This is a genomic window from Shewanella sp. BJSY2023SW007 (assembly GCF_047314525.1).
GTDB classification, from domain to species: domain Bacteria; phylum Pseudomonadota; class Gammaproteobacteria; order Enterobacterales; family Shewanellaceae; genus Shewanella; species Shewanella chilikensis.
In genome coordinates this window covers 1-57,355 of the sequence record NZ_JBKORL010000028.1, presented here as the reverse complement: position 1 = coordinate 57,355, position 57,355 = coordinate 1, and the positions used below count along the sequence as shown (strand labels likewise).

The 57,355-nt window shown below is 50.0% G+C and carries 55 protein-coding genes and 1 pseudogene (1 of these 56 cut by a window edge); 22 read left to right on the top strand and 34 right to left on the bottom strand.

The features are described 5' to 3' along the window. The 11 genes from atpA to mioC all read right to left on the bottom strand — a co-directional run. Positions 1-1,541, bottom strand: partial view of a F0F1 ATP synthase subunit alpha gene (gene atpA, locus ACMHXE_RS06055; RefSeq protein WP_039035952.1) — the 5' portion only. It extends 1 nt beyond the left edge of the window; 1,541 of the gene's 1,542 nt are visible here — the first part of the coding sequence; its start codon is at positions 1,539-1,541; only part of the stop codon is in view: it crosses the left edge, with 2 bases visible at positions 1-2. A gap of 14 nt (positions 1,542-1,555) precedes the next feature. Beyond that, on the bottom strand, positions 1,556-2,089 hold the full coding sequence (gene atpH / locus ACMHXE_RS06050) for a F0F1 ATP synthase subunit delta (protein ID WP_039035951.1): 534 nt from the start codon (positions 2,087-2,089) through the stop codon (positions 1,556-1,558). Between the two features lie 15 nt (positions 2,090-2,104). Continuing rightward, positions 2,105-2,575 carry a F0F1 ATP synthase subunit B gene (gene atpF, locus ACMHXE_RS06045; protein ID WP_028780952.1) on the bottom strand — a complete coding sequence of 157 codons (471 nt, stop codon included), beginning with the start codon at positions 2,573-2,575 and terminating at the stop codon, positions 2,105-2,107. A 37-nt stretch (positions 2,576-2,612) separates the two neighbouring features. Then, positions 2,613-2,864, bottom strand: a complete 252-nt coding sequence (gene atpE, locus ACMHXE_RS06040; protein ID WP_025011729.1) for a F0F1 ATP synthase subunit C — start codon at positions 2,862-2,864, stop codon at positions 2,613-2,615. A gap of 66 nt (positions 2,865-2,930) precedes the next feature. Beyond that, a complete protein-coding gene (atpB, locus tag ACMHXE_RS06035) occupies positions 2,931-3,725 on the bottom strand; it encodes a F0F1 ATP synthase subunit A (protein WP_039035950.1) in 795 nt (264 codons plus the stop codon). Positions 3,726-3,737: 12 nt separating this feature from the next. Beyond that, positions 3,738-4,121, bottom strand: coding sequence for an ATP synthase subunit I (locus ACMHXE_RS06030; protein ID WP_101057236.1), 384 nt, complete (start codon positions 4,119-4,121; stop codon positions 3,738-3,740). Positions 4,122-4,346: 225 nt separating this feature from the next. Then, positions 4,347-5,228 (bottom strand): ParB/RepB/Spo0J family partition protein, encoded by an 882-nt coding sequence (locus ACMHXE_RS06025; RefSeq protein WP_039035948.1) that lies wholly within the window; start codon positions 5,226-5,228, stop codon positions 4,347-4,349. Between the two features lie 10 nt (positions 5,229-5,238). Then, on the bottom strand, positions 5,239-6,027 hold the full coding sequence (locus ACMHXE_RS06020; RefSeq protein ID WP_039035962.1) for a ParA family protein: 789 nt from the start codon (positions 6,025-6,027) through the stop codon (positions 5,239-5,241). Between the two features lie 86 nt (positions 6,028-6,113). Next, positions 6,114-6,737, bottom strand: coding sequence for a 16S rRNA (guanine(527)-N(7))-methyltransferase RsmG (gene rsmG, locus ACMHXE_RS06015; protein WP_226565539.1), 624 nt, complete (start codon positions 6,735-6,737; stop codon positions 6,114-6,116). A 100-nt stretch (positions 6,738-6,837) separates the two neighbouring features. Further along, positions 6,838-8,727, bottom strand: coding sequence for a tRNA uridine-5-carboxymethylaminomethyl(34) synthesis enzyme MnmG (gene mnmG, locus ACMHXE_RS06010; protein ID WP_224868226.1), 1,890 nt, complete (start codon positions 8,725-8,727; stop codon positions 6,838-6,840). A 450-nt stretch (positions 8,728-9,177) separates the two neighbouring features. After that, positions 9,178-9,618, bottom strand: a complete 441-nt coding sequence (gene mioC / locus ACMHXE_RS06005) for an FMN-binding protein MioC (protein WP_101057230.1) — start codon at positions 9,616-9,618, stop codon at positions 9,178-9,180. A gap of 148 nt (positions 9,619-9,766) precedes the next feature. Here mioC and ACMHXE_RS06000 point away from each other — a divergent pair, with 148 nt between their 5' ends. After that, complete coding sequence (locus ACMHXE_RS06000; RefSeq protein WP_413731669.1) at positions 9,767-10,618, top strand: endonuclease/exonuclease/phosphatase family protein; 852 nt, start codon at positions 9,767-9,769, stop codon at positions 10,616-10,618. Positions 10,619-10,661: 43 nt separating this feature from the next. Here ACMHXE_RS06000 and ACMHXE_RS05995 read toward each other — a convergent pair. The 8 genes and pseudogenes from ACMHXE_RS05995 to rpmH all read right to left on the bottom strand — a co-directional run. Next, positions 10,662-11,116: pseudogene (locus ACMHXE_RS05995) on the bottom strand (transposase); the annotation flags it as partial. 214 nt (positions 11,117-11,330) lie between these two features. Beyond that, positions 11,331-12,653, bottom strand: a complete 1,323-nt coding sequence (locus ACMHXE_RS05990) for a hypothetical protein (protein WP_413731667.1) — start codon at positions 12,651-12,653, stop codon at positions 11,331-11,333. A gap of 439 nt (positions 12,654-13,092) precedes the next feature. Continuing rightward, positions 13,093-14,250, bottom strand: coding sequence for a site-specific integrase (locus ACMHXE_RS05985; protein ID WP_413731665.1), 1,158 nt, complete (start codon positions 14,248-14,250; stop codon positions 13,093-13,095). Positions 14,251-14,402: 152 nt separating this feature from the next. Then, the gene (gene mnmE / locus ACMHXE_RS05980; protein ID WP_101056525.1) at positions 14,403-15,764 is read right to left on the bottom strand and encodes a tRNA uridine-5-carboxymethylaminomethyl(34) synthesis GTPase MnmE; all 1,362 of its coding nucleotides are present in this window, start codon (positions 15,762-15,764) and stop codon (positions 14,403-14,405) included. Positions 15,765-15,844: 80 nt separating this feature from the next. Continuing rightward, complete coding sequence (yidC, locus tag ACMHXE_RS05975; protein WP_101056526.1) at positions 15,845-17,470, bottom strand: membrane protein insertase YidC; 1,626 nt, start codon at positions 17,468-17,470, stop codon at positions 15,845-15,847. A gap of 3 nt (positions 17,471-17,473) precedes the next feature. Then, complete coding sequence (yidD, locus tag ACMHXE_RS05970; protein WP_101056527.1) at positions 17,474-17,728, bottom strand: membrane protein insertion efficiency factor YidD; 255 nt, start codon at positions 17,726-17,728, stop codon at positions 17,474-17,476. Next, positions 17,695-18,051 (bottom strand): ribonuclease P protein component, encoded by a 357-nt coding sequence (gene rnpA / locus ACMHXE_RS05965; RefSeq protein ID WP_101056528.1) that lies wholly within the window; start codon positions 18,049-18,051, stop codon positions 17,695-17,697. Before rnpA ends, yidD begins: the two co-directional genes overlap by 34 nt. A gap of 18 nt (positions 18,052-18,069) precedes the next feature. Further along, on the bottom strand, positions 18,070-18,207 hold the full coding sequence (gene rpmH, locus ACMHXE_RS05960; RefSeq protein WP_011758135.1) for a 50S ribosomal protein L34: 138 nt from the start codon (positions 18,205-18,207) through the stop codon (positions 18,070-18,072). A 439-nt stretch (positions 18,208-18,646) separates the two neighbouring features. On the opposite strand from rpmH, the gene dnaA reads away from it, so the two are divergent. The 5 genes from dnaA (at position 18,647) to ACMHXE_RS05935 (ending at position 25,870) form a co-directional block, all read left to right on the top strand. Continuing rightward, positions 18,647-20,035 (top strand): chromosomal replication initiator protein DnaA, encoded by a 1,389-nt coding sequence (gene dnaA / locus ACMHXE_RS05955; protein WP_039035678.1) that lies wholly within the window; start codon positions 18,647-18,649, stop codon positions 20,033-20,035. Between the two features lie 15 nt (positions 20,036-20,050). Further along, a complete protein-coding gene (gene dnaN / locus ACMHXE_RS05950; protein WP_025011717.1) occupies positions 20,051-21,151 on the top strand; it encodes a DNA polymerase III subunit beta in 1,101 nt (366 codons plus the stop codon). Positions 21,152-21,170: 19 nt separating this feature from the next. Beyond that, positions 21,171-22,253 (top strand): DNA replication/repair protein RecF, encoded by a 1,083-nt coding sequence (recF, locus tag ACMHXE_RS05945; protein ID WP_101056530.1) that lies wholly within the window; start codon positions 21,171-21,173, stop codon positions 22,251-22,253. Positions 22,254-22,269: 16 nt separating this feature from the next. Beyond that, entirely contained in the window at positions 22,270-24,687 is a 2,418-nt protein-coding gene (gyrB, locus tag ACMHXE_RS05940) for a DNA topoisomerase (ATP-hydrolyzing) subunit B (RefSeq protein ID WP_165564221.1), read from the top strand. A 130-nt stretch (positions 24,688-24,817) separates the two neighbouring features. Beyond that, complete coding sequence (locus ACMHXE_RS05935) at positions 24,818-25,870, top strand: HDOD domain-containing protein (RefSeq protein ID WP_224868077.1); 1,053 nt, start codon at positions 24,818-24,820, stop codon at positions 25,868-25,870. Between the two features lie 54 nt (positions 25,871-25,924). Here ACMHXE_RS05935 and glyS read toward each other — a convergent pair whose 3' ends face one another. Continuing rightward, on the bottom strand, positions 25,925-27,994 hold the full coding sequence (glyS, locus tag ACMHXE_RS05930) for a glycine--tRNA ligase subunit beta (RefSeq protein WP_413731661.1): 2,070 nt from the start codon (positions 27,992-27,994) through the stop codon (positions 25,925-25,927). Between the two features lie 10 nt (positions 27,995-28,004). After that, the gene (glyQ, locus tag ACMHXE_RS05925; RefSeq protein WP_028780936.1) at positions 28,005-28,910 is read right to left on the bottom strand and encodes a glycine--tRNA ligase subunit alpha; all 906 of its coding nucleotides are present in this window, start codon (positions 28,908-28,910) and stop codon (positions 28,005-28,007) included. Positions 28,911-29,019: 109 nt separating this feature from the next. Here glyQ and ACMHXE_RS05920 point away from each other — a divergent pair, with 109 nt between their 5' ends. Further along, positions 29,020-29,583 carry a DNA-3-methyladenine glycosylase I gene (locus ACMHXE_RS05920; protein WP_234555090.1) on the top strand — a complete coding sequence of 188 codons (564 nt, stop codon included), beginning with the start codon at positions 29,020-29,022 and terminating at the stop codon, positions 29,581-29,583. A 103-nt stretch (positions 29,584-29,686) separates the two neighbouring features. Then, on the top strand, positions 29,687-29,932 hold the full coding sequence (locus ACMHXE_RS05915) for a hypothetical protein (protein ID WP_165564223.1): 246 nt from the start codon (positions 29,687-29,689) through the stop codon (positions 29,930-29,932). Between the two features lie 52 nt (positions 29,933-29,984). On the opposite strand, the gene ACMHXE_RS05910 is transcribed toward ACMHXE_RS05915, so the two are convergent. The 5 genes from ACMHXE_RS05910 to fadB all read right to left on the bottom strand — a co-directional run bounded on the left by ACMHXE_RS05910 (position 29,985) and on the right by fadB (position 37,668). Then, positions 29,985-33,161, bottom strand: coding sequence for an amidohydrolase family protein (locus ACMHXE_RS05910; RefSeq protein WP_413731658.1), 3,177 nt, complete (start codon positions 33,159-33,161; stop codon positions 29,985-29,987). Between the two features lie 100 nt (positions 33,162-33,261). Continuing rightward, on the bottom strand, positions 33,262-33,732 hold the full coding sequence (locus ACMHXE_RS05905; protein ID WP_224868071.1) for an MOSC domain-containing protein: 471 nt from the start codon (positions 33,730-33,732) through the stop codon (positions 33,262-33,264). A gap of 23 nt (positions 33,733-33,755) precedes the next feature. Continuing rightward, the gene (gene tusA, locus ACMHXE_RS05900; protein WP_101056537.1) at positions 33,756-34,001 is read right to left on the bottom strand and encodes a sulfurtransferase TusA; all 246 of its coding nucleotides are present in this window, start codon (positions 33,999-34,001) and stop codon (positions 33,756-33,758) included. A 331-nt stretch (positions 34,002-34,332) separates the two neighbouring features. Continuing rightward, the gene (gene fadA / locus ACMHXE_RS05895; RefSeq protein WP_101056538.1) at positions 34,333-35,496 is read right to left on the bottom strand and encodes an acetyl-CoA C-acyltransferase FadA; all 1,164 of its coding nucleotides are present in this window, start codon (positions 35,494-35,496) and stop codon (positions 34,333-34,335) included. Between the two features lie 21 nt (positions 35,497-35,517). Further along, complete coding sequence (fadB, locus tag ACMHXE_RS05890) at positions 35,518-37,668, bottom strand: fatty acid oxidation complex subunit alpha FadB (protein ID WP_413731656.1); 2,151 nt, start codon at positions 37,666-37,668, stop codon at positions 35,518-35,520. 236 nt (positions 37,669-37,904) lie between these two features. Between fadB and pepQ the strand changes: the two genes are divergently transcribed. The 4 genes from pepQ to hemG (ACMHXE_RS05870) all read left to right on the top strand — a co-directional run bounded on the left by pepQ (position 37,905) and on the right by hemG (ACMHXE_RS05870) (position 41,883). Then, positions 37,905-39,227 (top strand): Xaa-Pro dipeptidase, encoded by a 1,323-nt coding sequence (pepQ, locus tag ACMHXE_RS05885; protein WP_413731675.1) that lies wholly within the window; start codon positions 37,905-37,907, stop codon positions 39,225-39,227. Continuing rightward, positions 39,220-39,834, top strand: coding sequence for a YigZ family protein (locus tag ACMHXE_RS05880; protein ID WP_224868068.1), 615 nt, complete (start codon positions 39,220-39,222; stop codon positions 39,832-39,834). Before pepQ ends, ACMHXE_RS05880 begins: the two co-directional genes overlap by 8 nt. A 64-nt stretch (positions 39,835-39,898) precedes the next feature. Beyond that, positions 39,899-41,356: a TrkH family potassium uptake protein gene (locus ACMHXE_RS05875; RefSeq protein WP_101056542.1), complete on the top strand. Its 1,458-nt coding sequence runs from the start codon at positions 39,899-39,901 to the stop codon at positions 41,354-41,356. After that, positions 41,356-41,883, top strand: a complete 528-nt coding sequence (gene hemG / locus ACMHXE_RS05870) for a menaquinone-dependent protoporphyrinogen IX dehydrogenase (RefSeq protein WP_101056543.1) — start codon at positions 41,356-41,358, stop codon at positions 41,881-41,883. The genes ACMHXE_RS05875 and hemG (ACMHXE_RS05870) overlap by 1 nt, the downstream gene beginning before the upstream one ends. Before the next feature lie 3 nt (positions 41,884-41,886). Here the strand turns inward: hemG (ACMHXE_RS05870) and ACMHXE_RS05865 are convergent, their stop codons facing one another. Next, complete coding sequence (locus tag ACMHXE_RS05865) at positions 41,887-42,192, bottom strand: ArsR/SmtB family transcription factor (protein WP_039035694.1); 306 nt, start codon at positions 42,190-42,192, stop codon at positions 41,887-41,889. 228 nt (positions 42,193-42,420) lie between these two features. Between ACMHXE_RS05865 and hemG (ACMHXE_RS05860) the strand changes: the two genes are divergently transcribed. Together hemG (ACMHXE_RS05860) and speG are read left to right on the top strand one after the other, a co-directional pair. After that, the gene (hemG, locus tag ACMHXE_RS05860) at positions 42,421-42,960 is read left to right on the top strand and encodes a menaquinone-dependent protoporphyrinogen IX dehydrogenase (protein WP_413731653.1); all 540 of its coding nucleotides are present in this window, start codon (positions 42,421-42,423) and stop codon (positions 42,958-42,960) included. Positions 42,961-43,099: 139 nt separating this feature from the next. Continuing rightward, positions 43,100-43,633: a spermidine N1-acetyltransferase gene (gene speG, locus ACMHXE_RS05855; RefSeq protein ID WP_165564227.1), complete on the top strand. Its 534-nt coding sequence runs from the start codon at positions 43,100-43,102 to the stop codon at positions 43,631-43,633. Positions 43,634-43,641: 8 nt separating this feature from the next. Here the strand turns inward: speG and ACMHXE_RS05850 are convergent, their stop codons facing one another. The 5 genes from ACMHXE_RS05850 to def are packed head-to-tail and all read right to left on the bottom strand — an operon-like array spanning position 43,642 to position 49,299. After that, complete coding sequence (locus tag ACMHXE_RS05850; protein WP_101056545.1) at positions 43,642-45,084, bottom strand: TrkH family potassium uptake protein; 1,443 nt, start codon at positions 45,082-45,084, stop codon at positions 43,642-43,644. 10 nt (positions 45,085-45,094) lie between these two features. Beyond that, on the bottom strand, positions 45,095-46,504 hold the full coding sequence (gene trkA / locus ACMHXE_RS05845; protein ID WP_039035698.1) for a Trk system potassium transporter TrkA: 1,410 nt from the start codon (positions 46,502-46,504) through the stop codon (positions 45,095-45,097). Positions 46,505-46,513: 9 nt separating this feature from the next. Then, a complete protein-coding gene (gene rsmB, locus ACMHXE_RS05840; protein ID WP_110691259.1) occupies positions 46,514-47,812 on the bottom strand; it encodes a 16S rRNA (cytosine(967)-C(5))-methyltransferase RsmB in 1,299 nt (432 codons plus the stop codon). After that, on the bottom strand, positions 47,809-48,762 hold the full coding sequence (gene fmt, locus ACMHXE_RS05835) for a methionyl-tRNA formyltransferase (protein WP_101056546.1): 954 nt from the start codon (positions 48,760-48,762) through the stop codon (positions 47,809-47,811). The genes rsmB and fmt overlap by 4 nt, the downstream gene beginning before the upstream one ends. Before the next feature lie 27 nt (positions 48,763-48,789). Then, positions 48,790-49,299, bottom strand: coding sequence for a peptide deformylase (def, locus tag ACMHXE_RS05830; RefSeq protein WP_101056547.1), 510 nt, complete (start codon positions 49,297-49,299; stop codon positions 48,790-48,792). Between the two features lie 126 nt (positions 49,300-49,425). Here def and ACMHXE_RS05825 point away from each other — a divergent pair, with 126 nt between their 5' ends. The 6 genes from ACMHXE_RS05825 to hemF all read left to right on the top strand — a co-directional run bounded on the left by ACMHXE_RS05825 (position 49,426) and on the right by hemF (position 54,714). After that, positions 49,426-50,526, top strand: coding sequence for a LysM peptidoglycan-binding domain-containing protein (locus ACMHXE_RS05825; protein WP_039035702.1), 1,101 nt, complete (start codon positions 49,426-49,428; stop codon positions 50,524-50,526). Positions 50,527-50,609: 83 nt separating this feature from the next. Further along, complete coding sequence (dprA, locus tag ACMHXE_RS05820; protein ID WP_101056548.1) at positions 50,610-51,626, top strand: DNA-processing protein DprA; 1,017 nt, start codon at positions 50,610-50,612, stop codon at positions 51,624-51,626. A 2-nt stretch (positions 51,627-51,628) separates the two neighbouring features. Continuing rightward, positions 51,629-52,105 (top strand): DUF494 family protein, encoded by a 477-nt coding sequence (locus ACMHXE_RS05815; RefSeq protein ID WP_025889803.1) that lies wholly within the window; start codon positions 51,629-51,631, stop codon positions 52,103-52,105. Between the two features lie 459 nt (positions 52,106-52,564). Continuing rightward, a complete protein-coding gene (locus tag ACMHXE_RS05810; RefSeq protein WP_025889805.1) occupies positions 52,565-53,128 on the top strand; it encodes a type I DNA topoisomerase in 564 nt (187 codons plus the stop codon). Between the two features lie 82 nt (positions 53,129-53,210). Further along, on the top strand, positions 53,211-53,774 hold the full coding sequence (locus ACMHXE_RS05805; protein ID WP_101056549.1) for an L-threonylcarbamoyladenylate synthase: 564 nt from the start codon (positions 53,211-53,213) through the stop codon (positions 53,772-53,774). A gap of 25 nt (positions 53,775-53,799) precedes the next feature. Continuing rightward, positions 53,800-54,714 carry an oxygen-dependent coproporphyrinogen oxidase gene (gene hemF, locus ACMHXE_RS05800; protein WP_101056550.1) on the top strand — a complete coding sequence of 305 codons (915 nt, stop codon included), beginning with the start codon at positions 53,800-53,802 and terminating at the stop codon, positions 54,712-54,714. 33 nt (positions 54,715-54,747) lie between these two features. Here the strand turns inward: hemF and ACMHXE_RS05795 are convergent, their stop codons facing one another. Further along, complete coding sequence (locus ACMHXE_RS05795) at positions 54,748-55,179, bottom strand: group II truncated hemoglobin (protein WP_025011814.1); 432 nt, start codon at positions 55,177-55,179, stop codon at positions 54,748-54,750. A 125-nt stretch (positions 55,180-55,304) separates the two neighbouring features. Here ACMHXE_RS05795 and aroE point away from each other — a divergent pair, with 125 nt between their 5' ends. Together aroE and ACMHXE_RS05785 are read left to right on the top strand one after the other, a co-directional pair. Next, complete coding sequence (aroE, locus tag ACMHXE_RS05790) at positions 55,305-56,126, top strand: shikimate dehydrogenase (RefSeq protein ID WP_101057787.1); 822 nt, start codon at positions 55,305-55,307, stop codon at positions 56,124-56,126. Continuing rightward, positions 56,123-56,395, top strand: coding sequence for a DUF1488 domain-containing protein (locus ACMHXE_RS05785; protein ID WP_062793974.1), 273 nt, complete (start codon positions 56,123-56,125; stop codon positions 56,393-56,395). Before aroE ends, ACMHXE_RS05785 begins: the two co-directional genes overlap by 4 nt. A gap of 5 nt (positions 56,396-56,400) precedes the next feature. Here ACMHXE_RS05785 and ACMHXE_RS05780 read toward each other — a convergent pair whose 3' ends face one another. Beyond that, positions 56,401-56,952, bottom strand: coding sequence for a gamma carbonic anhydrase family protein (locus ACMHXE_RS05780; protein ID WP_025011812.1), 552 nt, complete (start codon positions 56,950-56,952; stop codon positions 56,401-56,403). Positions 56,953-57,355 lie beyond the last annotated feature (403 nt).

Genomic DNA, 57,355 nt, shown 5'->3' with positions numbered 1-57,355 from the left:
TACCAGGTTTGGGTTGCCACGAACTTGTCGAGACCAGCCTTCAGCTCAGCTTCGATTTCGGCATTGTAATCACCGCTATCGTTGATCAGCTTCATCAGCTCAGCATGCTCGCCGTTCATGAAAGAGAGCAGAGCGGCTTCGAAGTCACCGATCTTCTTCAGCTCAATACCTTTCAGGTAGCCTTTTTCAGCTGCAAAAATAGATACAGCTTGGTCAGCTACGCTCATAGGAGCGTATTGCTTTTGCTTCATCAGTTCGGTTACACGCTCACCGTGCTCCAGCTGGGCACGAGTTGCATCGTCAAGGTCAGACGCAAACTGTGAGAACGCAGCAAGCTCTCGATACTGTGCCAGAGCAGTACGGATACCGCCGGACAGTTTCTTGATGATCTTGGTCTGAGCCGCACCACCTACACGAGAAACAGAGATACCTGGGTTAACCGCTGGACGCAGGCCAGAGTTGAACAGGTCAGTTTCAAGGAAGATCTGACCATCGGTAATAGAAATTACGTTGGTCGGTACGAACGCAGATACGTCACCTGCCTGGGTTTCAATAATTGGCAGAGCGGTCAAAGAACCGGTCTTGCCTTTTACTTCGCCATTGGTGAACTTCTCAACGTACTCTTCGTTCACGCGGGAAGCACGTTCCAGCAGACGAGAGTGTAGATAGAATACGTCACCTGGGTAAGCTTCACGGCCTGGTGGACGCTTCAGCAGCAGTGAGATCTGACGGTAAGCAACGGCCTGTTTGGACAGGTCATCATAAACGATCAGTGCATCTTCACCGCGGTCACGGAAATATTCACCCATGGTACAACCAGAGTATGGTGCCAGGTATTGCAGGGCAGCCGCTTCAGAAGCAGTAGCAACCACAACAATAGTGTTGGCCAGAGCACCGTGCTCTTCCAGCTTGCGTACTACGTTGGCAATAGTAGAAGCCTTCTGGCCTACTGCAACGTACACACACTTGATGCCGGAATCTTTCTGGTTGATGATGGCGTCGATAGCCATCGCAGTTTTACCAGTTTGACGGTCACCGATGATCAGCTCACGCTGACCGCGACCGATAGGGATCATGGCATCAACCGCCTTATAACCGGTTTGTACCGGTTGAGATACGGATTGACGCTCAATAACACCAGGAGCAATCATTTCAACAGGCGCAAAACCATCGTTGTCGATTGGTCCTTTACCGTCGATTGGCTCACCCAGAGTGTTAACAACACGTCCCAGCAGACCACGACCCACTGGAACTTCCAGAATACGGCCAGTGGTTTTAACTTTTACGCCCTCAGCCAAACCGGCATAAGGACCCATAACTACGGCACCTACAGAATCACGTTCAAGGTTCAACGCGATTGCATAACGGTTGCCAGGCAGTTCGATCATCTCACCCTGCATTACATCGGCCAGGCCGTGAATGCGGATGATGCCGTCACTGACCGAAACGATAGTACCTTCGTTGCGGGCTTCACTGACGACTTCGAACTGCTCGATCCGCTGCTTAATCAGATCGCTGATTTCAGTGGAATTCAGTTGCATGCTCAAACTCCCAATTACGACTGCAGCTTATCAGACAGGCGGTTTAATTTACCGCGGACGGATCCATCTATCACCAGATCCCCTGCCTTGATAATAATACCGGCGATAAGCTCGGCATCGACGCTGCAATTCAGCTTAACTTTGCGTGCGAGACGTTTCTCTAAAGAAACACTGATCTGCTGTTGCTGCTCAGAGCTAAGCTCAGTAGCAGAGACCACGTTGGCTTCGATTTCCTTAGCCCATTCGTGGCGAAACTCAGCATAGAGCTGAGATACAGCAGACAGTACCTCCAAGCGACCGTTTTCAGCCATTACCTTGATCAGATTTTGACCGTGCTCATCAATTTGCTCGCCACAGATATTGATAAAGAGTGCAGCTAGCTTATTGCTGGACATAGATCCAGCCAGCAGTGGCTTCATGGATTCGTTTTCACTCACCATTGCCGCGAAATCGAGCATTTCTGCCCAGTTTTCTACTGCTTGATGTTCAACAGCAAAGTCAAAAGCTGCCTTAGCGTAAGGGCGAGCAATGGTGGTTAACTCAGCCATAACTCAACTCCCTTATCAAATTTCAGCAACTAGTTTATTAACTATGTCGCTTTGGGCGGCTTCATCAATCGAACGCTCGAGGATCTTCTCTGCACCAGTGATGGCAAGAGTCGCAACCTGCTTACGCAGTTCCTCTTTCACGCGATTACGTTCAGCTTCAATTTCTGCTTTACCCTGAGCAATGATTTTCGCACGCTCAGCGTCTGCTTCAGCTTTGGCTTCATCAATAATCTGAGCCTTGCGCTTGTTGGCAGACTCAATGATTTCGTTGGCTGTAGCCTTGGCGTCTTTCAGTTGGTCAGTCGCTTTCGCTTGAGCCAACTCCAGGTCTTTTGCTGCACGGTCAGCGTCAGCAAGACCATCAGCAATCCTTTTCTGGCGCGCTTCGATGGCATTCATCAAAGGGGGCCATACAAACTTCATGCAGAACCACACGAAGATAATAAAGGCGACCGTCTGACCGATTAGGGTAGCGTTGATATTCACAACAGCCTCCTATTTAGAGTTAAGACAGAAGCGTTTATTACAGCATTGCACCCAGTGGGTTAGTAAACAGCATGTAAAGTGCAATACCTACACCGATCATGGTCACGGCATCGAGCAGACCCGCTACAATGAACATCTTAACTTGCAGCATAGGGGCCATTTCTGGCTGACGCGCAGCGCCTTCCAGGAACTTACCACCCAAAAGGCCGAAACCGATAGCGGTACCCAGTGCACCCAAACCAATGAGCAGAGCAACAGCAATTGCAGTAAAGCCCAGAATCGTTTCCATCTGTATCTCCAGTATCTAAATCTGTGTTGGTTGATGATTTAGTTTAAAAAATTTCTTCAGCAGTCCTTAATGATCTTCATGAGCCATGCTTAGGTAAACGATAGTCAGCATCATGAAAATAAACGCTTGCAGCGTGATAACCAGAATATGGAAGATCAGCCAGCCCAGTTGCAGAGTCACACCCAGAGCAGCAATCGCCAAGTTGGTACCATACATCAGCGCAATAAGGATGAAGATCAACTCACCTGCATACAAGTTACCAAAAAGACGTAGCCCCAATGAAATAGGTTTAGCTATCAAGGTAACAGTTTCGAGCAGGAAGTTGACGGGTATCATTGCCCAATGGTTGAAGGGCTGTAGCGTCAGTTCTTTCGCAAATCCTGACACACCTTTGACCTTGATGCTGTAGTAAATAATCAGCACAAACACGCCCAACGCGAGGCTGAAAGTGATGTTAAGGTCAGTAGTCGGTACTATCTTCAGATAAGGCACACCAGCCAAAGCGGCAGTATGTGGTATCCAGTCAACTGGCACCATATCCATGAGGTTCATCATGAATACCCACATAAAAATAGTCAGAGCAAGAGGTGCAATCAAAGCATTGCGACCGTGGAATGTATCTTTAACGCTGTTGTCGACAAACTCGACGATCATTTCGATAAAGCATTGAAGCTTACCGGGAACGCCAGAGGTTGCTTTTTTACCAACGCTGCGGAACAACCACAGAAACAGCACGCCAAGACCAACCGAAAAGAGCAATGAATCAATGTGCCATGTCCAGAAACCTTCACCAACGGTAAGGTTGGTAAGGTGATGCTGGATATAGCCCTGCGGTGTTAATGTTTCACCAGGTGCAGCCATGATTCATCCCACTTAACTTTGCTTGAAGTACAAAGGAGCTGCCCAATGCACAATCAACGCCAGTACATAGCAAATAAAAAGGGGCATGAATGCGACCTTTAAATTGATAAATACCAGCGAAAACAACGCTATTGTCAACAGCAACTTTACCGCTTCCCCCCAGTAAAAGCCTTTGAGAACCTTACCGGCAGAGCTTGCTCCCATATGGGAAAAAGCCAGGGTAGCGAATACAAAATTAGGGAGCACAGCTATGGCAGTTCCTGCCAGAGCAGAATAGCCAAACTGGGCTCCCCACACGGCAAAGAAGATAATTGAAGCACCCCCAGCTATCGCCGCCTGCATCATCACCAATTTATAGGCTGACCAACGGCCACGACGCGCTAAAACCTTACTCAATTATTCTTCTCCGCATTCCTACTTTTTGTTTCGATGACCGGACTACAAATATCCGTATAGAGTCGAGGTACAAAAAGCTTGCGAAAGTATACCTTTTCAAGTCTTGTTTGCAACTTTGAGATAAGTAAAAACCTCACCTTTTAACGTGATACAGCCCCAAATTCGCATAAATGCAATATTAACAAACGTCACAAATTTACACTAAATAGCGTTAACGACGTTTTTTTAATGGATTTTGGCAAGAATGCCGTCTAATTCAGCCAGATTTTGATAGTTAATTACAATTTTTCCCTTTCCCTTACTACCGTGGGAAATGGAAACTTTTGCACCTAACCTTTCAATTAACTGACTCTCCAGACGAGCAACATCGGTATCTTTTACAGGCTTTTCGGCCTCTTTGGCAGGATTTAAGACTTTATTAACCAATCGTTCTGTTTCACGAACGGTCAATTCCTTCGCTACCACCAATCGAGCAACAGAAGTTTGCTCCTCACCTTGCAATGCCAGCAAGGCTCGGGCATGACCCATCTCAATATCACCGTACTCCAGTAATCGCTTTACCGGTTCATTCAATCCATTGAGTCGCAGCAAATTTGAAACGGTAGCCCGTGATTTTCCCACAGCATCAGCTATTTGTTGGTGAGTAAGATCAAATTCTTCGATCAAACGGTTAAGCGCAATAGCCTCTTCCATGGCATTGAGATCTTCCCGCTGAATGTTTTCTATCAGGGCAATAGCCACAGCAGCCTCATCGGCAACCTGTTTGACTATACAGGGCACCTTGTCCAACTTGGCCAGCTGCGCCGCACGCCAGCGACGTTCACCAGCGATAATTTCGTATTTGTCATCACTGATCTTACGCACCACTATGGGCTGAATAACGCCCTGAGCCTTGATAGATTCAGCCAGCTCTTCCAGCGCCTCCGGCGACATATCTTTACGGGGTTGATACTTACCGGGCTGCAGCAGATCCACATCCAAAGTCAGCAGGGTTTCGCCGGCATCAACCTTGGATTGCTCGGCATCATCACGCTTCTTACTCGCCGCATGGCTGGTACTCAAAAGTGCGTCCAGGCCCTTGCCCAGACCCCGTTTTTTCAGTGTCATGCTCATTCCTTTATGCCTGTTTCGCTTGCTGATTCTGCTCTGAGCGACGAATGATTTCGCCGGCTAAAGCCAGATAGGCCTTGGCCCCAGCGCTACTCTTGTCATAGTACATAGCCGGAGCGCCAAAACTCGGCGCTTCGGCCAAGCGAATATTTCTTGGGATCACAGTGCGGTAAACCTTGTCACCGAAATGCTGTTTCAGTTGATCGGAAACATCGTTGGCCAGACGGTTGCGGGGATCGTACATGGTTCTGAGTATTCCCTCGATCCCGAGTTTAGGGTTAACCATGGCCGCCAACTTGGAAATGGTATCCATCAGGGCAGTCAAGCCTTCCAGGGCATAATACTCACACTGCATGGGAACCAGTACTGAGTCGGCCGCCGACATGGCGTTCACAGTCAACATATTCAGCGAAGGAGGGCAGTCGATAAAGATAAAGTCGTACTCATCCTGCACCTTTGCCAAGGCGTTGCGCAGGCGAATCTCCCTGGCAAAGAACTCCATCAATTTGATTTCGGCGGCTGTCACATCACCATTGGCGGCAATGAGATCGTATTTTCCGGCAGTGTTACGCACGACGACTTCGTCAAAACTCTTTTCTTCCACCAGCAACTCATAGGCGGTGTTTTCAACTTCGTATTTGTCGACGCCACTCCCCATGGTGGCATTGCCCTGGGGATCCAGATCGATCAATAGCACCCGCCGCTTAGTTGCCGCCAAAGAGGCAGCCAAATTAACACAAGTTGTTGTTTTTCCAACGCCACCTTTCTGGTTGGCTACGGCAATAATTCTCGCCACACTGTCACCTTGTCTGTCAATTTTGTTATTGATGCCCGGTTCCGTTTGCATCAAGTTGCTTGATACGCCAGCCAATTGCAAGGCATTCAAACCTGGGGAGCTATGATCAGCAGATGTCTCTGTTCATCCAATTTTGGAACCTTGAGTTCAATGGATTCCCTGATACTGTACCCCTCAGGGATCCCGGTTAACTCATCAGGGTTCAGTTGCCCTTTAAGGGCATAGAATACCCCATTTTGCGCCGGCAAATGCTGACACCAGCTTAACATGTCTGCCACTGAGGCAAAGGCGCGGCTTAGCACGCCGTCAAACCCTTGCGGATCCTGAAAGGCTTCCACCCGGCTCTCTACCGACTGTATATTTTTCAATTTGAGTTCAATCTGGACCTGTTTTTGAAAACGGATCCGCTTGCCCAAGCTATCGAGCAATACAAATTCTTTATCCGGATTCAAAATCGCCAGCGGGATACCGGGCAACCCAGGGCCTGTGCCCACGTCGATAAAACGCTGTCCCTTGAGATGAGGAGAGACGACCAGGCTATCCATGATATGACGGATGAGCATCTGCTCAGGTTCGCGCACCGAGGTCAGGTTATAGGCTTTATTCCATTTGTTGAGCATGGCAACAAAACCAAGCAACTGTTGCTGCTGTTCATCCGATGCATTGAGGCCTGTCTCAGCCAGATATGTTTTTAACTGTGCTGCAAGCACGGGTATTCTCCCCAGAAAAATACTGCGGGGCTATTATGCGGCCCCAAAACGGCCAAGGGAAGCATCTACAGCTTCCCCGGCTCTGGAATGGTTTACTGTATCAGGCCGTTCGGCGCAGTAATCCCCGTTTTTTCAGATGCACCAGCAAAATGGAGATGGCTGCCGGAGTTACCCCCGAGATCCTGGAGGCCTGGCCTATGGTCTCCGGTTTATGGGCATTGAGCTTGGCGATCACTTCGTTGGATAAGCCTGGCACTTCGTTGTAATCGAGCTCCAGCGGCAGGCCGGTATTTTCGTTACGCTGTGCTTTGGCGATCTCTTCCTGCTGGCGCTGAATATAACCGGCATATTTAACCTGGATCTGCACCTGTTCGGCCGCTTGACGATCTTCGAGCCCCGGCCCGAAACCTTCAATCCCCATAAGCTTGTCATAGTCCAACTCAGGACGACGCAGCAGCTCTTCAAACGAAGCTTCGCGAGATATTGGAGTATTGAGATGCGGATTCAGCGCTTCAACCAGAGGGGAATTCACATGGATCCATTGACTGCGCAGACGTTGCAGCTCAGATTCTATCGCCTCAACCTTGGCTGAGAACTTGGCCCAGCGCTGATCGTCAACCAAACCCAGCTCGCGGCCTTTCTCGGTCAGGCGCAGATCGGCATTATCTTCGCGCAGCAGCAAGCGATATTCGGCGCGGCTGGTAAACATACGATAGGGCTCCTTGGTGCCCAAAGTCGATAGATCATCCACCAGCACGCCAAGATAAGCCTGATCCCGTCTAGGTGCCCAAGCGTCTTTACCTTGCACCTGTAAAGCCGCATTCATGCCGGCCAACAGGCCTTGAGCTCCTGCCTCTTCATAACCTGTGGTGCCGTTGATTTGACCTGCAAAGAACAACCCATTTATGGTTTTGGTTTCCAGCGAATTTTTCAGATCTCTGGGATCAAAGTAATCATATTCAATGGCATAGCCAGGGCGCATGATCTCGGCATTTTCCATCCCCTTGATCGAGCGGACCAAAGCAATTTGCACATCGAATGGCAAACTGGTTGAGATACCGTTGGGGTATAGCTCATTGGTATTGAGTCCCTCAGGTTCAATAAAGATCTGATGCGAATTCTTGTCAGCAAAGCGATGGATCTTGTCTTCAATAGATGGACAGTACCTAGGGCCTATCCCTTCAATAACCCCTGAATACATGGGGCTTCTGTCCAAACCGCCACGAATTATCTCGTGAGTTTTTTCATTGGTATGGGTGATATAGCAAGAGATCTGCTGTGGATGCTGACTCACATCACCGATAAAAGACATCACAGGAAGAGGATTATCTCCCTGCTGTTCAGTCATCTGCTCGAAGTCGACGCTGCGAGCATCGATACGAGGCGGCGTCCCCGTCTTGAGGCGGCCAACCCGAATTGGTAATTCTCTGAGTCTGTGGGCCAGCGCGATCGCAGGAGGATCACCGGCACGACCACCACTGTAGTTTTCCAATCCGATATGGATCTTACCTCCCAGGAAAGTTCCTGCCGTCAACACCACAGCAGGAGCTTCAAAGGCTAGTCCCATTTGGGTGACAACCCCAATAACTCTGTTGTTTTCAACAACCAGATCGTCAACAGCTTGTTGAAAGATCCTTAGGTTGGGCTGGTTTTGCAATATTTTTTGGATCTTTTGTCGATACAAGGAACGATCTGCTTGGGCTCTGGTAGCTCTTACCGCTGGACCCTTACTTGAATTCAGGGTTCTGAACTGGATCCCGGCATAATCAGTTGCTGTTGCCATGGCGCCACCCAAAGCATCTATCTCTTTAACCAAGTGCCCTTTACCTATTCCCCCTATAGCCGGGTTACAGGACATCTGACCCAAAGTGTCAATATTGTGGGTCAAGAGCAGAGTATTTACTCCCATTCTGGCAGCTGCCAATGCGGCTTCAGTTCCGGCATGACCACCACCTACAACAATTACATCAAACCGTTCATGAAAACGCATAGATTTACCTTTGGCTGAGCAAGGGAAGAAAAAGGAATTTCAGCCGATCATTTTAGCACCTGTAAGGATTCAGGTGAATGCTCTATTTCATGCAGATGGATCGCAAGGGATCTGCCTTATAGATCTTAAGATCTTTATATAGATCTTCTTACTATGTTTACTATTAGGATCGGGGTTTTCTGTGGGTAACAATATTAAATGTTTTAAAACATATAGTTAGGCTTAGCTCAACCTGTGATCTCTTGGCGATCTATCTCCATTAAAGCTGGGGATAGATCGCGATCTTATCCACAAGGGGGATCTTGCCTGCATTCAGGATCCGATTCATGCAAAGATTGATCAGATCAAAATAAAGTATTATCCACAGAGTTATCTTTTTTTTAGCTAATCTGTGGGTAAGTTAGGTCTAAATTGTGAGTACTTGATGCTTTATTCAGTTGCAAATCTGTTTTAGAGCTTGCCTAACCAGCTATCGAGCCATGCCAGTGCTGGATCTTCCGGTACGGGATCGTACTGAACATCGATCTGGATCTTATCCACATAGGATTGGGCGCCAAGGGCGCTCAGTTGTTGCAACAGCTTTTCCGGGCCTTGACAGAAAGTATCGTAACTCGAGTCGCCGATCGCGCATAAAGCGAACCGACACTCTTGCAGGGGAAGGTTTGATTGAAGTAATTCCTGATAAAAAGGCTGCAAATTATCCGGAAGATCGCCGGCTCCATGGGTAGAGGAAACGATCAACCAAAGGGCTTTGGGATCCAGTTGCTCCAATTTTGGGGTTAGGTACAGGCTTGTCTGATGGCCGTTTTGTTCAAGCTTATTGATGAGTTCTTCGGCGACATATTCGGCTCCTCCTAAGGTGGTTCCGACCAATACTTCGACTTTCGCCATGATAATCCTCTCTGTATGTAGCGCCTGGCGCCTTGATTTTATAAGCCCATATTAATCCAATTTGCGGTGACAGACAGCCTTGGGTAACCTGAGTTTGAGTACTATTACATTGATCCTGTTGTAGGCTCTTTCTGCGCTTGAGGCTGATATGAAACTGAAGTGGTTGCTGATCCTACCGTTGCTTTCTTTGCTGGTGATACTCGGGGGATGGCATTGGTTGTTTACTGTACCGGCAAATGTTCAACTGCAATCTGATAGGGGTGATACCAATACCGGCGCGGCTTGTATCCAAACGCCAAAGGCAAAGGTGCTGGATAATAATGGCGAGTTTGGTGTGTTGACCTGGAATATTCAGAAACAGCAAAATGGCTTATGGCGTTCTCGTCTTAATGATTTTGCAACAGGCAGGCAGTTGGTGCTATTGCAGGAAGCAAGTCTTGATCCCGGCATGTATCTCTATTTGAGTGCCGCGCAGTGGTTTTGGCGTTTCGCCAATGCTTTCAGTGTATTGGATACTCCGGCCGGAGTGATGAATCTGTCGAGCAGTGCTCCCTTGAGCAGTTGCGGCTACCGTACTCTTGAGCCCTGGCTGCGGTTGCCCAAGACGGCCTTGGTCGCTAAATATCCTTTGTCTGATGGCTCATTATTGACTGTGGTCAATGTCCATGGAATTAACTTCAGTGTCGGTATTGAGGAATATCGGCAGCAACTCAAGTCTTTGACCGAAGCCCTTGCCGAGGAAAGAGTCATGGGGCCTATTATTTTGGCGGGCGATTTCAATACCTGGAGTGAGGAACGCAGTATGCTGCTGGCAGACTTCGCTTCTTCTTTGGGTTTGAATGAGGCTCATTTTGGCGAGGATAACAGGGTGAGAGTTCTGGGATATCCCCTAGATCATCTCTTTTATCGAGGATTGAAGCCCAAAGAGCTGTATGTGCCGGAAACAGAAGTGTCTGATCACAATCCCATTATCGCCAACTTTGTGATTGCCGAGCGCTAGGCCTTAGGTCACTCATGTTTCCCGGCTCCCGGGCCCATTTCTGACCTTCCCCCCTGAGCAAACCATGCAGCATCAGATACCCATAGCGAGGATATTGCGTCGCCAGCGCCTTCAGTCGCTGTTTGAGCCCATTGTCTGACTTTGTCCTGGATTGATAGCGATATGCAGTCCGGCTAAGCCCTGCCAGCTGACAGGCTACTCGCTCACTGAGGCTGAATCCCTCAATCAGGTGTTGAACAACAGGCTTTTTGGCCGCTGGCGTTACCACTTTTTTGACAGCACATCCTTCATTGCTTCGACTTCCAGCATCTTGTCGGCCAACATCTTTTTGAGCTTGTTGTTCTCCGCTTCCAACTCCCTCAGCCGCTTCGCTTCGTTCACTTCCAGCCCGGCATACTTGCTGCGCCAGTTATAGAAAGTGCCCGTGGATATGCCCATTTCACGGCAAATGTCATCGACTTTTGAACACCCTCGTTCTTCGGTGTAACGTTTCTTCATGTTGAGATCTCCATTGGCTCTAGTGTATTGGAAATCTCATCAATGTCATGGTCTTAAATTCGGGGGAAAGGTCAAGATAAACCTGTGACTCTATGAAAATATGAAGAAATGACATCATGCGTTACATGTCACATTTTGCATCTGTGAAATGTAACGAGGTGCATTGGATAGCGGCAGCCTTTTTGTGATGTGAAAACCTCCGATAATAAATTGTTCAGCAATTCCCTGAAGCATAAGCAATCATGGTATCAATAGGGTTTTCTCCGTGATAAAAGACGCGTAAAGCGAATCCTTCACCTAAACAAGCCTGCTTTGTATTTTTTCCGAAAACAATTGCCCGGCCGTTATATCTCCAAAGATACTTATTTTGTTGTTTTAGTTTTGCTGTCTCTTTGGTATCTGCAAGTCTCATTGGGATACCAATGCTATTGCAGATTTCCATTAGCCTTGGTATATTAATTGCCAACGAAATATATTTTCTTCCAAATAACAAATCAAATTTTAAATCATCAGGGATTGGTAAATTATATATTGTTAAGCCTAAAGGGTCCATCATGCAATTAATTAAAGATGTTCTAGGGCAATCTGTGGTTGCCCCCATTCCTGAAAACCATGCTTCAAATGCTATTTGGCCAGGGATTTTAAAATGTCTAGATTTATAACACCCAATATATAAACAATCTTGAATGACATCTATTGCATAACCCTTTGACTCGCTTTTTTCACTCAACTCAATAATTGAACTGTACCAATTTTCAACTAAAGTTGGCAATTCATGGATTTTAACTTGTTCTCCTGTATATGCATCGATCCCTTCATTGTTTAATAAAGTTTCTTTTACTGATAACATACGTTGCTTTTGGCGAATAACTCTCTGAACTTGCTTTTGAAAATCATCGGATTTGTTTGGAAGGAGTCTAGGTACATCCTGAGCATCAACCAACGTTGGCATATCTTTTAGGATATCTAGTATATGTCGGTTTGTTTCGCCATCTTTTACTTCATAGATATTAGTTCGACCATGCGTTGTGACATGATAAATATCACCAATTTGGATGAAACTAGTTAGGTCTGATATTAGTGCAATAGAATCAGGATCATTTTCATGGCATTGCTCTACAATAGAAATAACTGATTCAATATTGGCTTCTTGAAGTATAGGAGGTTTTTGCGCCATGAAAAAACGTTTTGCATAAGCAAGCTCATGCTTAAATAATTGCCAACCTATCGCATCAGAAATTCCAATATATGAGAAGCGTCGAGCATCGCTAACTTCATACCTGTCACCATCAGAAAGAAGACTGCAGATTATTTTTCCTTGAGCAATCCGCATTCCCTGATGAGTTAAACTAATGAATTCATCAATGGTATCTTGTGTTGGCCTGTCTCCTTCTACGAGTTTAAACTTTGGCCACACAGGCTCAGAGTGCTTACAAGAAAATTGATACAAATCGTATAACTCAGCCTCCAATATAGCCGGCAACACTTGTGGAATAAGCTTATTAAGTGAAGGGGTTTTACTTCTTTTTTTTGGCATGCCGGTTAATTTTCCTATAACTGATACTAAATACTAACCCTAAGTCAACCTAATGAATAATGCCGTAATGGAATAAGCACAGATAAACGTACACTGGTGTCAATACTTGTTGATGTAATTGACACCTCAACTTTTAGCTACTATGCCTTAAGGTGTCATTCGACATCAACTACTGATCATTGACTAAGGAAGGACGCTATATGTCTGTAAAGCATACCCCAACAGGAGTGGTACACAGCGGTACGAAAGGCGGCAATACTGGCTGCGGCACTGATACCAAGAAAAATTCTGACCATTGGGTTAATTCCCATGAGAAAATCACTTGCGATAAGAATGGCTGTAAAAACTAACTTTCATATGTAATTGATGAAGGGCACCGTTGATGTGCCCTTTTATTTTGATTTCGAACAGACCTGCATGATTGGAAGAGGAAATTGTTTTAGCCTGATTGTTCTTCAAAAATATCCGGAAAGGTTCGCATGGCCGTAGTGCGGCGGGTTTCCAGGATATCTGCGTAGATTTCTGTCGTTCTGAGTTCGCTGTGGCCAAGCAGTCTGGATAGTGAATAGATGTCCAGGCCACGGGCAAGCTGGTTTACTGCAAAGGTGTGACGGCCTGCATGAAAAGTAACGTGTTTGGTGATTCCTGCACGTATGGCCCACTGCACCAAAGCTACGTTGCTGTAGCTATTGTAACGTAAGCCTTTAAACACTCGTTCTGTAGGTTTACCTCTCATATCCAAGTTGAGAAGACGCACGGCGGAATCCGGCAGGTCCAGGTATTGCAGGCCATTTCCAGAGTTTTTGAGTTTTTTCTGGGAAAAGATGATCCTGTAATGGCCTTGGGCAAACACCTCTATTTCTCCCCATACCAGCTTATGAATGTCTGACCAACGCAATCCTGTGGTGCATGAGAACAGGAACGCTCTCCGTAACACATCGTAGCGGCATTCTGCCTTGGTAAGAGCCTTTACCTCATCCAGGGTGAGATAGGTGCGCTGTGTCCTTTCTGCTTTGATGGATTTGACTTGTTCGGCCGGGTTATCCCTGATGATGCGATCTCGTTGCGCTTGATTAAGTGTTGCTCGGATTTTGTTGAAGTAACTGCAGGCCGTATTTCTGGAGATATTTTCGTCGGATTTTGTCATAGCCTCGTGCTGTAGGTAGTGACGAAAACCTTCCAGAAAGTACTTATCAACCTGCTCAAAGTTGAGCTCAGCGTGGCCGTAGTATCTATGCAGATGGATACCCGCCGAGACCCAGATAGAGTAATTAGATTTGCTTCCAGAGGCTTTACTGGCCGTGAGTTGATCGAAGTAGTCAAAGAAGCTGGCATTGAGTTTGGTTCGGTCATTCAAGCCATGTTTGGCCGATTCCATTTCCAGCAGACGTTTGGCACGAATGGCCTCTGCTTTTTGCAGTGTGATCTTGTTGTGCTCGCGCTCAGCTACGTTCTTTGGCTTGTTGTAGAGTGGTTCATAAGAGCGCTTTTGGGCCCTTGAACCGTCTTCCGAGGTCTTTGAGCCGTAATAGTACACAAGCCTGATGGGGCGCAGGCCATTCTTATCTGGTTCTCGCTTTTGTATATTGATTTTCATAGGTTTTTCTCATCTTGTGCTCCAGAATTTATCTTTGGAGCACATACGGAGCAAGAATCGACAAAACCCTTCAAATCGCTTCTCACTGAGTAAAACAAAATTATTTTAAAATCATAATGTTGTTTTGATTTCGTTTGATGCGTTTTACTATTTTACTTCCCGATACAGAAGCTGGAAAAAATTCTTCCCAGCAGATCGTCCGAGGTGAATTGGCCGGTGATTTCGGCCAGAGCCTGTTGAGTCATGCGCAGTTCTTCGGCCAGCAGCTCACCTGCCTGATAGACTTCCAGCTGTACTTTGCCCTGCTGCAGATGGTCACCAGCGACTTCCAGGGCTTCCAGGTGGCGGCGACGGGCGATAAAACCGCCTTCCAAGTTACTCTGATAGCCCATCAGGTTCTTGAGGTGCTGTTTCAGCGCATCGACCCCGAGCCCTGTTTTGGCTGAGATCCTAAAAACGTCATAGCCTTTCTCTTCGCTGGGGTTCAGTGATTCACCGGTCAGATCCGCCTTATTGCGTACCACTGTGACGCCGAGGTTTTCCGGCAGGCGATCAATAAAATCAGGCCAGATTTCATGGGGATCAACGGCTTGGGTTTCTGTGCCATCGACCATAAACAATACTCTGTCGGCGGTAGCGATTTCTGCCCAGGCTCTTTCTATGCCTATCTGTTCCACTGTGTCAGTGGTGTCGCGCAGGCCGGCTGTGTCTATGACATGCAGCGGCATGCCATCCAAGTGGATATGCTCCCGCAATACATCCCTTGTGGTGCCGGCTATTTCGGTGACTATCGCTGACTCTTTTCCCGCCAGGGCGTTGAGCAGACTGGACTTACCTGCGTTGGGGCGACCGGCTATCACTACTTTCATCCCTTCGCGGATGATGGCGCCCTGCTTGGCACTGGCCTGTACCAAGTCCAGTTTATCTATGATGCGATAAAGGGCATTGGCAATCTTGCCGTCGGAGAGGAAATCCACCTCTTCATCGGGAAAGTCGATGGCGGCCTCGACATAGAGACGCAGATTGGTAACCTGTTCCACCAACTCATGCACTTCGCGGGAAAACTCGCCCTGAAGTGATTGTAGTGCGCTTTTGGCGGCCTGTTCACTGGTGGCATCGATAAGATCGGCAATCGCTTCTGCCTGGGTTAGATCCAGCTTGTCATTCATAAAGGCCTGTTCGCTGAACTCCCCTGGGCGTGCCAAGCGGATCCCCTCGACTTCCAGGACTCGCTTAATCAGCATGTCCATGACGATTTGACCACCATGGCCCTGAAGTTCCAGCACATCTTCACCGGTAAAAGAATTCGGGCCTTTGAAGAACAGGGCGATACCCTGATCCAGCACTTCTCCATGACTTCCTTTGAAGTCACAGTAATCGGCATATCTTGGCTTGGGCTGGTGGCCCAGTAATGCCTGTGCAACGGCTTGGGCCTTGGGCCCCGAGACTCTGACTATGCCAACACCACCGCGACCTGGAGCGGTGGCCTGGGCCACGATAGTATCTGTTGTCACTGCATTAACCCTTGAAAACTTATTTATAAAAGCAAAAGGCGACCCTTAGGCCGCCCTTGATCATTTGACCCGAAATAGGCTTATTTTAAGCCTTTTTTCTCCAGGCCGGCATAGATAATCTTCTGCTGGATAATGGCAACTATGTTACCCACCAACCAGTAGAGTACCAGACCGGATGGGAACCAGAGGAAGAACACGGTAAAGATGACCGGCATCCATTGCATCATCTTCTGCTGCATAGGATCCATAGTCGGTGCCATTGGCTGCATTTTTTGCATCAGGAACATGGAAACACCCATCAGCAAAGGCAGGATGTAGTAAGGATCCTGTACCGACAGATCGTCAATCCACAGCATGAACGGCGCATGGCGCAGTTCCACACCTTCCATCAGTACCCAGTAAAGGGCAATAAAGATAGGCATTTGCAGCAAGATAGGCAGACAGCCACCCATAGGGTTCACTTTTTCCTTCTTGTACAACTCCATCATGGCCTGGCCCATCTTCTGGCGATCATCGCCGAATCTGTCCTTCAGCTCCTGCAGTTTTGGTTGCAGGTTACGCATTTTGGCCATAGAGGTGTATTGCGCCTTGGTCAGCGGGAACAGAATACCGCGCACCGTTAGGGTGATAAGTATGATGGCCACACCCCAGTTACCCACGATGGATTGGAAGAACATCAACAGCTTGTAGATAGGCACAGCCAGCCACCAGAGGAAGCCATAATCCACAACCAGGTTAAGGGTGTCAGACAGTTCGGACAGGGCGGCTTGATCCTTTGGACCTACGTAGAAGTCGGCGCTCAAGGTCATTTCAGTGCCAGGGGCTACTGTCTTTTTCTCGCCCATGAAGCCAATGTTGGCGGTACCTGAACTATCTCTGGTAAATATGGTGTTGGTTTCATTCTTTGGCGGAACCCAGGCCGACACAAAGTAGTGTTGCAGCATGGCGGCCCAGCCACCTTCTGTCTTCTTCTCCAGGTTCTTTTCCTGGATATCTTCAAAGTTATACTTTTCGTAGCGGATATCGGCAGTCGAGAAGGCGGCACCACGATAAGTTGGCATCATCATGCTGCTGTCTGAAGGCTTGATGGTCTGTTTTATCTGACCGTACATCTGAACTTGCAGTGGCTCTGATGTGGTGTTGTTAATCTTGTACTCAACGTCTACGGCAAACTGACCTTTGTGGAAGGTGTAGATCTTGGTGTACTTGGCGCCGTTTGCTGCTGTGTAGCTCAATGGAACAGTCAGTGTGTCCTGGCCATCGGCAAGAGTGAATTCTTTGGCGCTGGCTGAATAGGTAGCACGGCCCTTGGTACTGTCTGTACCGCCGCTGCCCATTAGGCCACTCTGGGCTATGTATACGAACCCAGGCTTCTGTTCCAACAGGACGAACGGTTCGTCTTTGTTCAGCTCCAGTTTGTGAGAAACCAGAGCGGCATGAACAATGTCACCGCCGACAGGGTTGATCAGCACATCCAGTTGATCTGTGGTGACTCTGATAAGATCTTTGGACGCCACGGCTGTTTCTTCTGGCATGCCTGATTCGGCTACCGGAACGTCAGCGCTGTGAGTTGTCTCTTGAACGGAAGTGGCAACTGTATTTTCAGTTACAGCGGGTTTGGGTGCTTTATCGGTTTGCCATTGTTGCCACAGCAAGAAGCTGACAAACAGCAGGCCGATAAGCAGTAAATTGCGTTGAGATTCCATAGCCTATTTATTACACCTGTCATTTTTAGGGGGGACGGGATCACTGCCGCCCGGATGTAAAGGGTGACATTTTAATATGCGTTTGATTGCAAACCAACTCCCTTTAATCGTTCCGTGCACTCGCACCGCTTCTATGGCGTAGTGAGAGCAGGTTGGATTAAAGCGACAACGAGGCCCCAGCATAGGGCTGATAAGGAGTTGGTAGGCTCTGATCGCCTTAATTATCAGCCATTGAAACGGCGACTGAGTTTGCGCCATAACTTTTCTACCAGCTTTCTGAGCTGTTCATTATCCATATCCAGCACACCGCCGCGAACCAGGACCACTATATCCAGTGGTGGCAAATCATGTTGATTGAGGCGGAAGCTATCCCGGATCACCCGCTTGATACGATTGCGTTGATTGGCTCTCTTTACATGGCGTTTAGCCACAGTGAGTCCAAGACGCGGATGTTGCATCTCATTGGGTACAGCAAGCAGGGTTATCTCAGCTGAGGAGGCTTTAATGGGGTTGGAAAATACGGTTTTGAATTGCGCGGGAGTTAGCAAGCGTAACTCCCGCGTAAAGGTGTAACGAGTCACCTAGTTGTCTACTCGCAATTAAGCAGACAGACGAGCGCGACCTTTGGCACGGCGACGAGCCAGTACCTTACGGCCGTTCGCTGTAGCCATACGAGCGCGGAAGCCGTGAGAACGCTTGCGCTTCAGGTTGCTAGGTTGAAAAGTACGTTTACTCATGATGGCAATCCGTCTTTGTTAGTGAATTTACCTTATCTCTGTTTGAGGTAAGGGCAAAAAAGAGGCCGAATTGTAATCACTTTAGTCAGGGCAGTCAACACGTGCAGCCCCTCTCAAGGTAATTTATCTCGGCATTTTCGCGATCTGTTGAGCTGTTGTCACCACAGGATGTGGATAACTCTGTGTACGGACACTACATCTTGTGGATCCATTAATCTTTTGGCAGATCGGCGGTCGCTGATTATAGATCAGGGTGGATCGCTTTATAAAGCGGGATTTTAACCGGCTCGCCAAATAGCGGATCTTGGGAGATCGATCTGGATCCGACAGATCTGACTGTTGGGATCTGCCTGGGGATAATTATACTTAAAGGATAGCGATTATTCAGATCTCACTATAGAATACCCTCCTTTCGAGGCGATCTTTTGGGGATAAGTACGTGGCGGTTTCACTTTGGCAGCAATGTATCGGACGACTGCAAGATGAGCTTTCTGCTCAACAATTCAGTATGTGGATCAGACCGTTACAAGCCGAAATGGATGGGGATACCCTGGTGCTTTATGCGCCAAACCGGTTCGTGCTTGATTGGGTTAGAGATAAATATCTCAACATTATCAATCAGTTTTTTACTGAGCATTTGGGCAATGATGCACCCAAACTCAGGTTTGACATAGGTAGTCGTCCGTCGGCCAAGCCTCAGGTACAGGCCCCAACTGCGACCAAGGCCTCTGTCAGCGCACCCAAGAGCGCAGCCGGCAAAGGTGCTACTTTTAATACTGCTGCCGAGCCGGCTGTAAACCACAGCTATCGCAGCAATATTAATCCTACTTATCAGTTCGATAACTTTGTTGAAGGTAAGTCCAACCAACTGGGTAAGGCGGCCGCATTGCAGGTGGCAGAAAACCCGGGTGGCGCCTATAACCCGTTGTTTTTGTATGGCGGCACCGGCCTGGGTAAGACTCACCTGCTGCACGCCGTAGGCAACGGCATTATCAAGAATAATCCCAACGCCAAAGTGGTCTATATGCACTCAGAGCGTTTTGTGCAGGACATGGTCAAGGCGCTGCAAAATAATGCCATTGAAGACTTCAAGCGTTACTACCGTAGCGTAGACGCCCTGTTTATCGATGACATTCAGTTTTTTGCCAATAAAGACAGATCTCAGGAAGAGTTTTTCCATACCTTTAATGCTTTGCTTGAGGGCAATCACCAGATCATTTTGACATCGGATCGGTATCCGAAAGAGATCGATGGTGTGGAAGATCGGCTCAAGTCGCGCTTTGGCTGGGGTCTTACCGTGGCCATCGAGCCGCCTGAGCTGGAAACCCGGGTCGCCATTTTGATGCGCAAGGCGCAGGAGAGTGGGATCAACTTGCCGGATGAAGTGGCCTTTTTCATTGCCAAGCGCTTACGCTCCAACGTGCGTGAATTGGAAGGGGCATTGAACCGGGTTATCGCTAATGCCAACTTTACTGGTCGGCCAATAACCATTGATTTTGTGCGCGAAGCCTTGCGTGACCTCTTGGCTCTGCAGGAAAAATTAGTCACTATAGACAACATTCAGAAAACAGTGGCTGAATATTACAAGATCAAGATGGCCGATATGCTGTCCAAGCGCCGTTCCCGCAGTGTGGCGAGACCGAGGCAGATGGCCATGGCGTTATCTAAAGAATTAACCAATCAGAGCTTGCCTGAGATAGGTGATGCCTTTGGTGGTCGTGACCATACAACTGTGTTGCATGCCTGCCGCAAGATTGCGCAGCTGCGGGAAGAGAGTCACGACATTAAAGAAGATTATGCCAACTTGATTAGAACCTTATCTTCTTAATCAGGGAACAGGACCATGAAATTTTCGATCGATAGGGATGCCCTATTAAAGCCGCTCCAGTTGGTCAGTGGCGCGGTGGAAAGACGCCATAACTTGCCCATTCTGGCAAACCTCCTGGTGGAAGTAAGTAATCACTCACTCAAGATGACGGGTACAGATCTTGAGGTGGAACTGGTTGGCAGTGCTGAGGTCAGTGGCGAAGTGCAGGAAGGGCGAACCACAGTGCCGGCCAAGAAACTGCTCGATATCGTCAAGTCACTGCCTGAGCAGAGCGAAATCAAAATCGAACAGCAGGAAAACAAGTGGCTGCTTCGCAGCGGTCGCAGCCGTTTCTCGTTGGCGACGCTACCGGCGGAAGAATACCCCAATGTCGAGAGTTTCCAGCCTGCCATCGAATTTAACCTCAAGCAGGGCACACTCAAGTCACTGATAGATGCCACTCAGTTTTCCATGGCCAACCAGGATGTGCGTTACTATCTCAACGGTTTGCTGCTGGAAACCGAGGGTAATGTACTGCGTGCCATTGCAACAGACGGCCACCGCTTGGCTCTGAGTCACAGAGAGATAGCAGCCTCTTTGCCGGAAAATCAGGTGATCGTGCCTCGTAAAGGGGTGATGGAGCTGGCTCGCCTGCTGGACAGTGAAGATCAGGATATCCATATTGCCATTGGTGATAACGCCATTCGTGCTACCACAGCCAGCGCCGTGTTCACCAGTAAGTTGGTGGATGGTCGCTTCCCGGATTATCGCCGGGTATTGCCCAAAGGCGGCGACAAGATAGTGCTGGCCAGTCGCAATCAGCTTAAACAAGCGCTATTGCGGGCATCTATCTTGTCCAATGAGAAGTTCCGTGGTGTCAGGGTGCAGCTGGAAAATGCGCTGCTCAAGATCACCGCCAACAACCCGGAACAGGAAGAAGCCGAAGAGATCATCGATGTGGATTATGCCGGTCAGCCGCTCGAAATCGGCTTCAACGTCTCTTATCTGCTGGATGTGCTCAATGGCCTCAAGGCCGATGAAGTCAGGATTACCCTCAGTGATGGTAACTCCAGCGCCTTGATTGAAAACCACGTCGAGGAAGACTCCATGTACGTGGTGATGCCGATGCGCCTCTAGGGGCGACTTTGGGCCATAAATGAGTCTAACTCGTCTCAATATCCAAGCTTTTCGTAATATCGATTCAGCCCAACTGCTCCCCGGCACTGGGCTGAATCTTATTTACGGCCAAAATGGCAGTGGCAAAACCAGTGTCCTGGAAGCGATTTACTTTCTGGGGATGGGGCGCTCGTTTCGCAGTCATCTGTCTCAGAGGGTGATCAATAACCAGCAGGACCAGTTGACCCTGTTTGCCAATTTGAGCCTGCCATCCGGTGACAGTAAGTTGGGACTGCGACGATTTCGCAGTGGCGAGACCGAAGTCAGAATGGATGGCGAGAAGATAAAGCGTCTGTCTGTGTTGGCTGATACCCTGCCTATTCAGGTAATAACCCCAGAGAGCTTTTCGTTGCTGTTTGAAGGCCCCAAGGCCAGGCGTCAGTTTATCGACTGGGGGGCGTTTCATTGCGATCCGCAGTTTTATCAGGCTTGGGTTAATGTCAGACGAATTCTTAAACAGCGTAATCAGTTACTTAAGGATGGTGCTGCCTATCAGCAAATCGCATTCTGGGACCGGGATTTTGTCCGTTACACCGAGTTGGTCACCGAGATACGAAAGGCATATGTAGACTCGTTAAATGAACTACTTAAGGGTATAATCGGGGAGTTTCTACCACAGGTTGATATCAAGGTTTCTTTTACCCGTGGTTGGGATAGTAAAACTGAGTTTGCGGCCCTGTTGCAGGCGTCTTATTCCCGGGATCTATCCATGGGGCACACAGTCAGTGGCCCCCATAAAGCTGACTTGAGACTCAGAGTGGGTAATCTGCCCGCTCAGGATGCTTTGTCTCGTGGTCAACTGAAGTTGTTGGTGTGTGCATTACGAATAGCACAGGGAAAGTTGCTTAAACAACAAATAGATAAGAATAGTATCTATCTGGTCGACGATCTGCCGTCAGAGCTGGATGCGAAACACAGGAAGTTATTGCTGCGGCAGTTGAGCGAAACCGGGGCGCAAGTGTTTGTCACTGCGATTGACCCGGCGGCAATATCAGATTCATTAAGCACGCCCCCCAGCCGAATTTTTCAGGTGGAACAGGGGCGGGTAACGGTCATTGAATAACCGATGAGAGAATAATATGTCAGAGAACAGTTACGATTCTTCGAGTATTAAGGTCCTTAAGGGCCTTGATGCGGTACGTAAAAGACCTGGGATGTATATTGGTGATACCGACGATGGCACGGGTCTGCATCACATGGTATTCGAAGTCGTCGATAACTCTATCGATGAAGCTTTGGCGGGTCATTGCAGTGACATAGTGATCACCATTCATGTTGATGGTTCTGTCTCTGTAAAAGATGATGGTCGTGGTATTCCGGTTGCCATTCACCCTGAAGAAGGAGTTTCGGCGGCTCAGGTTATTATGACAGTACTGCACGCCGGCGGTAAGTTCGATGACAACTCCTATAAAGTTTCCGGTGGTTTGCACGGTGTGGGTGTATCCGTGGTTAACGCTCTGTCGGAAAAACTGCAACTGACCATTCGCCGCGATGGTAAGGTTTATGAGCAGTTTTACAAACATGGTGAGCCGCAAGAGCCTATCAAGGAAATCGGTGAAGCGACCAAGACTGGTACTGAAATTCGTTTTTGGCCCAGCCATGAAACCTTTACTGATACCGAGTTTCATTATGAGCTGCTGGCCAAACGTATTCGCGAGCTGTCATTCTTGAACTCAGGCGTGGGTATCCGTCTGGTTGACGAGCGCGATAATAAAGATGAATTATTCCATTATGAAGGCGGTATCAAGGCCTTCGTAGAGTACCTGAACCGTAATAAGACCCCGGTGAATAAGGATGTTTTCCACTTTTCTCAAGAGCGGGAAGATGGCATCACTGTTGAAGTGGCTATGCAGTGGAACGACGGTTTTCAGGAAAGCATTTTCTGTTTTACCAATAATATTCCCCAGCGTGATGGTGGTACTCACTTGGCAGGTTTCCGGGCGGCATTGACCCGTAACCTGAACAACTACATGGAGAAGGAAGGCTTCAACAAGAAGGGCAAGACCAACGCCACGGGTGATGACGCCCGTGAAGGCCTTACTGCGGTGGTTTCTGTGAAGGTTCCAGATCCCAAATTCAGCTCCCAGACCAAAGACAAGCTGGTTTCCAGTGAGGTCAAAGGTGCCGTGGAACAGACCATGGGTGAGAAGCTGAATGACTATCTGCTGGAAAACCCAGCTGATGCCAAGATGATTGTTGGCAAGATTATCGACGCTGCCCGCGCCCGTGAAGCGGCCCGAAAAGCCCGCGAGATGACCCGTCGTAAAGGAGCCCTGGATTTGGGTGGTTTGCCGGGTAAATTGGCAGACTGTCAGGAAAAAGACCCAGGTCTTTCTGAAATCTACATAGTGGAGGGTGATTCGGCCGGCGGTAGTGCCAAACAGGGCCGGAACAGAAAGAACCAGGCTATTTTGCCACTCAAGGGTAAAATTCTTAACGTAGAGAAGGCTCGCTTCGACAAGATGCTGTCTTCTCAGGAAGTGGCGACTCTTATCACCGCCCTAGGCTGTGGTATCGGCCGCGATGAATATGATCCGGACAAGACCCGTTATCACTACATCATCATCATGACAGATGCTGACGTCGACGGCTCGCACATCCGTACGCTGCTGTTGACCTTCTTCTTCCGTCAGATGCCAGAGCTGATTGAACGTGGCTTTGTTTATATTGCTCAGCCTCCTTTGTTCAAAGTGAAGAAAGGCAAGCAGGAGCAGTATCTGAAAGATGAACCTGCATTGACTGAATACTTGACCACTCAGGCTCTTGATGGCGGCAGCATCTATCCATCCAAGGATGCACCGGCCATGTCTGGTGAAGGTCTGGAGCGTCTGGTTTACCAATATCGTGAAGTGGAAGCTATCATTGAGCGCTTGGAAAAACGTTATCCAACCAATGTGACCAACCGCATGCTGTATCGTCCGCGGGTGACCGCCGAAATGTTGGCAGACGAAGCCGCTATGACCACTTGGTGCAAAGGCCTGCTGCAGGATCTCGAAGATGAAGAGAACGGCGGCGTTATCTACAAGATGGAAACAGTGCTGGATCCTGAGCGTAAGGTGTATCTACCGCAGCTCATTGTGCGCAAACACGGTATAGATACCCATTATCTGTTTGGTTATGACTTTTTCCATTCCAGCGATTATGAGCGCATTGCCAAGCTCGGTGAGCAGATCTGTGATCTAATTGAAGATGGTGGCTATGTTAAACGTGGTGAGCGGGTCAAAGAGGTCAGCAGTTTTGTTGAAGCACTTGACTGGCTGATAGCCGAGTCCAAGCGCGGTCTCTATATCCAGCGCTATAAAGGACTGGGTGAAATGAACCCCGAACAGCTATGGGAAACCACCATGGATCCCGAGAGCCGCCGCATGTTGCAAGTCACCATTGAAGATGCGATTGCGGCCGATCAGCTGTTTACCACTCTGATGGGCGATCAGGTTGAGCCAAGACGCGACTTTATTGAGGCCAACGCCCTCAACGTGGCTAACCTCGACGTTTAATCAAACAGCTCGTTATCTTTAAAAGGAAGGCCTCTGGCCTTCCTTTTTTATTGGATGTTCGCCGCGTTTACTTTGTTAAATAGTGATTATACTGAACCATCTTGGGTAAAATAATTGCGCAGGAAATCAATTGATAGGACTCTTCAGGAAACTGTTTAATCTCAGGGAAAACGTTGAAGTAGAACGACCGAAAAGCTTCAACGAAGCCCCGCCCAATATTCAGTATGAGCAGCAAATCTTGAGTCGCTCGCGGGAGATCACCGCCGAGAGCGATGAGCTGGTGGCCGCCGTCGATGCTACGGCTCTGTTTTACAGTTTACTGTTCTCCGTCAGCAGCCAAAATAACGGTGGTGTTGCCAATAAACTCGAAAAGCGGGTCATGAGCGACATTGAGCAGGCTCTGGCCTCACCGCAGCAGATAGCCGATTCTGTACTGCAGATCCCTGGCCGAATACTGGAGCTGGACAACAAACTCAGCGATCCTGAATTTGATAATCAGGATATAGTCGCGCTTATTCAGCAAGATCCCGTGTTGAGTGCCGAGGTTATTCGCATCTGTAACTCGGCGGCATTTCGCCGCAGCGAGCGGCAGATAACCAGTCTTCAGCAGGCTCTGGTTCAATTGGGTAGCAACAGACTGAGACGGATAGTGACTACCTGCATGATGAAAGAGATGATAGATATCAAACCCATCTACTTTCGCCGCTTTGGAGCCCATTTGTGGCGCCATTCACTGCAGGTGGCTTTCCTGGCGGGAGAACTGGAAACCGAAGAACCGGATACTGCTTTTATGGTGGGCCTGCTGCACGATGTCGGCAAGATAGCCATCTTCAAGCTGTTGCTCGATGCATTTATTCAAGTCGAGCCTAGCGAGCAGCCCAAGTCCTGGCTGTTTCGTCAGGTGATGACGGCGCGCTCCTTGTCATTGAGCAGTCTACTGGTGAGCTGCTGGCAGTTACCCAAGGCATTTGAGACTGTATTGCAACCTCTGGCCAATGTCGGTGCCAAGCCGGAAAATCGTTTAAGCCAGCTGATTTGGCAAGCCAATCTGATCAGCGAATGCTCTATGCTGGTGCAAGAGGATAAGTTGCCCCGGGAATTGCTGGATGCCTTGTTGAAAGAAGCCAATATCAGCCGGGAAATGTTTGAACAGTGGCACCAGAAACTGCTTGAAATAAAATGAAAAAACGCGCCTTTCGGCGCGTTTTTTAGCTGTTTGGCATCACTGCAACTGCCATCACTGCAACAGTGATATATCGGCCACCCGCAGGAACTGATTTCGCAGCTGGTTCAGCAGTGCCAGACGATTGCGGCGCAGCGCCTCATCGTCGGCCATTACCATCACATCTTCAAAGAAGGTATCTACCGGCTCTTTCAGCGTTGATAACAGGGTCAATCCCTGTTGATATTCCCCTTTGGCAAACAAGGGCTCAAGTTGTGGCTGAAGTGAGCTCAGAACTTGATTCAGGGCCTTCTCTGCATCTTCCTGCAGCAGGGCAGTATCGACTTCGCTTGGTAATTCACCTTCAACCTTGGCGAGAATATTGGAAACCCGCTTGTTGGCTGCGGCCAGAGAGGCGGCCTGTTCCAAGCTGCGGAAATGGCTGACGGCCTGGATTCGGCTGTCAAAGTCGGCCGGACGAGTCGGCCGACGGGCCAGAACCGCCAGAATCACATCGGTACTGATGCCTTTATCCTGATACCAGGCGCGGAAACGGCCCATCAGAAATTCCAGCACCTCTTCGGCGCAGTTCTGATTGCTGAGGTTGCTGCCGTGAGCCTTGATGGCGCAGCCAATCAGTTCGACCAGATCCAGTGGCAGTTTGTTCTCAACAATGATTCTCAGTACACCTATGGCCGCGCGGCGCAGGGCAAAGGGGTCGGCAGCGCCTTTAGGTGCCTGGCCGATACCGAATATCCCGCTCAGGGTATCCAGTTTTTCTGCCAGTGCAACGGCGCAGGATACCGGCGCTGTAGGCACAGTATCACCGGAGAACTTGGGCTTGTACTGTTCTTCCAGTGCCAGGGCAACCGCTTCGGTTTCCCCTTCGAGGCGCGCGTAATGCATACCCATGGTGCCTTGGGTGTCGGTAAATTCCATAACCATATTGGTCATCAAATCGGCCTTGGACAACAGACCGGCCCGTTTGGCATCGGCTTGGTTGGCATCGATTTTGGCCGCAATGGCTTCGGCCACACAGGAGATACGCTCCACTCTGTCTTTAAGGGTGCCCAATTGCTTCTGGAATACCACGGTTTCCAGGCTGGCAATGCGGGACTCGAGTGATTGCTTTTTATCTGTGTTAAAGAAGAATTCGGCATCGGCCAGGCGAGGGCGGACAACTTTTTCATTCCCGGCAATGATTTGCGCCGGATCTTTGGACTCAATATTGGTCACAAAGATGAAGTTGGGCATCAGCTTATTGTTGCCATCAAATACCGGGAAGTATTTCTGATCGCCTTTCATTGTGTAGACCAGGGCCTCGGCAGGCACCTGCAAAAACTTCTCTTCAAAAGCCGCTGTCAGTACCACTGGCCACTCAACCAAGGAGGCGACTTCTTCAAGCAGTTCGTCGGCGATATCGGCACGGCCACCCAACTCGGCAGCGGCTTTTTCGGCGTCTGTCTTGATGATATCCATTCTGGCCTGATAGTCGGCAATCACCTTGCCGCGCTCTTTCAAGCTGCTGAGGTAGTTGTCGGCATGATCCAGCTCGAAGCTGGCTTCACCCATAAAGCGGTGACCACGAACGGTACGCGCCGAGGTGATACCCAGCAGCTCACCGGCAACCAGCTTGTCACCCAACAACATGGTAACTGTGTGCACGGGGCGGATAAATTGAGTCTTGTTGCTGCCCCAGCGCATAGGCTTGGGGATAGGCAGCTTGTCCAGGGCGCGCTGTGCCATGGTCGGGATCAGGCTTTCAGTGGTCACACCTTCAACCTTGGCGCGGTGCAGTAGCCATTCACCCTTGTCTGTCACCAGACGCTCGGCTTCGGCAACGCTGATACCATTGCCGCGGGCCCAGCCTTCGGCGGCCTTGGTTGGCTTGCCGTCGGCATCAAAGGCCGAGCTGACCGCAGGGCCTCTTTTCTCAACCACTTTATCCTGTTGTGCCAGGGCCAGTTGCTCTACGTAGAGCGCCAAACGGCGCGGCGCGGCATACCAGTGTGCCTTGCTATAGCTGAGTTCGGCCTTGTCCAGCTCTTCGCAGAAGTTGTTTACAAAAGACTCTGCCAGAGTGCGCAAAGCTTTTGGTGGCAGTTCTTCGGTACCTATCTCTATGAGTAAGTTGTCAAAATTCATTAGTTCTACCTCACTTGCACATTGGGAAGCCCAGGGCTTCACGCGCCTGGTAATAAGCTTCGGCTACCGCCTTGGCCATGGTGCGCACCCGCAGGATGTAGCGCTGACGCTCGGTAACAGAGATGGCGTGACGGGCATCGAGCAGGTTGAAGGCGTGTGAGGCCTTCATCACTTGCTCATAAGCGGGCAGAGGCAGAGGTTTTTCCAGTGAAAGCAGGTGCTGACAGGTTTTTTCGCACTGATCGAACAGACCGAAAAGGAAGTCGACATCGGCATGTTCAAAGTTGTAGGTCGACTGCTCCACTTCGTTTTGGTGGAACACGTCACCATAGGTGATCCTTCCCATTGGGCCGTCTGTCCAAACCAGATCATAGACGCTGTCTACGCCCTGAATATACATGGCAAGACGTTCTAGACCATAGGTGATTTCGCCGGTTACCGGGCTACACTCTAGGCCACCAACCTGTTGGAAATAGGTGAACTGGCTGACTTCCATACCGTTGAGCCAAACTTCCCAGCCCAGGCCCCAGGCACCCAGGGTAGGTGATTCCCAGTTGTCTTCAACGAAACGGATATCATGGATACTGGGGTCTACACCCAGGGCCTGCAGTGAGCCCAGGTACAGCTCCTGAATATTATCCGGTGAAGGTTTCAATACGACCTGAAACTGATAGTAGTGCTGAAGACGGTTGGGGTTTTCGCCATAGCGGCCGTCGGTAGGGCGGCGCGATGGTTGGACATACGCGCTGCTCATCGGCTCAGGGCCCAATGAACGCAAAAAGGTTTGTGGATGGAAGGTGCCGGCACCGACCTCCATGTCCAGGGGTTGAACTATGGCGCAACCTTGCTGCGCCCAGTATTCTTGCAGGGTTAAGATAAAACCCTGGAATGTCTTCACGTCGTGTTTCGTCGTCATATCTACTGCTGTCAGCTATTAATAGAAAATGGTTTCGATTATACCTTGTCGATATAGGCTTATGTAGGTTATTTTTTATCGGATTTAACGATTTAAGGGATTTTGAGTAATGGATATAGTTCGTTGTGGCTGGGTGACCGATGATCCTCTCTATCAGGAATATCACGACAAGGTATGGGGAAGGCCGGTTTATGATGCCAAGGAACTGTTTGCCAAGCTCTGTCTCGATGGTCAGCAGGCTGGTTTATCTTGGCTGACCATTCTCAAAAAGCAGGCCAACTATGAACGCGCCTTTGCCGGGTTTGATCCCCAAGTTATTGCCGGGTTCGACCAAGCCAAGATAGAGGAATTGCTACAAGACCCAGGGATAGTACGCAATCGAGCCAAGGTGAATTCCATAGTTCGAAACGCCAAGGCATATCTGGCATTTGTGGAACAAGGCAATGATTTTTCAGAATTTCTTTGGGGTTTTGTCGGCGGGGTACCCAAAGTGAATCGCTTTGAAACCCTGACTCAGGTTCCGGCTAAGACAACCGAGTCAGAGGCTATGTCCAAGGCGCTGAAAAAACTGGGGTTTAACTTCTGTGGCCCGACGATTTGCTATGCCTTTATGCAGGCTGTAGGCATGGTCAACGATCATCTGTTGGATTGCTGTTGTTATCCCCATGATTAAGTTTTCCCGGCGTCGCCGTTTTTTGCTGCTACTGTTTAGTTCTGGTCCGGGGCCTGGGCCCTTTGCGACGATAATCTATCTGCCATTGTGCATGCTATTCTGGATGTTTATCGCATTTGCTTTGGGTCGTTTATTGACGCTTAGTGATGGTGTTAGTGTGTTTATTGGAGCGCTATTTACATTGCCAACTCTGGCGCTGGTGAACTTGTGGGCCGTTCGGGTGGGTGATACTTTACTGCGACTCAGCTTTGGCAAACAAGCCATCATGCCTACACTCATCCGCTTCCTGTTGCCGGCGCTTGTTAGCTACTTATTGTTATCTTTGGTATTGCTACTGCTTATAAAATAAAAGGATGTTCCACGTGGAACATCCTTCCGTTTTACGTCGGGCTTAATCTTTTTTAAATATCTTCAAAGAAGAAGGGCTGGCGCTGCTTCCTATCACCATTGAGTTGATTCATGGTTTCGGCATCATAGAGTTTACCATTGACCATAGTATGAGTGACCCTGTCTGTGACCCTAATATCCTCCAGTGGGTTACCGTCGATAACAATAAGGTCGGCTAATTTGCCCGGCGTTATCGAACCAAGCTGATGGTCCATAGCGAAGGTCTTGGCGGGATAAAGCGTTGCTGTCTTCAGCACTTCCATATTGCTCATACCGCCCTGGGCAAACATCCACATTTCCCAATGAGCAGCCAAGCCTTCGCGCTGACCATGGGCACCAATGTTGGGATGAATCCCCAATTGATTCACCTCATTGGCGACTCTGGCCACATTGAAGTGGTTGTAATGTTCATCCGGTGCGGTAGGCCTTCTCATGGAGCGAGCCCGCAACAGATCGGCTGGAACATATTTTGACAATCGTGGATGAGCCCAGACATCAGTCTTGTCGTACCAATAGTTTTCACCCGAAATGCCGCCATAGGCCACCACCAGCGTGGGGGTGTAACCCACTTGGGTTTGGCTCCAGAACTGCTTAATATCGTTGTAGATTGCTGCAGCCGGCAGGGAGTGTTCCACTGTGGTGTGGCCATCGGCAATCATGGTGAGATTATGCTGCAGCAGGCTTCCTCCCTCAGGAACCACCATCATCTCCAGTTCTCTGGCGGCGGCTATGACTTGTTGACGCTGATTGCGTCTGGGTTGGTTATAGCTCTTGACGCTGAAAGCACCGACTTTTTTAAGTCGTTCGAGGTGGAATTTGGCATCATCCAATGAGTCTATGTGGCTGGTGTAGCCAGGTAAGTTGGCACCATAGAGTATGGTGCCGGTTGAGAAGATTCGCGGGCCAACAATCTTTCCGGCTTTTTGTTGCTCGCTGGCAGCAAAAATTTCGGTAGTGTCATTGGAGGGGTCATGGATGCTGGTAACCCCCAAGGCCAAGCCGGCATATAGCTGCCAGTTCTGCTGGGGGATGATTTCGCTTTCACCTTGAGCGCCATGGGCATGGGCGTCAAACAGACCTGGCATCAGTGTCTTACCTGAAATATCCACTAGCATGGCATCATCCGGAATTTCCATGTCGGCTTCACCCACGGCTAGGATATGGTTATCTTTCACCAACACCACTCCCTTATCTATTACCCTATCATTCTCCATTGTGATGATCTTACCGCCGACGAAAGCGATTGTTCCACGTGGAACATCTATCTCTGTCTGAAAACCAATCTCAGTAACTTGGACCTTGTCCTTAGCATTCTTCTCTCGATAGTCGTTATCCAGGCTCACTTGATAGAGTTCTGGGCCAAGGGTCCAATAGAGTTGATCGCTGTTGGCGCCCCAACTGATACTCTCACCGGCGCGGGTACTGAGCTGTGTTACCGGCAAATTAGTCGCCTTAGGCCCAATATCAACGGTTTCACCATGCTTGGCGAAGGGGGTGACCCAAACACGGAAACGTTCGGCAAATGCGAGTTGCTTACCATCTGGAGATACCCTGAATTCTGTGGCGTGTTTGCTGGTGTAGTGTACCCGCTTATCGAAACCACTAAGCGATATAGAGGCTAGCTGCGGCGTTTCACCATTCTCCATAAAGTAGACTCTGTCGTTGTCGGCACCAAACTGTGGTTGGAAGCCCTGAGCTGAGAGTTTCTTTAGTCCTTTACCATTGCTGTCAACCAGGTAGAGCCCGGGATCCTGACTCCAAGTTTTGGGGGTAATATAGCCACCGGCAATTTTACGAAACACAACTTGTTTGCCATCGGGAGAGAAGGTGGGCTCGATATATTTCCCCGGCTTTTGGGTAAGTGTTGTGGTTTTTCCTCCTCGGGCACTGATGGTTCTAACGCTGCCTTGTTGCTGATCATTCCATGTGGTAAACACCACTCGCTTACCGTCACGGGACCATTGAGGGAATAACTCTTCCAACTGTTCATCCAAACGGGTCAGGCGTTTCGGTTTGCCGTTCGGCAGTTGCTTTACCCAGATTTTTCCCAGAGCTTCGTAGATGACTTTGGTTCCATCTGGCGACACCTGAGCCATGCGCAGCATTTTGACATCCAGTTGCTGCTGATCTATATCCTGCTTAAAGCGCACCGCCGGTTGCACAGCAAGCTCTGTGGTGACATTGAATGGGATCTCTGCCGCTTGCTTGGAAGTCAGTTCGAGCTTGTGGATTTTGCCTTTTGCCCAGAAATAGATCTCTGCACTATCTGGGCTCCAGGCCATAGTGGGATAAACACCGTGTATCGCCCAGGTTTCCTGCATGTCTCTGTCAAGGTCGCCATAGAGCTTTTGCTCTTTACCGGAAGCCAGATCCAACAAGTATAAGGTTGACTGAAAACCGTCGCGTTTGATGTAGGCCAACTGTTTACCATCCGGGCTCGGGGTCGGCCTGATGGCGCCACCAGTGCCCTCGACAAGCACTTCGATATTCCCGGTTTGGGTATCGTAGCGTTTTATCTTGTATATGCCTTTGACCGAGTCTTTGGAGTAGTGGAAGGTTTTACCCGGGGTGGCATCTTGGCTGAAATAGATATATCGGCCGTCAGGGGAATAGGCGGGTTCACCCAGGTCTTTCTGATCATTTGGCCGCTCGGTGAGTTTAACTCCTTCGCCACCGGCAATATGATAAAGCCAGACTTCACCGGCACCTAGACTGCGGCTGGCTGTGAAGTGCTTTCGCGCCACCAGATATTGGGAGTCTGGGCTCCAGGCCGGGCTGTTGAGCAGGCGGAATGTTTCATTGGTTACCGGACGCGGATTACTGCCGTCAGCATTCATTACCCAGATGTTGTCGCCGCCATCTTGATCCGACGTAAAGGCAATGTATTTGCCATCAGGGCTGTAGACGGGTTGCATCTGCCAGGCTATGCCTTGTGCCAAAGGTTTGGCTTCGCCGCCCTGAGCGGGAATTCTGTAGATGTCACCCAGCAGATCAAAAACCAGATATTTGCCATCCGGGCTCAGGCTCAGATTCATCCAGGTACCTTCAGATACCTGAATTTTGGCTTGTTCAAGAGGAGCATTCAGCGGGGCATTGACGTCCCACTTGGGGGCTTGATCGTCACTGAATGCCGAAGCTGAAAAGAGCAATGAAACAGCTGTGTACAGAGGGGTTAGTTTAGGTCTCAACATGACAGCGGCCTTATTTTCGTTATCGGTTACCGACTGTCTGTTATCTCACAAATTTATTAACAGTAAAACCTCAATACTGTATCAATTGGTTTTCTGTTTTTTATAAGTCTAAGTTGCGATTTGGCCAACTATCGAGTATCTGGACCGGGTCCTGAGGTCTGATTTTTCCCGGATTGATCACTTTGGCGGTACAGCCACCACGCCAAGCAGGCATTAATGCTGCTTCCAACCCTGGGTGTGCTCGCTCCATTTTGCCGCAAGGGTCTGTTTCTCCGGTAAGTTCAAGCACCAGATGCTCACCAATCTTCAGGTATTTCCCCACCAACTCAGGTGCAAACTCCAGACCATCCAGCAGCAAGTTGGCTCTGCGGCTCGTCCAGGGAATCTCTGTCTGCAATTGAGCACAGGCTTGTTGCCACTGCTGTTGGGACAACAGTGTCACCTGACGCTTTCCCGGTTTACCGAAAATGTCGCCCTCTACACCTTGAGCCAAACTGACTTCGGCATAAGGTAATAAATTCATTGGGGCGTTTCTTTGCTTTTTATGGGCGATAGCGAGCAGGGTAATCATTAGGTTCCTTCCTGGTAAGTGGGTTAGAGACCTTTCTTAATCAAATATTGATAAGGTAGGTTATCCGTTTGGCTGGCCACCAAGGTGTGGTCCATAAACTGGCAAAAGCTGGGAATATCTCTGGTGGTAGCCGGATCATCGGCGATAATGAGCAGAGTTTCTCCCTCGGCCATATAACGGACTTTCTTGCGAACCATCATGACAGGCTCCGGACACCTCAAACCTAAAGCATCCAGTTGATGTTGGGCACTGGCAAAAACCTGACTCATATAACCTCTTACAACGAGAACAACAGAAGTGGCTAATATTACTCCAAGGCAGCGGTCAAACCAAGTTGGCAGCTATTTTTTGTGCTCTACCGCATTGTTCCACGTGGAACAATGTCTTACTCGTTATTCAGCTCGGGGTTCTACTTCTCATTCAATCAAAGCGCTTTATCGTCAGAGAGCTAACCTCGTATTTGTGGACATCAGGTTAGTTAAAGGGGTATCTCTGTAATGGGGATAAACAGCTTTTACATAAAAAAACCGCTTAAGAAATAAGCGGTTTTTCATTGAGAAGGGCAGCTTTTCTATGCCCCTCTGTGTTGGCGATATTTACTCAGACACGCTCAAATACAGTGGCAATACCTTGGCCGAGACCAATACACATGGTTGCCAGACCCAAAGTCGCGTCTTTACTCTCCATCAGATTGATTAAAGTGGTAGAGATTCGGGCTCCCGAGCAACCCAGAGGGTGACCCAAAGCGATGGCTCCACCGTTGAGGTTAACCTTCTCATCGACCAACTCCATAAGACCTAGGTCTTTCACGCAAGGCAGAGACTGCGCGGCAAAGGCTTCGTTCAGCTCAACCAGATCGATATCCGCTATGCTGAGGCCTGCGCGAGTCAGTGCCTTTTGTGTGGCTGGAACCGGGCCATAGCCCATGATTGATGGGTCACAACCGGCAACCGCCATCGACTTGATACGAGCTCGGATAGGCAGTCCCAGCGCCTTGGCTTTCTCTTCTTCCATCACCAGCATGGCAGATGCGCCATCGGACAGGGCCGAAGAGGTACCAGCGGTAACAGTGCCGTTAGCCGGGTCAAACACGGGACGCAGGCCCGCCAGTGATTCTATACTGGTTTCAGGGCGGATCACTTCGTCATAATCTATTTTGATCAAGGCACCATTGGCATCATGGCCTTCGATAGCCTGGATCTCTCTGGCAAAACGGCCTTCAACTGTGGCTGCATGCGCACGTTTGTGCGAGCGAACGGCAAACTCATCCTGCATTTCACGGCTGATACCGTGCATGCGACCGAGCATTTCCGCCGTTAGTCCCATCATACCGGCTGCTTTGGCAACCCGGGTTGCCAGGCCAGGGTGGAAGTCGACCCCATGACTCATGGGAACATGACCCATATGTTCAACACCACCAATGATGAAGGTGTCACCCATGCCTGTCATGATGGCCCTGGCTGCTTGGTGAATGGCTTCCATGGAGGAGCCACAGAGACGGTTTACGGTAACTGCGCCAACCTGCTTGGGGATACCCGCGAGCAGAGAGGCATTACGGGCGATATTGAAACCTTGCTCCAGAGTCTGCTGCACACAGCCCCAGATAACGTCTTCTATGGTGCCGGGATCCAACTGGGGATTACGTACCAGCAGGGCCTTCATCAACTCGGCAGAGAGTGTCTCTGCACGAACATTTCTAAATACACCGGCCTTGGAACGGCCCATGGGTGTACGAATGCAATCTACGATAACTGCTTGTTTCATGGTTAAAATCCTTTCCGCAAATTAGGCCTGATAGTAAGAACCGTTGTTGGCTGCCAGTTCACGCATGCCATCGGTCACTTGGTAGAGTCCCCCCAGGTGGGCGTATTTGTCAGCCAGGGCGACAAAGTTGGCAACGCCCATGGTATCCAGATAGCGGAACACACCGCCTCTGAATGGTGGGAAGCCAAGACCATATACCAGACCCATGTCGGCTTCGGCCGGGGTGGCGACTATGCCTTCTTCCAGGCAGCGTACGGTTTCAATAATCATGGGGATCATGGTGCGGGTGATGATTTCATCGCTGCTGAACTCTTTGAGTTCACCGTATTCGGCCTGCAGTAATTCGTAGCTGACAGGATCCTTGTCTTTCTTCGGCTTACCACGCTTATCCACAGAATACTGGTAGAAACCTCTACCGTTCTTCTGCCCCAGGCGCTCATGACCAAACATGATATCTATGGCGTCTTTGCCTGTTTTGCCCATACGGTCCGGGAAGCCTTCGGCCATGACGGCCTGGGCGTGATGGCCGGTATCCAAACCGACTACATCCAGCAGATAAGCCGGGCCCATAGGCCAACCAAACTGTTTCTCCATCACCTTGTCGACGGCGATAAAGTCTGCACCATCGGCCAGCAGGCCGTTAAAGCCGGCGAAATAGGGGAAGAGTACCCGGTTAACAAAGAAGCCGGGGCAGTCGTTGACCACAATCGGCGTCTTACCCATCTTGCTGGCATAGGCCACTACAGAGGAGATGGTTTCTTCCGAGCTGTGTTCGCCACGGATCACTTCCACCAGAGGCATCTTGTGCACTGGGTTAAAGAAGTGCATGCCGCAGAAGCGGGAAGGGTCTTTCAGACTCTTGGCAAGCAGGTTAATCGAGATGGTTGAGGTGTTGGACGCTATGATGGCATCGGCAGCTAGCTGCTGCTCGACTTCGGCCAGCACAGTCGCCTTAACCTTGGGATGTTCTACCACCGCTTCTACTACTATATTGGCGTCTTTGACAGCGCTGTAATCGAGCGATGGGGTGATGTTATTGAGCACTTTGGCCATCTTGGCCGGGGTGGAGCGACCACGCTCTACCTGGGCCGTCAGTAGCTTGGCCGCCTCGTTAAGGCCGAGATCCAGCGCCTTCTGCGCTATGTCTTTCATCACAATCGGTGTACCTTTGCTGGCACTTTGGTAGGCGATACCGCCGCCCATAATGCCTGCGCCCAATACAGCGGCTTGCTCTATGTTTTTCGCTTGTTTGGCGGCCTTCTTGGCTTTGCCTTTGACCAGTTGGTCATTGAGGAAGATGCCGATCAGCGCCTTGGCCACATCAGTCTTGGCCAGTTGAATAAAGGCTTGATGTTCTACCAATAAGGCTTCTTCGCGCCCCAGACCGGCTGCCTTTTCCACAACGTTAACCGCCGCCATTGGCGCCGGATAGTGCTTGCCGGCAACGGAAAAAACCATGCCCTTGGCTGTGGTGAACGACATCATGGCTTCTAGCTTTGGCAGTGTCAGTGGCGACTGTTTACGTTGACGGCGGCTCTGCCAGTCAAGTTTGCCAGCCAGCGCGTCCTGTAGCATCTGTAGTGCTGCGGCCTGGAGCTGCTCTGGAGCCACGACGGCATCTACTGCGCCAACTTTGAGAGCGGCTTCCGGGCGTTGGTCTTTGCCTGTGGTGATCCACTCCAGTGCATTGTCTGCACCTATCACTCTGGGCAGACGCACTGTGCCACCGAATCCCGGGATGATCCCCAGCTTGGTTTCCGGCAGGCCGATTCGGGCACTGGTGTCGGCAATGCGGAAGTCTGTGGCCAAAATGGTTTCGCAACCACCGCCCAAGGCAAAACCATTGATGGCAGAAGCGGTTGGGAAAGGCATGTCTTCCAGCTTGTTGAATACCGCATTGGCTTGCTGCAACCATGACAAGAGTACTTCATCTTCCTGAGCGAACAACCCGAGGAACTCAGTAATGTCGGCGCCGACTATAAAGGCAGCTTTAGCCGATGTCAGCAGCAGTGCTTTCACGCTGGATTCTGCTTTGATGGCGTCCAGAGCCTCATCCAGAGAGGTCAGGGTGGCGCGGTCGAATTTGTTTACCGATCCTTCGGCATTGAAGCAAAGGCGGGCGATATTATTCTCGAGTAACTCAACTTGAATCATCGAATTTTGGTAGATCATTGCTTGCATCCTTATTGCTTAGGAGTAGGGCAGCTCAGGCCATCATTTGACCAGTTGTTGCTCAGTGTGCTTCGAAAAAAGGAAAAATACAACACCCAATTTAAACGATCGTTTAATTGCTTGCCGGTTAGCTGCAAATTTCAGCTTTGTGATACACTGCACATTGGCTTTTGTTGTAACTGTGAACAGCGTCCAATGGCAAGGGGAACCTTGATTTCAGATAACAGGAACGGCTTATTATGCAACTGGCTCAGCATTATCAATCACATATAAATATTCTTAATCAAAGAGTTGCCGAGATTTGTGCCCGTGAGGGACTGTCTGGGTTGGCAATTCATTCGGGTCAACCCCACAGGCAGTTTCTGGACGATATCGATTACCCCTTTAAGGTGAATCCCCATTTCAAGGCCTGGGTGCCTTTACTGGAAACGCCTCACTGTTGGCTGCTGGTCAATGGTCGCGATAAGCCAATACTAATCTTCTACCGTCCCGAAGACTTCTGGCATAAGGTGACAGATCTGCCGCAAAGCTTCTGGTGTGACAGCTTTGATATCCGTATTTTGACCAAGGCCGATAAGGTGGCGGACCTCCTGCCTGTGGCAGAGGGTTGCTGGGCCTATATTGGTGAACACCTGGAAGTGGCTTCTGTGCTCGGATTTAACAACTGTAATCCAGAAGCCGTAATGAGTTACATGCATTTTTATCGTGCCTGTAAGACAGATTACGAGTTGGAATGTATGCGTCAGGCCAACCATATTGCGGTCGAGGGCCATCGCGCGGCCAAGAACGCCTTCTACAATGGTGCCAGTGAGTTTGAAATCCAACAGCAATATCTGAATGCCATAGCACAAGGGGAGAATCAGGTTCCTTATGGCAACATCATTGCCCTCAACCAAAATGCGGCTATTTTGCATTACACTGCGTTGGAGCATGAAAGCCCACAGCAGAGGTTGTCTTTTCTGATCGATGCCGGTGCTTCTTTCCACGGCTATGCCGCCGATATCAGCCGTACCTATGCTTTTGAAAAAAATAGGTTCCACAATCTTATCCTGGCGATGAATCAACTGCAGCTTCAACTGATTGAGCACTTGCGACCCGGCAAACGTTATACCGAACTGCATCTGCAGGCTCATCAACAGCTGGCGACTCTGTTACTTGAAGTCGGTCTGGCCAATGGCTCACAAGAGACGCTGTTGGAGCAGGGCATTACCCGGGCGTTCTTCCCTCATGGGCTGGGGCATATGTTGGGATTGCAGGTGCATGATGTCGGTGGTTTCTTCAATGACGAGCGCGGCACTCATGTGGCCCCTCCTGAAGATCACCCGTTTCTGCGCTGCACCAGGACTATGGCGCCCGGGCATGTAGTAACCATAGAACCAGGACTCTATTTCATCGATAGCCTGTTGGTGCCTCTTAAGCTAGATGGCCGTAAGAAGTTGGTGGATTGGGACCTCGTCGCCAGTTTACGTCCGTTTGGTGGGATCCGTATCGAAGACAATGTCATAATCCACGCCCATGGCAACGAAAATATGACTCGAGAGTCAGGTCTCATTGATTGAAAGTTATCCCATTGCGGCAGAAGAGCTGGAATATGAAGAAGAGATAAAGCACAGCCGCTTTATCTCTCTGGTATTTCCCTGTCATTCGCCGGAAGAGTTTAAACAGCAACTACAACAGATAAAGCTGCGTTATCCGGGGGCTAGTCATTATTGCCAGGCATTTATTTGTGGTGCACCCATGGGGCAGTCGGCCATGGGGTCGAGTGATGATGGCGAGCCTGGCGGTAGTGCCGGTCGCCCCATGTTGGCGGTATTGCATGGGGCTGGCATAGGTGAGATTGGTGCGGTTGTCGTGCGTTACTATGGCGGCACCAAGTTGGGTGTGGGTGGGCTAGTTCGTGCCTACAGTAGTGGGCTCAAGCAGATGCTGCCACGGCTGGCGACCAAGACAAAAATGCTCAGGGAAAAAGGCCGTTTGGTTTGCCGTTACGACCAATTGGCCGATATCGAACATCTGCTGCAAAGGCTTGACGTGTTGATAGAGGAGCGGGAGTTTTCCGACCATATTCGCCTGACTCTGGCTGTGCCCTTATCTGTTACCGAGAGTATCAATAACGAGTTGGCTCCCATGAGCCAAGGACAATTAAAGATAGATTTTTCACAGTGAACACTCTGATAACTTGTGCGACAATGCTGGGTTTTATTGGCCAATGGACTGATTGAAAAACGGCATGCATTACCGAACAATTACCCGTATTACCGGGTTACTGATAGGGCTTTTCTCCATCACTATGCTGCCCCCGGCATTGGTGGCCCTTATCTATGAAGACGGCGGTGGTACGGCGTTTATTAAAGCCTTCTTTATCAGTCTATTTATCGGTTTCTGGCTCTGGTATCCCAATCGCCACCATAAGGCAGAACTCAAGACCCGAGAGGGTTTTTTGATAGTGGTGCTGTTCTGGACCGTACTTGGTGCCATAGGTACCTTGCCCTTTTTGCTATCGAAACAGCCGGACTTGTCACTGGCCGACAGTATTTTTGAATCTTTTTCGGCGCTGACAACCACGGGGGCCACTGTGATAGTCGGCTTGGATAACCTGCCAAAGGCGATACTCTTTTATCGTCACTTGCTGCAATGGTTAGGTGGCATGGGGATCATTGTACTGGCGGTAGCTATTCTGCCGGTTTTGGGTATTGGGGGGATGCAGCTTTACCGAGCCGAGATCCCAGGGCCCGTCAAAGACTCCAAGATGACCCCAAGGATTGCCGAAACTGCCAAGACGCTCTGGTATATCTACCTGATGTTGACCCTGGCCTGTGCCGGCGCCTACTGGCTCGCTGGTATGAGTGCCTTCGATGCCATCAGTCATTCATTTTCTACTATCGCTATTGGCGGTTTCTCCACCCATGACGCCAGCATGGGCTACTTTCAAAGCCCAACCATCAATTTGATTTGCGTGGTATTTCTACTGATTGCGGCAGTGAACTTCAGCCTGCACTTTGCGGCGTTTTCCCGCCGGGGGATCAACTTCAGGGTTTATTTTCGTGATGCCGAATTCAAGGCGCTTATCGCTATTCAGTTACTGCTGACCGCCATCTGTTTCGCCACCTTGTATCACTCAGGCATCTATGACACACCGGAGCAAACTCTGGATCATGCGCTGTTTCAGGCAGTCTCTATTTCCACCACAGCCGGTTTTGGTACCGAGAGCTTCCATGTTTGGCCGCTGTTTCTGCCCATCCTATTGATGTTTTCCAGCTTTATCGGCGGCAGTGGCGGTTCTACTGCTGGCGGGATCAAGGTTATCCGCGTGGTGTTACTGCTGTTGCAGGGGTCGCGCGAGCTTAAGCGTCTAATTCACCCCAGGGCTATGTTCTCGATTCGTATCGGTTCCAAGGCGTTGCCGGATAGAGTAATAGATGCTGTTTGGGGCTTCTTTTCCGCCTATGCCTTAGTGTTTGTCATTTGTATGCTGATCCTGATGGCCATGGGAATGGATGCGATAACGGCCTTCAGCGCCACCGCAGCTTGCCTCAACAACCTGGGGCCAGGCCTTGGCGAAGTTGCCAGCAACTACGCCAGCATAGAAGATGGCGCCAAGTATGTGCTTGTGGTTGCCATGTTGTTTGGGCGCTTGGAAATCTTTACCTTATTGGTGTTGTTTACCCCGACTTTCTGGAAGAACTGATGAGCAAAACTCTGATTATTTATTCGACCGTTGATGGCCAGACCAAGGCGATATGCCAGACAATGGCTGATGAATTGAGCAAAGCGGGTGAGACAGTCTCTATGGTATCGCTGGCTGAGGCGGAAGCTGAGCCTCTGCAGACTTTCGATAAAATCTTGGTGGGTGCCAGCATACGTTATGGTAAGCATAGGCCGGAGCTGTATCGTTTCGTCAATAACCACCATGCGCTGCTGAACGCCAAGAAGAACGCCTTCTTTACCGTGAATGTCGTGGCCCGTAAGCCGGAAAAGAATACCCCGGAAACCAACCCTTATATGCAGAAGTTTTTGCAGTTGTCCCTGTGGCAGCCGCAATTGCAAGGCGTGTTTGCCGGCAAGATAGCCTATCCTAACTACGGCTTATTTGACCGTAGCATGATTCGGCTGATCATGTGGATAACCAAGGGGCCAACTGATATCAGCGGTACTTATGAATTCACCGATTGGCAGCGGGTGAAGGCCTTTGCCGCCGAGTTTGCCGAGCTTTAAGACCTAAGCGCAATACTTGCGGTGCAGGATAGAGATGACCTCTGTGACCTGCTGGTTCTTGAGCGAGTAGTAAACAACCTGCGAACTCTTGCGGGTTGCCACCAGATCTTCGGCGCGCAGTACTGCCAGATGTTGTGACAGAGCAGATTGGCTCAGGGGCACGGTTTCATTCAACTGAGTGACGCTCAGCTCTTGATCCAGTAGTAGGCAGAGGATCATCAGGCGGTAAGGGTTGGCGATGGCTTTGAGCCATTTGGCAGCATTTTCCGCATTGGAAAGCATGGCTGCGATATCAATATCTTTTTGCATCAGCTTGGAACCTCTTCGCCTTTTGATTAGGTTATTCTAATTGAATGGGGAGATGAGCACAATCATCAGTCTTTTATCTGGATCGCAATTCTAGCCTGAAAACTACCGATTCAGCGCAATTTGCGGCAATATTCTCAAGAGTTGAAGCCGATTATGTGATCTCTCAACTTGTTCAATCCGGGCGACAAGCTACACAATTTAAGTTACAGACACTCAATAGGCGAACTTATGAAATCCATTCTTGTGCTCTACTTCTCCCGTGGTGGCCACACTGCCAAGATCAGTCGCTGTATAGCTGAAAGACTACAGCAGTTGGGTCATGAGTGTGACAGCATGGATTTGGCTGCAGCCGAGGTGGAAAACATCGACTGGCAAAAATATGATGCCGTGGTACTCGGTGCCTGTGTGCTTTATGGCACCTACGACAAGAGTGTGTTCGCTTTTTGCAGCAAACACCAACAGGTGTTGACAGAGAAAGGGCTCAGCTTCTTCTCTGTTAATGTGGTGGCCCGCAAGCCGGAGAAACGGATCCCGGAAAACAACAAGTATCTGCAGAAGTTCATTGCCCTGTCGGATTGGAAACCCAAGGATGTGAAGATTATCGCCGGTAAGGTGGATTACCCCTCTTGGGGCTGGCTGGATAGCTTTATGATCCGGTTGATCATGAAGATGACCGGCGGCCCAACCGATCCCAAGACGGTTATCGACTACACGGACTGGGAAGATGTAAAGCGCTATGCCGAGTATTTGAGTGATTTGGCATCCTGATAGAGCCGATGTTTTCCAAGCGCAGTCATGGTACTGCGCTTTTTTGTATGTGTGAAAAAGGTGGCTGCAAGGTCAGCACTGTGTGCCTGTTGCCCGCTTAATATGGGCGGCTTTATTGGTACGACTTTTAGGGGGTGTCATGAAAGACGGTGAGATTCGCCTGCGTGCGTTGGAAAGAACAGACCTGAGATTTATTCATCAACTAAATAACAATCGCATCATAATGGCTTATTGGTTTGAAGAGCCTTATGAATCGTTTGATGAGCTTGAAGAGCTCTACAACAAGCATATCCATGACAAGACAGAGCGGCGCTTTATCGCAGAAAATGCTCAGCAACAGACTATAGGCCTGGTTGAGTTGGTGGAGATCAATGACATTCATCGTAACGCCGAGTTTCAGATAATCATAGCGCCGGAGTTTCAGGGGCGAGGCTATGCCAGAGCTATGGTCAACAAGGCGCTCAATTACGCCTTTACCATACTAAACCTTTACAAGGTTTATCTGCATGTGGCACTGGAGAATGACAAGGCGTTACAGCTCTATCAAAAGTGCGGCTTTAAAGAGGAAGGCCATTTGGTACAGGAGATCTTTATCAACGGCCAATATTCGGATGTCAAACGTATGTATGTCTTGCAAGCCGATTATCTACAGTTGAATAATATTCATCTATAATGGGGTTGTCAGTATTTCCAGAAACTGGGGTGGAACAATACGGCGACGGTCAGGATCTCCAAGCGGCCCAATAACATGCCTATCGACAGCGCCCATTTGGCCAAGTCCGGCAGGCTGGAAAAGTTGCCTGCAGGGCCAATAACCGGACCAAGTCCTGGGCCGACATTGGTCACAGCCGTGACTGCACCAGACAGGCTGGTGATAGGATCCAGACCACAAAGTACCAATACCAGCGTCAGCATCACGATAACCAGCATAAACAGCAGCGCGAAGGTCACCAGGGAACGCACAATCTCTTCGTTGATAGGTCGGTTGTTGTAGCGCTCGCGGAAAATACCGTTGGGATGAAACTGCTGCTTCAATTGTTCACGCATGATGGCGCCGGCGATCTGGAAGCGGAATATTTTTATGCCGCCGGAGGTTGAACCTGAGCAGCTGCCGACAAACATCAGGAATAGAAAGGCGATATTTGCCAGCGCTCCCCAACTGCCATAGTCGGTCAGACCATAGCCTGTGGTGGTGACCACGGAAACCACGTTAAAGCTCGAGAGCCGCAGGGCATCAATAAAGGCTATTTCCCGCGAACTGTAGAGCCAATAGGCCAGAGAGAAAGACACTAGCAGCAGAAAAAGAATAAAGCCTTTTACTTGGGCATCATTCCACACCTTGATACTACGTTGTTGTAGACTCTGAACAAACATCAGTAGCGGCAGACCACCGGCAGCCATAAATACCACCCCGACCCAGTGCGCCGCCTTGGGAAAGGCCGCCATGGAACTATCCGAAGTCGAGTAGCCCCCAGTGGAGAGCGTGGTCATGGCATGGTTGAGCGCCTGAAACCAGTTCATCCCCGCCAGGTGATAAGCCAAACCGCAGCATACCGTCAGTCCCAGATACACCAGAAACAGGTATTTAGCCAAGCTCTGGGTGCGAGGGATGGCTTTCTCGGACCAATCTGAGGATTCGGTTCTGAACAGCCGCATCCCCCCTACGTTGAGAAACGGCAGAATGGCTACCGCCATCACAATAAAGCCTATGCCACCGAGCCACTGCAACAGCGAACGCCAGACGAGAATGCTGTGATCCATGCTGTCCAGGCCGGATAATACTGTGGATCCTGTGGTGGTGATCCCCGACATGGTTTCAAAGAAGGCATCGGTATAGCCAATACCGTGATACAAGGTAAAAGGCATGGCGGCGAATAAGCTGACAATAAACCAGGTGAGGCTGGTCAGCAGGAACATATCGCGGATATTCAGATTGAGTTTTTGTCCTTGCCCCCTATGCATACAAAGGCTGGAGATTGTGCCAGTGACCAGTGCCGATGCCATGAAGGCCGCCACTGTTTCTTCGCCGTAAAACAGGGCGAAGAAGAGTGGAATAAACATAAAGGCCGTCAGCATGGATAAAAACAGGCCTAGGATGAATAGCAGTGGGCGAAAATTCAGCATGGCCAGAGCCTTAGAAGAAAAACGCGCTCGGCTGGAACAGTTTTTCCACTTCACCGATAAACTTCTTGTTCACCAGAAAGAGAATGACATGGTCTCCCTGTTCAATAACTGTCTTATCGTGGGCCATCAAGACTTCATCATCGCGGACTATGGCACCTATGGTGGTGCCCGGCGGCAGCTTGATCTCGCCTATCTGTTTGCCGACGACTTTGCTGGTGCTGGAATCTCCATGGGCTATGGCCTCAATCGCCTCGGCAGCACCGCGACGCAGTGAGTATACGTTGCAGATATCCCCCTGGCGGATATGGGTCAACAAGGCCGAGATGGTGGCTTGTTGCGGCGAAATGGCGATATCGATATTGGCTTCCTGAACAATATCGACATAGGCTTCACGCTGAATAAGCACCATCACTTTCTTGGCACCCATACGTTTGGCCAACAGTGCCGACATGATATTGGCCTCGTCGTCGTTGGTGACGGCGATAAACACATCGGTTTGATCTATGTGCTCTTCCATCAGGAGTTCCTGATCGGAAGCATCACCGCAGAATACCGTAGTATTTTCCAGCTTTTCCGACAGCGCCTCGGCTCTGTCCTGACGATGTTCTATCAACTTGACCGAGTGATTACGCTGTAGCTTCTTGGCCAGTCCCAAACCTATGTTACCGCCACCGGCGATCATGATATTGCGGTAACTGTTATCCAGCTTCTGCATCTCACTCATTACTGCCCGCACATGGCGACTGTCGGCGACAAAGAACACTTCATCATCGGCTTCTATGATAGTGGTTCCCCTGGGCATAATCGGCCGTCCCTGACGGAAAATCGCCGCTACCCGGGTATCAATATTCGGCATGTGTTCGCGCAGCGTTGCCAGCGCGTTACCCACCAAGGGGCCACCATAATAGGCGCGAACCGCCACCAGACTCAGTTTGCCTTCGGCGAACTCTAAAACTTGTAAAGCCCCTGGATAATCTACCAGACGCTGTATGTAAGCGGTTACTAACTGCTCAGGGGCTATCAGCTCATCTATGATGAAACCACCCCGGGTACGAGGTTCATTACTCTTGGTTTCACTATCGATAAACAGTTTATCCTGCATCCCCAAATACTGCTCTGAGCGAATACGGGCTATCTTGGTTGGTGTGCCAAACAGGGTATAGGCAATTTGACAGGCGGCCATGTTGCATTCGTCGCTGTTGGTTACAGCGATCAGCATATCGGCATCTTCGGCGCCGGCTTCTTTCAAGACGCCGGGGTGAGCTCCGTGACCGACAACCACCCGCAAGTCATATTTGTCTTGCAGAGCCCTAAGGCGGTTTCTGTCACTGTCGACTATGGTGATATCGTTGTTTTCACCCACCAGGTTTTCTGCAAGGGTGCCACCGACCTGACCTGCGCCCAAGATGATTATTTTCATGGCCTCGTCTTATCCCTGAAGTTTCGACTTAACGATTCGCGCGTAGTAAAACCCGTCCATATTGTCCTGTCCGGGCAAGATTTGCCAGCCTATCGCATCTGGCTGGTCTGCCTGAGTGATAGTCTCCAGCCGTGCATCCGGCGTACGTTCCAGAAAGGCGGCAACTTGATCGCGGTTTTCCTGGGGCAGGATAGAGCAGGTGGCGTATAACAGCACACCGCCTGGCTTTAACCACTGCCAGCAGTGATCCAATATCTGTTGCTGCACCTTAGCCAACTCCTCAATATCCTGCGGCTTACGCAGCCACATGATATCCGGATGGCGCCGAATAACGCCGGTAGCCGAGCAGGGAGCATCCAGTAATATGCGATCAAACTTGCCACCCTGCCACCATGAAGCAATATCGGCGGCATCGCCGTGCACCAACTTGGCATTTAGCTGCAACCTTTGCAGGTTCTCGGCAACTCTCTGCAACCGCTTGTTGTCGTTGTCGACCGCCACCAGCTCTATGTCCGGACACAGCTCCAGCAGATGGCAACTCTTGCCTCCCGGAGCGGCGCAGGCATCGAGAATGGTTTCGCCCGCTAGAGGTGCCAGCAGGGCGGCGGCCCATTGAGCAGCACCATCCTGCACAGACACTGAGCCCTCGCCAAAGCCGGGCAGAGTGGTGACATCGCAGGCTTGCTCGAGCAATATACTGTCTTCCCCCTGACCTGGAGTGGCGACAATTTCGGCGTCAGTCAAGAGTTGCAGATATTGCTCACGACTTTGGGATAAACGGTTGTTGCGCAGCCACAGGGGCGGTCGCTGGTGACTCTGTTGCACCACCTGCTGCCAGTTTTCCGGATAGGCGGCAGTGAGCGCCTTGAGGATCCAGTTGGGCGTATTGTGTTCCAGCACAGGGTTATCTGTGGCCAGTGGGCTATTGTCTCGCTGGATATTGCGTAAAACGCCGTTGACTACCTTGACCAGGTTTTCAAACTTCAGCTGACGACAGGCTTCGGCAGTTTCCGAAATGGCTGCATGGGCCGGTATCCGGGTGAAATACAGCTGGTAACAACCCACAAGAAGCAGCTGGTGGACGATACGCTGTTTCCCTTTGAATTGTTTACTGAGGCAGTCGCTGACTCTCTTGTCCAGTTGTGGCAGGGTGCGCATTACGCCATAGCAAAGCTCGGCCAAAAGCGCCTTGTCTTTGCCGCTGTGAAGTTGCTGCTGTTGTTCGGGCAAGGCAACCGAGAGGGACATGCCCCGCTCCAGCACCTGAAAGATGGCCTTGGCGGCAAGAGCTCTGAGATTCTGCCTCATGATGCTTGAGCCAAATTTTTTCCGGGCTGGAACCATTCGCCCCTGGCGTTGAGAATATCGGCGATATCCAGCGGTTTTTTCCCTGGCAGTTGTGCCTTTTTCAACACCAATAGGCCATCGGCAGTGGCAATGGCTAATCCTCGCTTGTCGGCGCGCACCACAGTGCCCGGCGCAAACTGCTCGGCTGACTCTTCCACTTCGGCCTGCCAGACCTTGATATTTTGTCCCTGGCATTCAAAGTAGCTCACCGGCCATGGGTTAAAGGCGCGGATCTCCTGCCACAGATTGCGGGCAGCTTTATGCCAGTCGATGCGGGCTTCCTCTTTACTGAGTTTTTCGGCGTAGTTGGCCAGTGATTCGTCCTGTGGCTCGGCGGTGAGTTTGCCTTCGGCCAGACCTTGCAGAGCTTGGATCAGTGCCACCGGTCCCTGCTGAGCCAGCTTTTCATACAGGGTTGCTGAAGTGTCGTCATCGGCTATCGGTAGCGAAGTCTTGAGCAACATGTCGCCGGTATCCAAACCGACATCCATCTGCATTATGGTGACCCCGGTTTCTTTGTCCCCGGCCCATAATGCCCTTTGGATAGGCGCCGCACCGCGCCAGCGCGGCAGAATAGAGCCGTGAACATTGATGCATCCCAGGCGAGGAGCCTGCAACACTGCCAATGGCAGGATCAGGCCATAGGCGACCACCACCATGATATCAGCTCCCAGATCTGCCAGCTCCTGCTGGGCTTCTTCATTGCGCAGTGATTTGGGTTGATAGACGGGAATATCGTGTTCCAACGCCAGTGCCTTGACCGGGCTGGGTGTTAGCTTTTGGCCTCGTCCGGCGGGCTTGTCCACTCGGGTATAGACGGCGATGACTTGATGCTCTGAGTCCAGCAGCGCCTGCAGGTGGCGCGCTGCAAAGTCCGGAGTTCCGGCAAAAATGATCTTCAGTGGTTTCAAAATAGATCCTAATGATTCGGGATTAATTCAGGCTTTAGCTTCCTGACGTGCTGCTTTTTCCAGCTTTTGTCTGATCCGCTGACGTTTCAGTGGTGACAGATAATCAACGAAAAGCTTGCCCTTTAGATGATCCATCTCATGCTGAATACAGATGGCAAATAAACCGTCTGCTTCAATAGTAAATTCATTGCCATCGCGGTCGAGTGCCGTCACGGTAATAAATTCGGCTCTGTCCACCTTGGCATAAATACCGGGTACAGACAGACAACCTTCTTCATTACAGAAGTCGCCGCTGGCACTGATAATTTGGGGATTGATAAAGACTTTTGGACGTTCAACGTCATCCTGCAAGTCCATCACTATCAGTTGCTTATGAAAATCGACTTGAGTCGCGGCCAGACCAATACCCTTTTCTTCGTACATGGTCTCGAACATATTATCGATTTGCGTCTGCAGGTCAGAATCAAATTCTGTCACTGGTTGGGCAATCGTGCGTAATCTCTCGTCTGGGAATCGTAATACTTTTAACAGGGTCATAGATAAACTCTTAACAAGTCTGTCAAATCCGTGCCAGTTGGTTATACTGACTTGTGCTATTGCGTTAATTTTAATCCTTAGCGGCTATCAATAACAGCAAAAGCTCTCACTAATGAGCCAGACAACATGGAAGCCCCCATGAAACGGTTAATTTTACTCGCGTTACTGACATTTAATTGCACCTTCGCTGCTGCAGATACCCTGACATTAAAACCCGGTCACCCTGATACTTACGTGGTCAAGAAAGGCGATACCCTTTGGGATATATCGGCTCTGTTTCTCAAAGACCCCTGGCGCTGGCCGAAACTTTGGGGCGCCAATCCCCAGATAGCCAATCCACACCTTATTTATCCCGGCGATCGATTGACATTGGTGTTTATCGACGGTGAACCCAGGTTGGTCAATAAACCCCATGTTCGCAAGAGCCCCGCAGGAAGAGCTCAGCCCAAAGGCGGTGCCATTCCCGCGGTGGATTTGGCCTTGATTCAACCTTACCTGGTGCAAAACCGGGTAGTTGACCCTGAGTGGTTCAAGGAACAACCTATGGTGCTGGGGGGAGAAAGAGATTCCCGTCACCATGTGATGGACGACATCATCTATATCCAGGCCAATCTGCCACAAGGCGATAAGGTCGGGATGTATCAGCCCGGGCGTGAATTTACCAATAAGGAAAGCGGTGAGTTGCTGGGTCAGGAAGTAATCCTCAGTGCCAGTGGCCGAGTGGTGGAGTCGGGTGAAATCTCCAAGGTGAAGCTGCTCAACAATTTCCGCGAAACCAAAGCCGGTTTCCGAGTGTTGGCGATAGAAGATGACTCCTTGTTGTCTGCCTACTTTATTCCCAAGGCCAGCGATTTAGAGGGCGCCAAGGTGTTGGCATCTGAGCGTAAAATTCGCGCCATGGGTAAACTGGATGTGTTTTATCTGGACCGGGGCAACCGAGAAGGTGTTGAGCCCGGCGATGTGTTCTCTATCTATAAGGACGGTGCCGAGGTGGTTATCAACGGCGAGGGTATCCCGGTGCCGCCGACCGAACGCTCTGCTTACGACAACCTGATGGCCAAGATGGGTTCAGACAATGCCGTTAAGCTGCCCGACCTCTATCGCGGTCAGGTCATGGTGTTTAAGGTATTCGACAAGACAGCTCTCGGGCTCATCATGGTGAATGAAAGCCCTGTCAGGGTAGATGACCTTTTGGTCAGGCCTGACACATTATTGAAAGGTGAATGACGCATAATAGTCTGGTTGATTGGTTGGTTGTCGCTGCGGTATCTGGACTGGGACCCCTCCGGATAAGGCAATTGCTCTTGCACATGGATGTGGCTGAGTTGAGACAGAGGCTGGAACATGAACCCCGGTCTTTGCCAATAAACCAGACACAGCTCCAGCGCTTGGAGTTGGCTCCTGAAAAAGTTGACCAAGCCTTGCAATGGCAGCAGGGTGCCGAGGGTAGATATCTAATCTGCCCCGACGATCCTTTTTATCCGCCCCTCTTGAAACATATTCCTGATTTTCCTCCAATTTTGTTCGTCAAAGGACAGGTTGAAACCCTGCTGCAACCTGCGCTGGCCGTTGTTGGCAGTCGCGATGCCAGCCGAGCCGGTTTATCACTTGCCTGGCAGTGGGGCGCCGAATTGGATGCCTTGAACATCAGCGTATGCAGCGGCATGGCTGCCGGCATAGATGGCGCTGCTCATCGGGGAGCTTTGTCGGCAACCGGCAAAACCATTGCGGTACTGGGTACCGGAATTGACGAAATTTACCCTCGAAGGCATAGGGTTCTTTATGATGATATTCAAGTACATGGTGCAGTTATCAGTGAACTTTGGCCCTCTGTCGGCGTATTTTCCGGGAATTTTCCCAAGCGAAACCGTATAATCAGCGGCCTTGCAATGGGAACCTTGGTGGTAGAAGCTCGTCGGCGCAGTGGCTCACTGATCAGTGCACGCCTGGCAGCAGAGCAAGGTCGAGAGGTTTTTGCGGTTCCAGGTTCAGTCATGGGCGATGAACATCAGGGATGCCACGATTTAATTCGCAATGGGGCAAAACTTGTGGAGTCGGTGGCCGATATAGTGGAAGAGTTGGCGCCTTTATGTAGCTGCCACCTTGAAGACTTGCGCAAGAGTCACCATATAAAACCAAGTGAGAACTCTGAGTTGCCATTTAAAACGCTGTTAGCTAGTGTAGATTATGAGACCACACCTTTGGATGTGGTGGTTGAGCATAGTGGAATAACGTTGGATCTGGTGTTGGAACAATTGCTTGAACTTGAGTTGCAAGGTTGGGTTGCCGCAGTACCCGGTGGTTACGTTAGACTTAAGAGGAAATAGCCATGTTTGATATCCTCATGTATCTGTTTGAAAACTATGTTCATAGTGAAGTTGAAATGTTGGTCGACGAAGATGAGTTGACCAAAGAACTCACCCGTGCCGGTTTCCATCAGTCCGAAATCATCAAGGCGCTTTCCTGGCTTGAGCGGTTGGCCGAACTACAGGAGAGCGATACTCCCTACCTTAGAGGGCATACTCAACATTCCTTCCGCATCTACACCAAAGATGAAATGGAAAAACTGGACGTCGAGTGCCGTGGTTTCCTATTGTTCCTGGAGCAGATTCGGGTATTGAATGTGCAAACCCGGGAAATGGTTATTGATAGGGTGATGGAATTGGACGAGCCAGCTATGGTGTTGGAAGACCTCAAGTGGGTGATTCTGATGGTATTGTTCAATGCGCCCGGTAATGAGTCTGCCTATGAGCAGATGGAAGATCTTATCTTCGAGCAACCAGAAGAAGGTCGATTACACTCCTGAACGGCAGTTTACATTCGACAATCTCAGCACGGATAGTATGGCTAATGTGAGGTGGTTTTATATCGCTCTGGCGCCAAACGAGATGTGCTGAGATTCTTGAGCAAAAAGAGAAACTGCAAGATGTATGTGCCGTTATTGCCTGTCTTGGCCGGTATCTATTTAATTTGCTTTCAGGATATTCTCAGAAAGTTGGGCAATCTTTTTTGGCTGCAGTGATCTTCATTTCCCCATTGTCTGGATACTTCAATTTTTATCATTTCGCAAACGAGAGCGATAAGCCTTTCTGAAAAAGACCACGACAGTTTCCAACCTATGTAACTTTTTCCTGAAGTGAAGGCTATTTTACTATCTGTTCTTGCCGGCTGAGTCTTTCAGTGAGTGTGGTCATCAACTCGACTCCCTTTATCCGTGTGGCGCTGGTAAAATGTTCGCCTAACTCTTTTAACAGCGAGATGTGTCATGGCCAAGATAGACCAGCAGTTGTTCAATGCTCGGGCGCACGCGCTCGAAAAAGAATATGAACTTTGTCCCAAGTGCGGCAGTGAGCTCTCCGTGCGCCACAGTAAGCATGGTGGCTTCATTGGCTGCAATAATTATCCAGCGTGTGATTACACCCGACCTTTGGTGCAGCACGAATCCATCGACTCTCAGCCTATTCCAGGCTCCGAGTGTCCCCAGTGTGGCCACGAGTTAGCGGTCAAATCGGGGCGCTTTGGTATTTTTATTGGTTGTACCCAGTATCCACAATGCACCCATATCGAGCGACACGATCAGCAGGAAGAGGCTGAAAAAGTGCCTTGTCCTCAGTGTAATAGCGGAGTGCTTGAGCATAGGACCAGCAAGTTCGGCAAGAGCTTCTATGCCTGCAGCAACTACCCCAAGTGCAAGTTTCTGGTGAATTTTCCTCCTCGGGCAGAAGCTTGCCCTGAATGCGGTTTCGGGATTCTGGTAGAGCGCAAGGGCGCTGCCGGCGACAGACTGGAATGTCCCCGTAAGGAATGTAAGTACAAGCGAACTCTGTGATCCGGCTCAATATGTGACTATAATCACCTCCGCTGTCGCCGAGGGCGTTCAGCCGTCTTTGTCTCTATAAAAGGTACACTCAATGCTGCACTTGCTCGCCGCCGGGAGTAAGCAACTGCTTCTGGATGGAGGGGTCATAGCATATCCCACCGAAGCTGTTTATGGTTTGGGATGCGATCCCGATAATGAAGCCGCCGTTTCCCGAATTCTCGACATCAAACAGCGTCCCTGGCACAAGGGGCTTATCATGGTCGCCAGTGACTATCGGCAGTTGCAACCCTATCTGGACGAGTCTCAACTGAGTGATGAGCAACTGCAGCAGGCGTTTGCCAAATGGCCCGGACCTTACACCTTTGTTATGCCGGTGCGTCAGGGGATGAGCCAACTGCTTTGTGGCCATTTTGACTCTATAGCCGTCAGGGTGTCGGCTCACCCTATTGTCAGGGAGTTGTGTGATACCTTGGGCAAGCCGCTGGTATCCACCAGTGCCAACTTGGCGGGTGAGTCGCCGGCTCTGACAGTGAATGATATTGAAACAACGTTTGCCGGGCAGATAGATGCCCTTATCGAAGGAGAGTTGGGGCAGCAGCGCCAGCCTTCCACCATCATAGATATTCGCAGCGGCCAGATCCTGCGTAATGGCTAATAATTCCAAGCAAGAAGGAGTGAGCATGACGGCACCAGATTCCCACCAGGTAAAAACATTCTTGATGCAACTGCAACAACAGATTTGTGAAGGACTGGAACGACTGGACGGCAAAGCTGAGTTTGCTACTGATTCTTGGAAACGGGCCGAGGGCGGTGGCGGTATCAGTAAGGTACTTAACGGCGGTGAGGTGTTTGAACAGGCCGGGGTGAACTTCTCCCATGTAGAAGGCGCGGCCATGCCGGCCTCGGCTACGGCGCACAGGCCTGAGCTGGCCGGACGAAGCTTTGAAGCCATGGGGGTTTCACTGGTTATCCACCCGCGTAATCCCTATATCCCAACCACTCATGCCAACGTGCGCTTTTTTATTGCCCGCAAAGAAGGCGCCGATCCCGTCTGGTGGTTTGGTGGTGGCTTCGACCTGACCCCCTATTACCCCTTCCTCGAGGATGTGCGCGAATGGCATCAGCAAGCCAAAGCGATTTGTGAGCCTTTCGGCGAAGCGGTATACCCCGAGTACAAAAAATGGTGTGATGAGTATTTCTTTCTGCCACACAGAAACGAAACCCGTGGTGTCGGCGGCCTTTTCTTCGATGACCTCAATCAAGGTGGCTTTGAACACTGCTTTGCTTTCATGCAAGCGGTCGGAAATGGTTTCTTACCTGCCTATGCCCCCATTGTTGAGCGGCGTAAGGATACCGAATATGGCGAGCGTGAACGTGAGTTCCAACTTTATCGCCGTGGTCGCTATGTAGAGTTCAATCTGGTCTATGACAGAGGAACGCTGTTTGGGCTGCAAACCGGCGGCCGAACCGAGTCAATACTCATGTCGATGCCGCCCTTGGTTCGCTGGCAATACGCCTATGAACCCGAAGCCGGCTCTGCCGAAGCCAAGCTCTACAGTGACTTTTTGCACCCCAGGGATTGGCTCACTGAATAGTTAGTGAGGGTAACCAATAAGCCTTAATCTGGCTTATTGGTTACGCATATGGTCTGCTAACTGAGCGATAGCATTGAAAATCACCTTCCTGTGCTCTGGATCCTTCAGGTTGGCCTCCAGCGAGGCCCTCATGCATAACAGCCACTGATCGCGCATTCTTTCATCAACGGCAAACGGCATGTGTCTGGCTCTCAGCGCCGGGTGGCCATATTTGGCTTGATACAGCTGAGGCCCTCCCAACCAACCGCTGAGAAACTCATATAGTTTCTGCTCCGATTGTGCCAGCGGAGCCTGATGTATGGACAGGAGTTCCTGAGTATCCGGCCGCGTTTGCATCTGCTGATAAAAGCTCTTGGCTATGGCGCGTATCGTCTCGTCGCCACCAATCAGATCATAGGCGTTGGACTGGGTGGGGTCCCGCTCGGCCTCGGGTTTGCGATTGATAATTTTCTTTAGCCAGTTCATTTTCGTGTTGAATCTTGTTGTCGATTTTGGCGCCAGTATACAATGAAAACCCCATAGGTCGGGAGCCTTGCCTGGCCTAGGGCCGCTGAGTAGACTGATATATCTTCCATTGCTCTGGAGCACAGATGACCGACAGCTATGCCGTCTTTGGCAATCCCATTCATCACAGTAAATCACCGGCTATCCATGCAGCCTTTGCCGCTCAGACCGGGCAAGCCCTAAGCTATCAAGCGATTCTGGCACCAATCGATGACTTCAGCGGCAGTGTCATGGCTTTTTTTGCTGCCGGGGGGAAGGGCGCTAATGTCACTGTGCCTTTCAAGGAACAAGCCTTTCAACTCTGTGATGAGTTGAGCCAGGAAGCCGAAACCGCCGCCGCAGTGAACACCCTGATTAAACTGGATGATGGCAGAATTCGGGGCGATAATACCGATGGCTACGGCTTGGTGGCCGATCTCAGTCGTTACCTGACGCTGCAAGATAAAAAGGTCTTGCTGCTCGGCGCTGGTGGGGCTGCCAGAGGTTGTCTGCTTTCTCTGTTGGCGGCCGGTGTCGGCCATATTGATATCTATAATAGAACATACAGTAAGGCCGAGGTGCTGGCGGCTATTGCGCCACAGCAATTGCAGGCGTTGAGGCGAAATGAACTCTATGAGGGTTATGATCTCATTATCAATTCCACCTCAGCCAGTTTGCATGGTGAGCTACCGGATATTCCCGTAACCGTGGTTGCCAATCATAGCTATTGCTACGACATGATGTATTCGGCACAAACAACTACGTTCAATCGCTGGGCTGCCGAGCAAGGGGCGGCAAAAACACTGGATGGCTTAGGAATGTTGGTGGGGCAGGCGGCTAGAAGTTTCTATTTATGGCGAGGTGTCATGCCCAAAGTTGAGCCTGTACTCGAGAGTCTGCGGCAAGAATTAAAAGGAGAGGCCTCATGAATCAGGGGATCATCTTCAGCGACTTGTGTCAGTGGCAAGCCGAATCAAACAGGCTCAAGTTTATGGCCCAGCAGCAAGGGGTCAATATTCCTTGCTATGTTGGCTTACAACGTATGCAGCAACTAAGTGGCAAGGTTTTTCTCGAAGAGCAAGAGATCCTGAGCCTGTTTGAACAGTGGCGCTTCGACTTCGAAGATGAAGCCGAGGCGCTGATTGAGCAGGAATGCTTCAATGACTCAGGTGAGATAGAGTTACCTGAGTCAGTATAACTTTCTTAGTCAGTACTACTTTGCTCGGCCAGGTACTCATCTTTAAGGCGGACATAGTTGTCTGCCGATTGTGGCAGAAATTGGCGTTCGGCTTCGGTCAAGGGGCGAGCCTGCTTGGCCGGGCTGCCTATATAGAGAAAGCCACTCTTTAGCACCTTGCCGGGAGGCACCAAGGAACCAGCACCTAAAATCACATCGTCTTCGATGATGACGCCATCCAAAATAATGGCTCCCATGCCAACCAATACACGATTACCTACCTTGCAACCATGAAGCATGGCTTTGTGGCCTATGGTGACATCATCGCCGATGAGCAATGGGTGTCCCTCTGGGTTGGCCGGCGACTTACGGGTAACATGCAAGACAGTGCCATCCTGAACACTACTGCGTTTGCCGATGCGAATATGATTGACGTCACCCCGGGCAGCCACCATGGGCCAAACGCTGGCGTCCTGATCCAAAAAGATGTCACCTACCAGAACCGCAGCTTCATCAACATAGACGCCTTCGGCCAACTTTGGCTTGGTACCTTGGTAAGATCTGAGAGAATTGGCCATAAAAAGTCCTTATATGATTGGTTTTCGCCATTATAAAGATTAAAAAGTGGCAGGTCAGGACAAATTCTCAGCAAGTAAGTCAAAAACAGCAGTTTTCTTTTAAAAAGCTCTTGCACAAAAGTTCAGGCTCCCTATAATGCGCTCCCACTGACACGGCACAGCGACAACGCGAAAGACGTGACAGGGTCGAAGAAAAGAGTCTCTCGAGTCCTTTCAACGACAGGCAAAAAAAGATGGTAAATACCTCTTGACGCCGCAGCAGGAAAGCGTAGAATACGCAGCCCTGACCCGATGGCCACAGCGCCTAGGGGATTGCTCTTTAACAAGATAAACAAGCAAATCTGTGTGGACACTCACAGGCATTGAGAAATCGACAAAACGATTTAACTCGATGAAGAGTGTT

Excerpts from the sequence above, each read along its gene's own strand:
- ACMHXE_RS05875 (WP_101056542.1), top strand. The coding sequence starts at position 39,899 with ATGCATTACCGAACAATTACCCGTATTACCGGGTTACTGATAGGGCTT.
- dprA (WP_101056548.1), top strand. The coding sequence starts at position 50,610 with ATGGATGTGGCTGAGTTGAGACAGAGGCTGGAACATGAACCCCGGTCT.
- hemF (WP_101056550.1), top strand. The coding sequence starts at position 53,800 with ATGACGGCACCAGATTCCCACCAGGTAAAAACATTCTTGATGCAACTG.
- ACMHXE_RS06000 (WP_413731669.1), top strand. The coding sequence starts at position 9,767 with ATGAAACTGAAGTGGTTGCTGATCCTACCGTTGCTTTCTTTGCTGGTG.
- rpmH (WP_011758135.1), bottom strand. The coding sequence starts at position 18,207 with ATGAGTAAACGTACTTTTCAACCTAGCAACCTGAAGCGCAAGCGTTCT.
- yidD (WP_101056527.1), bottom strand. The coding sequence starts at position 17,728 with ATGGCGCAAACTCAGTCGCCGTTTCAATGGCTGATAATTAAGGCGATC.
- ACMHXE_RS05825 (WP_039035702.1), top strand. The coding sequence starts at position 49,426 with ATGGAAGCCCCCATGAAACGGTTAATTTTACTCGCGTTACTGACATTT.
- gyrB (WP_165564221.1), top strand. The coding sequence starts at position 22,270 with ATGTCAGAGAACAGTTACGATTCTTCGAGTATTAAGGTCCTTAAGGGC.
- ACMHXE_RS05920 (WP_234555090.1), top strand. The coding sequence starts at position 29,020 with ATGGATATAGTTCGTTGTGGCTGGGTGACCGATGATCCTCTCTATCAG.
- mnmG (WP_224868226.1), bottom strand. The coding sequence starts at position 8,727 with ATGCGTTTTCATGAACGGTTTGATGTAATTGTTGTAGGTGGTGGTCAT.
- mioC (WP_101057230.1), bottom strand. The coding sequence starts at position 9,618 with ATGGCGAAAGTCGAAGTATTGGTCGGAACCACCTTAGGAGGAGCCGAA.
- aroE (WP_101057787.1), top strand. The coding sequence starts at position 55,305 with ATGACCGACAGCTATGCCGTCTTTGGCAATCCCATTCATCACAGTAAA.
- ACMHXE_RS05865 (WP_039035694.1), bottom strand. The coding sequence starts at position 42,192 with ATGCAAAAAGATATTGATATCGCAGCCATGCTTTCCAATGCGGAAAAT.
- atpH (WP_039035951.1), bottom strand. The coding sequence starts at position 2,089 with ATGGCTGAGTTAACCACCATTGCTCGCCCTTACGCTAAGGCAGCTTTT.
- atpB (WP_039035950.1), bottom strand. The coding sequence starts at position 3,725 with ATGGCTGCACCTGGTGAAACATTAACACCGCAGGGCTATATCCAGCAT.
- tusA (WP_101056537.1), bottom strand. The coding sequence starts at position 34,001 with ATGAGTCAGGTTTTTGCCAGTGCCCAACATCAACTGGATGCTTTAGGT.
- speG (WP_165564227.1), top strand. The coding sequence starts at position 43,100 with ATGAAAGACGGTGAGATTCGCCTGCGTGCGTTGGAAAGAACAGACCTG.
- glyQ (WP_028780936.1), bottom strand. The coding sequence starts at position 28,910 with ATGACGACGAAACACGACGTGAAGACATTCCAGGGTTTTATCTTAACC.
- hemG (WP_413731653.1), top strand. The coding sequence starts at position 42,421 with ATGAAATCCATTCTTGTGCTCTACTTCTCCCGTGGTGGCCACACTGCC.
- ACMHXE_RS05915 (WP_165564223.1), top strand. The coding sequence starts at position 29,687 with ATGTTTATCGCATTTGCTTTGGGTCGTTTATTGACGCTTAGTGATGGT.
- ACMHXE_RS05785 (WP_062793974.1), top strand. The coding sequence starts at position 56,123 with ATGAATCAGGGGATCATCTTCAGCGACTTGTGTCAGTGGCAAGCCGAA.
- ACMHXE_RS05810 (WP_025889805.1), top strand. The coding sequence starts at position 52,565 with ATGGCCAAGATAGACCAGCAGTTGTTCAATGCTCGGGCGCACGCGCTC.
- ACMHXE_RS05850 (WP_101056545.1), bottom strand. The coding sequence starts at position 45,084 with ATGCTGAATTTTCGCCCACTGCTATTCATCCTAGGCCTGTTTTTATCC.
- ACMHXE_RS05805 (WP_101056549.1), top strand. The coding sequence starts at position 53,211 with ATGCTGCACTTGCTCGCCGCCGGGAGTAAGCAACTGCTTCTGGATGGA.
- hemG (WP_101056543.1), top strand. The coding sequence starts at position 41,356 with ATGAGCAAAACTCTGATTATTTATTCGACCGTTGATGGCCAGACCAAG.
- dnaN (WP_025011717.1), top strand. The coding sequence starts at position 20,051 with ATGAAATTTTCGATCGATAGGGATGCCCTATTAAAGCCGCTCCAGTTG.
- ACMHXE_RS05985 (WP_413731665.1), bottom strand. The coding sequence starts at position 14,250 with ATGAAAATCAATATACAAAAGCGAGAACCAGATAAGAATGGCCTGCGC.
- atpE (WP_025011729.1), bottom strand. The coding sequence starts at position 2,864 with ATGGAAACGATTCTGGGCTTTACTGCAATTGCTGTTGCTCTGCTCATT.
- ACMHXE_RS05905 (WP_224868071.1), bottom strand. The coding sequence starts at position 33,732 with ATGATTACCCTGCTCGCTATCGCCCATAAAAAGCAAAGAAACGCCCCA.
- trkA (WP_039035698.1), bottom strand. The coding sequence starts at position 46,504 with ATGAAAATAATCATCTTGGGCGCAGGTCAGGTCGGTGGCACCCTTGCA.
- fadB (WP_413731656.1), bottom strand. The coding sequence starts at position 37,668 with ATGATCTACCAAAATTCGATGATTCAAGTTGAGTTACTCGAGAATAAT.
- ACMHXE_RS05910 (WP_413731658.1), bottom strand. The coding sequence starts at position 33,161 with ATGTTGAGACCTAAACTAACCCCTCTGTACACAGCTGTTTCATTGCTC.
- ACMHXE_RS06025 (WP_039035948.1), bottom strand. The coding sequence starts at position 5,228 with ATGACACTGAAAAAACGGGGTCTGGGCAAGGGCCTGGACGCACTTTTG.
- def (WP_101056547.1), bottom strand. The coding sequence starts at position 49,299 with ATGACCCTGTTAAAAGTATTACGATTCCCAGACGAGAGATTACGCACG.
- ACMHXE_RS05780 (WP_025011812.1), bottom strand. The coding sequence starts at position 56,952 with ATGGCCAATTCTCTCAGATCTTACCAAGGTACCAAGCCAAAGTTGGCC.
- ACMHXE_RS05990 (WP_413731667.1), bottom strand. The coding sequence starts at position 12,653 with ATGCCAAAAAAAAGAAGTAAAACCCCTTCACTTAATAAGCTTATTCCA.
- recF (WP_101056530.1), top strand. The coding sequence starts at position 21,171 with ATGAGTCTAACTCGTCTCAATATCCAAGCTTTTCGTAATATCGATTCA.
- yidC (WP_101056526.1), bottom strand. The coding sequence starts at position 17,470 with ATGGAATCTCAACGCAATTTACTGCTTATCGGCCTGCTGTTTGTCAGC.
- glyS (WP_413731661.1), bottom strand. The coding sequence starts at position 27,994 with ATGAATTTTGACAACTTACTCATAGAGATAGGTACCGAAGAACTGCCA.
- fadA (WP_101056538.1), bottom strand. The coding sequence starts at position 35,496 with ATGAAACAAGCAGTTATCGTAGATTGCATTCGTACACCCATGGGCCGT.
- ACMHXE_RS05795 (WP_025011814.1), bottom strand. The coding sequence starts at position 55,179 with ATGAACTGGCTAAAGAAAATTATCAATCGCAAACCCGAGGCCGAGCGG.
- rsmB (WP_110691259.1), bottom strand. The coding sequence starts at position 47,812 with ATGAGGCAGAATCTCAGAGCTCTTGCCGCCAAGGCCATCTTTCAGGTG.
- ACMHXE_RS05815 (WP_025889803.1), top strand. The coding sequence starts at position 51,629 with ATGTTTGATATCCTCATGTATCTGTTTGAAAACTATGTTCATAGTGAA.